The organism is Bradyrhizobium sp. AS23.2, assembly GCF_001908185.1.
In the GTDB taxonomy this organism is placed as follows: domain Bacteria; phylum Pseudomonadota; class Alphaproteobacteria; order Rhizobiales; family Xanthobacteraceae; genus Bradyrhizobium.
Genome location: NZ_LGHM01000064.1, coordinates 1 through 51,311, shown reverse-complemented (window position 1 = coordinate 51,311; position 51,311 = coordinate 1). Strand labels below are relative to the sequence as shown.

The 51,311-nt window shown below is 62.1% G+C and carries 46 protein-coding genes and 2 pseudogenes; 18 read left to right on the top strand and 30 right to left on the bottom strand.

The features are described 5' to 3' along the window. Positions 1 to 88: 88 nt before the first annotated feature. Together AC630_RS15365 and AC630_RS15360 are read left to right on the top strand one after the other, a co-directional pair. A complete protein-coding gene (locus AC630_RS15365; RefSeq protein WP_074119339.1) occupies positions 89 to 622 on the top strand; it encodes an Lrp/AsnC family transcriptional regulator in 534 nt (177 codons plus the stop codon). Between the two features lie 92 nt (positions 623 to 714). Continuing rightward, positions 715 to 1,929, top strand: coding sequence for an iron-containing alcohol dehydrogenase family protein (locus AC630_RS15360; RefSeq protein ID WP_074119338.1), 1,215 nt, complete (start codon positions 715 to 717; stop codon positions 1,927 to 1,929). Here the strand turns inward: AC630_RS15360 and AC630_RS15355 are convergent. Genes AC630_RS15355 through AC630_RS15330 form a run of 6 tightly spaced genes read right to left on the bottom strand, consistent with a single transcriptional unit; the run spans position 1,901 to position 8,408 of the window. Then, on the bottom strand, positions 1,901 to 2,800 hold the full coding sequence (locus tag AC630_RS15355) for an IclR family transcriptional regulator (RefSeq protein WP_074119337.1): 900 nt from the start codon (positions 2,798 to 2,800) through the stop codon (positions 1,901 to 1,903). The two genes, AC630_RS15360 and AC630_RS15355, sit on opposite strands and share 29 nt — an antisense overlap. 37 nt (positions 2,801 to 2,837) lie before the next feature. Next, positions 2,838 to 3,749, bottom strand: coding sequence for a hydroxymethylglutaryl-CoA lyase (locus tag AC630_RS15350; protein ID WP_074119336.1), 912 nt, complete (start codon positions 3,747 to 3,749; stop codon positions 2,838 to 2,840). A gap of 8 nt (positions 3,750 to 3,757) precedes the next feature. Further along, positions 3,758 to 4,552 (bottom strand): enoyl-CoA hydratase/isomerase family protein, encoded by a 795-nt coding sequence (locus tag AC630_RS15345; RefSeq protein ID WP_074119335.1) that lies wholly within the window; start codon positions 4,550 to 4,552, stop codon positions 3,758 to 3,760. Beyond that, positions 4,549 to 5,976, bottom strand: a complete 1,428-nt coding sequence (locus tag AC630_RS15340) for an MmgE/PrpD family protein (protein ID WP_167561214.1) — start codon at positions 5,974 to 5,976, stop codon at positions 4,549 to 4,551. The genes AC630_RS15345 and AC630_RS15340 overlap by 4 nt, the downstream gene beginning before the upstream one ends. Before the next feature lie 30 nt (positions 5,977 to 6,006). Continuing rightward, the gene (locus AC630_RS15335) at positions 6,007 to 7,167 is read right to left on the bottom strand and encodes an acyl-CoA dehydrogenase family protein (protein WP_074119351.1); all 1,161 of its coding nucleotides are present in this window, start codon (positions 7,165 to 7,167) and stop codon (positions 6,007 to 6,009) included. A 47-nt stretch (positions 7,168 to 7,214) separates the two neighbouring features. Next, a complete protein-coding gene (locus tag AC630_RS15330) occupies positions 7,215 to 8,408 on the bottom strand; it encodes a CaiB/BaiF CoA transferase family protein (RefSeq protein WP_074119333.1) in 1,194 nt (397 codons plus the stop codon). A 132-nt stretch (positions 8,409 to 8,540) separates the two neighbouring features. On the opposite strand from AC630_RS15330, the gene AC630_RS15325 reads away from it, so the two are divergent. After that, a complete protein-coding gene (locus tag AC630_RS15325) occupies positions 8,541 to 9,386 on the top strand; it encodes a GntR family transcriptional regulator (protein ID WP_083636279.1) in 846 nt (281 codons plus the stop codon). 153 nt (positions 9,387 to 9,539) lie between these two features. Here the strand turns inward: AC630_RS15325 and AC630_RS15320 are convergent, their stop codons facing one another. Both AC630_RS15320 and AC630_RS15315 read right to left on the bottom strand, forming a co-directional pair. Further along, entirely contained in the window at positions 9,540 to 10,436 is an 897-nt protein-coding gene (locus AC630_RS15320) for a crotonase/enoyl-CoA hydratase family protein (RefSeq protein ID WP_074119331.1), read from the bottom strand. Between the two features lie 218 nt (positions 10,437 to 10,654). Then, complete coding sequence (locus AC630_RS15315) at positions 10,655 to 11,413, bottom strand: enoyl-CoA hydratase/isomerase family protein (protein WP_074119330.1); 759 nt, start codon at positions 11,411 to 11,413, stop codon at positions 10,655 to 10,657. Between the two features lie 123 nt (positions 11,414 to 11,536). On the opposite strand from AC630_RS15315, the gene AC630_RS15310 reads away from it, so the two are divergent. Then, positions 11,537 to 12,454 (top strand): SDR family oxidoreductase, encoded by a 918-nt coding sequence (locus AC630_RS15310; RefSeq protein WP_074119329.1) that lies wholly within the window; start codon positions 11,537 to 11,539, stop codon positions 12,452 to 12,454. Between the two features lie 50 nt (positions 12,455 to 12,504). Here the strand turns inward: AC630_RS15310 and AC630_RS15305 are convergent, their stop codons facing one another. The 4 genes from AC630_RS15305 to AC630_RS15290 form a co-directional block, all read right to left on the bottom strand. Continuing rightward, a complete protein-coding gene (locus AC630_RS15305; protein ID WP_074119328.1) occupies positions 12,505 to 13,284 on the bottom strand; it encodes an enoyl-CoA hydratase/isomerase family protein in 780 nt (259 codons plus the stop codon). Positions 13,285 to 13,323: 39 nt separating this feature from the next. Next, positions 13,324 to 14,469: a thiolase C-terminal domain-containing protein gene (locus AC630_RS15300; RefSeq protein WP_074119327.1), complete on the bottom strand. Its 1,146-nt coding sequence runs from the start codon at positions 14,467 to 14,469 to the stop codon at positions 13,324 to 13,326. Beyond that, positions 14,466 to 14,888 carry a Zn-ribbon domain-containing OB-fold protein gene (locus AC630_RS15295; protein WP_074119326.1) on the bottom strand — a complete coding sequence of 141 codons (423 nt, stop codon included), beginning with the start codon at positions 14,886 to 14,888 and terminating at the stop codon, positions 14,466 to 14,468. The genes AC630_RS15300 and AC630_RS15295 overlap by 4 nt, the downstream gene beginning before the upstream one ends. Positions 14,889 to 15,114: 226 nt before the next feature. After that, positions 15,115 to 16,029 carry an SDR family NAD(P)-dependent oxidoreductase gene (locus AC630_RS15290; RefSeq protein ID WP_074119325.1) on the bottom strand — a complete coding sequence of 305 codons (915 nt, stop codon included), beginning with the start codon at positions 16,027 to 16,029 and terminating at the stop codon, positions 15,115 to 15,117. A 212-nt stretch (positions 16,030 to 16,241) separates the two neighbouring features. Between AC630_RS15290 and AC630_RS15285 the strand changes: the two genes are divergently transcribed. Then, complete coding sequence (locus tag AC630_RS15285; RefSeq protein WP_074119324.1) at positions 16,242 to 17,099, top strand: MaoC/PaaZ C-terminal domain-containing protein; 858 nt, start codon at positions 16,242 to 16,244, stop codon at positions 17,097 to 17,099. 122 nt (positions 17,100 to 17,221) lie between these two features. On the opposite strand, the gene AC630_RS15280 is transcribed toward AC630_RS15285, so the two are convergent. The 8 genes from AC630_RS15280 to AC630_RS15245 form a co-directional block, all read right to left on the bottom strand. Further along, positions 17,222 to 17,755 (bottom strand): flavin reductase, encoded by a 534-nt coding sequence (locus AC630_RS15280; protein WP_074119350.1) that lies wholly within the window; start codon positions 17,753 to 17,755, stop codon positions 17,222 to 17,224. 7 nt (positions 17,756 to 17,762) lie between these two features. Then, positions 17,763 to 18,485, bottom strand: coding sequence for an SDR family NAD(P)-dependent oxidoreductase (locus AC630_RS15275; protein ID WP_167561213.1), 723 nt, complete (start codon positions 18,483 to 18,485; stop codon positions 17,763 to 17,765). A gap of 66 nt (positions 18,486 to 18,551) precedes the next feature. Next, positions 18,552 to 19,685 (bottom strand): LLM class flavin-dependent oxidoreductase, encoded by a 1,134-nt coding sequence (locus tag AC630_RS15270; RefSeq protein WP_083636277.1) that lies wholly within the window; start codon positions 19,683 to 19,685, stop codon positions 18,552 to 18,554. Between the two features lie 49 nt (positions 19,686 to 19,734). Next, positions 19,735 to 20,334: a 3-isopropylmalate dehydratase small subunit gene (leuD, locus tag AC630_RS15265; protein ID WP_074119323.1), complete on the bottom strand. Its 600-nt coding sequence runs from the start codon at positions 20,332 to 20,334 to the stop codon at positions 19,735 to 19,737. After that, a complete protein-coding gene (gene leuC, locus AC630_RS15260) occupies positions 20,334 to 21,737 on the bottom strand; it encodes a 3-isopropylmalate dehydratase large subunit (RefSeq protein WP_074119322.1) in 1,404 nt (467 codons plus the stop codon). Before leuC ends, leuD begins: the two co-directional genes overlap by 1 nt. A 61-nt stretch (positions 21,738 to 21,798) precedes the next feature. Further along, positions 21,799 to 22,662, bottom strand: a complete 864-nt coding sequence (locus AC630_RS15255; RefSeq protein WP_074119321.1) for an isocitrate lyase/PEP mutase family protein — start codon at positions 22,660 to 22,662, stop codon at positions 21,799 to 21,801. A 48-nt stretch (positions 22,663 to 22,710) separates the two neighbouring features. Next, entirely contained in the window at positions 22,711 to 23,292 is a 582-nt protein-coding gene (locus tag AC630_RS15250; RefSeq protein WP_074119320.1) for a cysteine hydrolase family protein, read from the bottom strand. A 129-nt stretch (positions 23,293 to 23,421) separates the two neighbouring features. Further along, entirely contained in the window at positions 23,422 to 24,144 is a 723-nt protein-coding gene (locus AC630_RS15245) for a GntR family transcriptional regulator (protein WP_074119319.1), read from the bottom strand. A gap of 147 nt (positions 24,145 to 24,291) precedes the next feature. On the opposite strand from AC630_RS15245, the gene AC630_RS15240 reads away from it, so the two are divergent. Continuing rightward, positions 24,292 to 25,521 carry an ABC transporter substrate-binding protein gene (locus AC630_RS15240; protein WP_083636276.1) on the top strand — a complete coding sequence of 410 codons (1,230 nt, stop codon included), beginning with the start codon at positions 24,292 to 24,294 and terminating at the stop codon, positions 25,519 to 25,521. A 287-nt stretch (positions 25,522 to 25,808) separates the two neighbouring features. On the opposite strand, the gene AC630_RS15235 is transcribed toward AC630_RS15240, so the two are convergent. From AC630_RS15235 to AC630_RS15205, 7 genes are all read right to left on the bottom strand, one after another. After that, on the bottom strand, positions 25,809 to 26,201 hold the full coding sequence (locus AC630_RS15235) for a PaaI family thioesterase (protein WP_074119347.1): 393 nt from the start codon (positions 26,199 to 26,201) through the stop codon (positions 25,809 to 25,811). Positions 26,202 to 26,338: 137 nt separating this feature from the next. Beyond that, the gene (locus tag AC630_RS15230) at positions 26,339 to 27,100 is read right to left on the bottom strand and encodes a TetR/AcrR family transcriptional regulator (protein WP_083636274.1); all 762 of its coding nucleotides are present in this window, start codon (positions 27,098 to 27,100) and stop codon (positions 26,339 to 26,341) included. A gap of 293 nt (positions 27,101 to 27,393) precedes the next feature. Next, on the bottom strand, positions 27,394 to 29,097 hold the full coding sequence (locus AC630_RS15225) for a long-chain fatty acid--CoA ligase (protein WP_245330406.1): 1,704 nt from the start codon (positions 29,095 to 29,097) through the stop codon (positions 27,394 to 27,396). Positions 29,098 to 29,449: 352 nt separating this feature from the next. After that, positions 29,450 to 31,588, bottom strand: coding sequence for an alpha/beta hydrolase fold domain-containing protein (locus tag AC630_RS15220; protein ID WP_074119316.1), 2,139 nt, complete (start codon positions 31,586 to 31,588; stop codon positions 29,450 to 29,452). Positions 31,589 to 32,074: 486 nt separating this feature from the next. Further along, positions 32,075 to 33,241: an ABC transporter substrate-binding protein gene (locus AC630_RS15215; protein ID WP_502691513.1), complete on the bottom strand. Its 1,167-nt coding sequence runs from the start codon at positions 33,239 to 33,241 to the stop codon at positions 32,075 to 32,077. 179 nt (positions 33,242 to 33,420) lie between these two features. After that, positions 33,421 to 34,365, bottom strand: a complete 945-nt coding sequence (locus AC630_RS15210) for a PDR/VanB family oxidoreductase (protein ID WP_083636281.1) — start codon at positions 34,363 to 34,365, stop codon at positions 33,421 to 33,423. Between the two features lie 98 nt (positions 34,366 to 34,463). Continuing rightward, complete coding sequence (locus AC630_RS15205) at positions 34,464 to 35,528, bottom strand: aromatic ring-hydroxylating dioxygenase subunit alpha (RefSeq protein ID WP_074119343.1); 1,065 nt, start codon at positions 35,526 to 35,528, stop codon at positions 34,464 to 34,466. Between the two features lie 111 nt (positions 35,529 to 35,639). Here AC630_RS15205 and AC630_RS15200 point away from each other — a divergent pair, with 111 nt between their 5' ends. From AC630_RS15200 to AC630_RS15155, 11 genes and pseudogenes are all read left to right on the top strand, one after another. Next, on the top strand, positions 35,640 to 36,563 hold the full coding sequence (locus tag AC630_RS15200) for a LysR family transcriptional regulator (RefSeq protein WP_245330405.1): 924 nt from the start codon (positions 35,640 to 35,642) through the stop codon (positions 36,561 to 36,563). A gap of 270 nt (positions 36,564 to 36,833) precedes the next feature. Further along, positions 36,834 to 36,923: pseudogene (locus AC630_RS48310) on the top strand (hypothetical protein); the annotation flags it as partial. A gap of 172 nt (positions 36,924 to 37,095) precedes the next feature. Further along, positions 37,096 to 37,338, top strand: coding sequence for a TetR-type transcription factor C-terminal domain-containing protein (locus AC630_RS46245; RefSeq protein ID WP_245330407.1), 243 nt, complete (start codon positions 37,096 to 37,098; stop codon positions 37,336 to 37,338). A 271-nt stretch (positions 37,339 to 37,609) separates the two neighbouring features. Then, positions 37,610 to 38,404: a FadR/GntR family transcriptional regulator gene (locus AC630_RS15190; protein WP_074119314.1), complete on the top strand. Its 795-nt coding sequence runs from the start codon at positions 37,610 to 37,612 to the stop codon at positions 38,402 to 38,404. A 75-nt stretch (positions 38,405 to 38,479) separates the two neighbouring features. Next, the gene (locus AC630_RS15185) at positions 38,480 to 39,643 is read left to right on the top strand and encodes an ABC transporter substrate-binding protein (protein WP_245330404.1); all 1,164 of its coding nucleotides are present in this window, start codon (positions 38,480 to 38,482) and stop codon (positions 39,641 to 39,643) included. Between the two features lie 52 nt (positions 39,644 to 39,695). Beyond that, positions 39,696 to 40,556, top strand: a complete 861-nt coding sequence (locus AC630_RS15180; protein ID WP_074119313.1) for a branched-chain amino acid ABC transporter permease — start codon at positions 39,696 to 39,698, stop codon at positions 40,554 to 40,556. Positions 40,557 to 40,560: 4 nt separating this feature from the next. Next, positions 40,561 to 41,526 carry a branched-chain amino acid ABC transporter permease gene (locus tag AC630_RS15175; protein WP_074119312.1) on the top strand — a complete coding sequence of 322 codons (966 nt, stop codon included), beginning with the start codon at positions 40,561 to 40,563 and terminating at the stop codon, positions 41,524 to 41,526. Beyond that, positions 41,523 to 42,296 carry an ABC transporter ATP-binding protein gene (locus AC630_RS15170; protein ID WP_074119311.1) on the top strand — a complete coding sequence of 258 codons (774 nt, stop codon included), beginning with the start codon at positions 41,523 to 41,525 and terminating at the stop codon, positions 42,294 to 42,296. Before AC630_RS15175 ends, AC630_RS15170 begins: the two co-directional genes overlap by 4 nt. Beyond that, positions 42,296 to 42,994, top strand: coding sequence for an ABC transporter ATP-binding protein (locus AC630_RS15165; RefSeq protein WP_074119341.1), 699 nt, complete (start codon positions 42,296 to 42,298; stop codon positions 42,992 to 42,994). Before AC630_RS15170 ends, AC630_RS15165 begins: the two co-directional genes overlap by 1 nt. Positions 42,995 to 43,020: 26 nt before the next feature. Next, entirely contained in the window at positions 43,021 to 44,427 is a 1,407-nt protein-coding gene (locus AC630_RS15160) for an amidase family protein (protein ID WP_074119310.1), read from the top strand. A gap of 102 nt (positions 44,428 to 44,529) precedes the next feature. After that, complete coding sequence (locus AC630_RS15155) at positions 44,530 to 45,954, top strand: amidase family protein (RefSeq protein WP_074119309.1); 1,425 nt, start codon at positions 44,530 to 44,532, stop codon at positions 45,952 to 45,954. A 219-nt stretch (positions 45,955 to 46,173) separates the two neighbouring features. Here AC630_RS15155 and AC630_RS48305 read toward each other — a convergent pair. Both AC630_RS48305 and AC630_RS15145 read right to left on the bottom strand, forming a co-directional pair. After that, a pseudogene (locus AC630_RS48305) lies at positions 46,174 to 47,398 on the bottom strand (ABC transporter substrate-binding protein). Positions 47,399 to 47,470: 72 nt separating this feature from the next. After that, positions 47,471 to 49,276, bottom strand: a complete 1,806-nt coding sequence (locus AC630_RS15145; RefSeq protein ID WP_083636272.1) for an acyl-CoA dehydrogenase family protein — start codon at positions 49,274 to 49,276, stop codon at positions 47,471 to 47,473. 425 nt (positions 49,277 to 49,701) lie between these two features. On the opposite strand from AC630_RS15145, the gene AC630_RS15140 reads away from it, so the two are divergent. Next, positions 49,702 to 50,643 carry an IclR family transcriptional regulator gene (locus AC630_RS15140; protein ID WP_074119308.1) on the top strand — a complete coding sequence of 314 codons (942 nt, stop codon included), beginning with the start codon at positions 49,702 to 49,704 and terminating at the stop codon, positions 50,641 to 50,643. Positions 50,644 to 50,733: 90 nt separating this feature from the next. On the opposite strand, the gene AC630_RS15135 is transcribed toward AC630_RS15140, so the two are convergent. Beyond that, complete coding sequence (locus AC630_RS15135) at positions 50,734 to 51,123, bottom strand: PaaI family thioesterase (RefSeq protein ID WP_074119307.1); 390 nt, start codon at positions 51,121 to 51,123, stop codon at positions 50,734 to 50,736. Positions 51,124 to 51,311: the final 188 nt, after the last annotated feature.

The following is a 51,311-nucleotide window of genomic DNA, read 5'->3' as shown; positions in this document are numbered from 1 at the left end:
TTTTTTATCTTCGAACTTATCAGAAATAGGTTCTTATTTTTCAGGCACGTGATACTTTCTTGAGCAAGATCATCTGGAATAGGCAAAAATGGCAGAAAATCTGACTGGAAAGGCGAAGGACCCATCCTCGCTTCCGAGGACGCTGGATCGCATCGACCGCAAAATCCTTTCCGCGCTCCACCGGAATGGCAGGCTGTCGATCAGCGAGTTGGCGGAACAGGTTGGACTCTCGACGTCGCCATGCTGGGCGCGGGTCAAGCGGCTGGAAAGCAACGGAACGATCGAAAGCTATTCGGCTATCATCAACCCGGCTGCGCTCGGTCTGCGCGACCTCGTGTTCGTGGAAATCACGCTGGAGAAGCACGACGACAAGGTCCTCGAGCGATTCGGACAGGCACTGGCGCGCATTCCCGAGGTGATCGAGGCCAGCCTCGTCACCGGCGAGTATGATTACCTGGTCAAGGTCGCGGTGGCCGATACTGCCGACTACGAACGCTTCCTGCGCGATCGGCTCTATCGGATTGAGGGCATCCGCCATACGCGCTCGACATTCTCCCTGCGAACCCTGAAACGGTCGGTCTCGGTGGATCCCCTCCTGCTCAGCCAGGCAGAGCCTCGCTAACTATATTATTCGAATATTTGACACGGCAATCCGCTTGGCTTTATCTGCGCCCTTGCATTCCTTGCCGTTCCGCTACTCAGGGCTTTCTTCGGATGTCTCCTTCGGTTCAACATGATTTCCGTCTCGTCAGCTATCCTCACCGCGTCTACAGCGGCAAACGCGCGCTGGATCATCTTCCCTCGGAAGTGAGACGACACGGTGCACAACGGGCATTTGTCATCTGCGGCCGCTCTGTCTCTGAACGCACCGACCTGATCCGGCGCATCATGTCGTTGCTCGGCAACGCCCTCGCCGGAGTGTTCGATCGGCTCGGCAAGGACACACCGTTGGACGACGTGCTGGCGGCGCGCGACGCGGCACTTGAAGCTGAAGCCGACATGCTCATCGCGATCGGAGCCGGAAGTGTCATCCAGGGCGCGCGGGTGGTCGCGATTCTGATGGCAGAGAAGGGTCCCATCGAGGCACTGGCGACGCAATATCCGGACGACGGACCGGCAATCAGCCCGAAGCTCATGGCCCGAAAGGTCCCGATCATCAACGTCTTAACTGCAGGAACAACCGCGCAAAACCGGGGCGGCTCCCCGGCAAAGATGACGGGTCTCGATCACCGGCTCGAATTCTTCGATCCGAAAACCAGACCGGTTGCGCTGTTCTGGGATGAGGATGCGCTGGCGACTGCACCCGCCTCGATGATCGCTGCGAGCTTTGGAGCCATTTTCTGGCGCGCGGTCATGAACATGGAATATACGCAGGCGCCGCCGCTGGTCGATTTCAACCGTCGCCACGTGCTGGAAATGATGACAAGGGCGCGGCCTCGCCTCAGCGACCCGAATGATGCAGCACTGCGGCTGGATCTGTGTCTTGCGACCTACCTACAGAACCTCGACACCGATCAAGGCGGCGCTCCCGCGCAGTCCTGGGTCGCGCGACTGGTCTATGCGTTTGCGGCGAGCCTCTTCAACTTGCATGAACGCGTCTCGCAAGGTGAAGCCCACTGCGCTTTCACGCCCACTGCACTGAGGCGCGTCGGATCGCAGAATCCGCGCGAGATGTGCAACATCGCGGCGGCGCTCGAGGTCTGGCGCGAAGGCGATCCCGTCGCCGACGCGCCGCTGCGCGCGGCTGACCGTCTGGAGGAGATTTTTCGAAGCATCGGAATGCCGACACGCCTGTCTCAGCTCGATATTCCGCGGTCATCGGCGGATCGCATCCTCGCGAACTCGCTGAAGAACTTCAACGCCGATCCGCAGCAAAGCTTCCGCAAGAACGTGGATCTCGTCAGGGATACGCTTCTGGCCTCGTGGTGACGCACCGTGGTGTCGCCGACCGCGTTGCCGTGCGGCTCAACGAGTGCCCCAGTTCCAGCAGGTCCGCAGCGATTGCCGGACTGAGCGTCTCGTTCCAGCGGAAGCTCGGCATGGTGGCACTGCAAGCGTATCTCACTTGCCCGGCGGCATCCCGCACCGGCGCCGAGATGGTGACGAAGCCGCGGGCAAAGTTCTCGCGATCGAGCGCCCATCCTTTCTGCCTGACAGCGGCGAGCTCTCTGGCATAGATCTCGAATGGCGGCGGGCGGTCCCAGCGAAGGCGCTCGAAACTCGCACGCAACTCCCGTTCCGATACGCCGGATGCCACTGCCATCACCCTTCCGGCCGAGCCCACGAACAGCGGCACGCGAGAACCCGGCGGCATTCGTACTTCGAATGGAAGCGGCGTATCGGTCGAAAAGACCAGCACGAGGCGATCGCTCGCCGCTCGCCGCCACAAGGTAATGAACGATTGGTGCTTTCGTGCAAGGCACTCGGCTTCCGGCTTCAGCGTCAGGACTTCGGCCTTGGTTCCAATGCATGAGATGGCCTGCCGCCACTCATCAACCAACCGGTACAGCTTCTTTGCAGGATCGAAGCCGACCGCGCCTTCGGTCACCAGCGTCTGGAGAACGTTGAAGCAGGTGCTGGGATTGATCCTGAGATCGCGAGCGATCTCCGTTGCCCGTAGAGCCGTATCCTCGCCGTCAAGATGACGCAGAATCTCGAATGCGTTGACCACGGCGCCGACGCGTTTGCCGCGCATCGGTCGAATGGCAGGTTTGGCGAAAGCATTGGCCGATTTGAACGGGGCAGCAGGATGCGGAAGTCTTCCGCGAGAGCTGATTTGCGTCGCCGTGCCGCGCATCATGTCTCCTCCGGGCCCCCGTTCCCCCACCCGTGCCCGCCTACACCTTCGGAAGGCCCGCCCGCGCGATCGCGCCGTGGAAGCGCTCGCCCGGCAGCCAAGCTTCGATCCGGCTTCTGAGCGCGACCAGCGCCTCGATGTCGATGCCCGTGGCAAATCCCATGGACTCCAACATGAACGCACAGTCCTCCGTGTTGATGTTGCCGGTGGCGCCCGGCGCGAAGGGGCAGCCGCCAAGACCCGCTGTTGACGCGTCGAAGTGGCGGATACCCGCGTCCAGCGCCGCGACCACATTGGCAAGACCGAGCCCGCGCGTGTCGTGGAAATGTGCGGCGACAGGAACGTCTCCGACGGCCCTACGCAGACCTGCGAACAATCCCCTCACCGTCGCCGGATTGGCGTATCCGACCGTATCCGCCACAAGAAGGGTGTCCGCGCCGTCGGCGACAAGCCGTTCCGCGATCTCTACGACCCGCGCTTCATCCACCTTGCCCTGGATCGAACACCCGAACGAGGTCGCAATGCCGCATTCGAGCGTGATGGCTCGTTCGCCACGCCGGAGATCGCGCTCCGCCGCGATCAGGCGAAACTCATCGAGCGCGGCCGAGCTGGATCGTCGCGCATTGGCTGCGCTGTGCGCCTCACTCGCAGAGACCACATAACTGACGTTCGCAAAGCCCGCGTCGAAGGCGCGCTGCGCGCCCTTGAGGTTGACCACCAGCGCAGACGCGATGGCGCCGCCCTTGGCCAGCGCGTGTGCGGCAACGTCCTGCGCGTCGGCAAACTGCGGGATCACGGAAGCCGGCACGAACGACGTCACCTCGACGCGTCTCACGCCGTCTGCGACGAGACCATCCAGCCATTCGCGCTTGACCGCGGTCGGCACCTGCGTGCGGACCATCTGCAGACCGTCGCGCAGGCTGACGTCGCGGATGAAGGCCGGCTCGCCCATGACCCGTCCTATTGTCCCTTGAAGCGCGGCGGACGCCGCTCGTTGAAAGCGAGCACGCCTTCGTGGCGGTCCTCCATGGGCACCAGGCGGTTGTAAGCCTCGATCTCGAATGCGAGACCGTCACGCAACGACAGTTGCAGCCCGCGATGGATCGATTGCTTGGCCTGACGCACCGAGACTGGGGCGTTGCGTGCGATTGCGGCCGCGGTGTCGAGCGCGGCCTCCATCAGCTTGTTCGGCGCAAAGGATGCGTTGGCAAATCCCCAGGCGCAGGTTTCGGCCGCGGTGAATGACCGCCCGGTCATGATCAATTCCTTGGCACGCCGCTCGCCGATGGCGCGCGGCAGCGTCTGCGTTCCGCCGCCGCCCGGCATGATCCCGAGCGTGACCTCGGTGAGCGCGAATCTGGCGCTGTCCGAAACGTAGAGAAAATCGCAACACGCGGCGATTTCGCACCCGCCGCCGTAAGCAGCGCCGTTGATCGCACCGACGACCGGGACGGGACAATCGAGCAATGCCCGCACCATGCGCTCGAAAATGACGTGCTGGCGCGTCCAGCTTTCGTCCGTCATGTCCTTGCGTTCCTTGAGATCGCCGCCGGCACAGAACGCCCTATCACCGCTGCCGGTGAGGATGATGCAGCGAAGGCCGCGCGCATCCAGCGCGACGTTCTCGAAAAACGCGACGAGATCCCTGCCCATCTGGGTGTTGAGCGCGTTCATCGCGGCGGGCCGATTGAGCGTCACGCGGGCCACGTGCTCCGCCACGGTCTCGATCAACAGGGTCTCGTAGGTGTCGATCATCGACGGGCCTCGCAAGTTAGGGGCGACTGCGTGACAACGGCACGGATGGCCCTTGTCCACTCGCCCGCATCGACCATATCGGAAAGCCGCCAGCCCGATTCAAACAGAGCACCGATATCGTCATCATCCGCCGAGGGACAGGCACGACGCAGGCAATCGATCCACTTGGCACGAAGCTGACCGGGCGTCAGCGGATCATGGGCCGACCCCGGCGAGACGGTGATGGTCCGCGTGAACGCCTTGCCGTCCCGCAGCCTCACGGTCACGGTGACCGGCGCGTCGCCGATCGCTTCAGCCGGTTCCGTGAGCGCGCGCTCGCGCAATATCACGTCGCTGAAACGTTGCTGCAAGGCAGACCGCCGCACCTCCGCGTCAGTGAAGCTCTTCAGGTCCACCCGGCCGTCGGCAAGGCTCGCGAGGACAGCGTAGGGTCCGCTGAAAAGCGCGTTGAGGCCGCTCTGCGGCCGCGGGTGGACCAGCGGCTTGGTGCCGCCGGAAGGCATGTCCACGAGCACATCTGCCACCTGCTCCAGCGCGATCCCGTGCTCGCGCCGCAACTGGAGCGATGCTTCGATCATGCGATGGAGCATGTAGCAGCACGGATACCGCTTCTGCTCGAAACCGGGGTCATCGATGACGAACGGCTCGCCCAACCGGACATCATCCGGCCACTCGGTGCTCTGATCGCCCGAGAACGCACGAACGAAGCCATTGCCGGAAAATACCTCCGGCGCACCTTCGACGCCGCCGGCCGCAAACTGCACGGCCCTCACGCCGCTGCTCGCCGCAAGTCCGACATGCAGCGATTTCACCATCGAGCCGAAATTGACCTGCAAACCGGACGACATGCTGGCTGCGATCGCAAGCGCATGACGGGTTCGCAGCTGATCGAGCCCCATGAGCCGGGCGCATGCCGCCGCAGCGCCAACGGCGCCAAGCGTGGCGGTCGCATGAAAGCCGAGCTGGTAATGACGGAAGCCCATGGTCTGACCCAGTCGGATCAGCACTTCCGTGCCAATCACGAAGGCTTCCAGCAACACCCGCCCAGAAAGTCCGCTCCAATCGCGCACGCTCAACAATGCGGAGAGAACCGGCGCACTCGGATGGCAGATCGAGAGCATGCTGACGTCGTCGTAGTCAAGCACATGGCTTGCGGTGCCGGTTACGAGAGCTGCATCGAAGCGGTTGAAGGTGTGATCGGACCACAGGAGGGGCACCGATGACGCCTGGTGCGTCGGCTCCAGCGTAGCCAGGAGTCGCATCGTGACGGGTTCGGTGCTGCCGCCGAGCGTGACCGCGAGGGTATCCAGAACGGCCAGCCTGGCTCGATCGAGCGTCGGCGTCCCTACTTGCGCACCGACAACGTAGTCTGCCAGCGCCTCCGTCGCCGGCGCGCGCTGCGCCAGTCGGTCCTTGCGGAACATCGCCTGCTCTGGAGACATCGGGCATCCACTTCAATACGATCGCGGCATGCCGAGCGAGTGCTGGGCAACCTGGGCAAGAATTAAGTTGTTGGACAATGGCGCCGTTCGGAACAGGCGCGCCTCCTTCCATTTCCGCTCGACGTGATACTCCGCGGCAACGCCATAGCCGCCGAACGTCGTCATGCAGGCATCGGCTGCCTCCCACGACGCCTCCGACGCGAGATATTTGGCCATGCTGGTCTCGGATGCACAAGGCGCACCCTGGTCAAACAGTGCGGCGGCGCGGTTGCGCATCAATTCTGCCGCCTGGAGGTTCATGAAGGCGCGGGCAATGGGAAACTGGATGCCCTGGTTCTGACCGATCGGACGGTCGAACACGATCCGCTCCGAGGCGTAACGCGAAGCCTGATCGATGAACCACTTGCCATCGCCGATACACTCGCTGGTCACCAGGAGGCGTTCGGAGTTCAGCGAGTCGACGAGATAGTAGAAGCCCTTACCCTCTTCGCCGATCAGATCATCGTCGCTGACTTCCAGATTGTCGATGAAGACCTCGTTGGTGTGGTGGTTGAGCATGGTTCGGATCGGACGCGCCTTCAGCGCCGGTCCGGCCTTTGCGATGTCAACGAGGAATAGGCTGAGCCCGTCGGTCTTCTTCTTCGCCTCCTCGAACGGCGAGGTGCGCACGACCAGCAGATACATGTGGGATTGCATGTAGCGCGACGTCCAGATCTTCTGGCCGTTGATGACGTAGCCGCCATTGATCTTGCGGGCGAAGGTCTTGATCTTGAGCGTGTTGGACCCCGCGTCGGGCTCGGTCACGCCGAACGCCTGGAGCCGCAGGGTGCCGGCGGCGATCTTGGGAAGATATTTCCGCTTCTGCTCCTCGCTACCGTGCCTCAGAATCGAGGCCATCGTATACATCTGCGCGTGGCACGCCGCGCCGTTACCGCCGGAGCGGTTGATCTCCTCGAGGATGATCGCGCCTTCCATGACGCCAAGGCCAGCGCCGCCGTATTCTTCCGGAATGAGAGCAGAGAGCCATCCGGCGTCAGTCATCGCCTGGACAAACCGCTCCGGATAGGCGGCATCGTGGTCGCATTCCGCCCAATATTCGGGACCGAACGTGGCGCAGAGCCTGCGCACCGCCGACCTGATCTCTTCCTGCGTGTCGGTATACTCGAAGTCCATTTCAGCCTCTTTCGGTCGCGTGTTGCCGCCGGGACGGCCCGCCGCCATCAACCCACGACATTTGCCTTGCGAAGGCGCGCGATTTCCTCTTCGCTAAGAGAGAGGTCGGCGAGCACCGCCAATGTGTCTGCGCCGAGCGATGGCGGCGGCTTCATCGCTGAGCTGCGACGCCCGCCGGCCTTGATCGGCAACCCCACCACCTTGTGGTGCGGCACGCCGTCGAGAGGCAGGTCTTCCACGATGCGCGATGCAGCCACCTGCTCGTTCGACAGCATTTGCGCGACATTGTTGAGTTCGCTGCAGGGCGCGCCGAGCCGGCGAAGGCTGGCGACGATGTCCGCCGCCGGCCGAACCAGCGTGCGCGCTTCCAATTCCCGATGCAGATCAGCCCGGTTTGCCACCCGGAGCGGATTGGTGCGAAAACGGGCATCGCTCGCCAGCTCGAGAGCGTCGAGCCCCTTGCAAACGCACCCGAAGAGCCGGTCGTTGCCGGCAGCTATGAAAACGTGGCCGTCAGCCGCCCGGAACAACTCATAAGGCGCCGTCATGGCCATGGCCGAGCCGAGCTTCTTCGGCAGGGTCTGGGTGGCGAGATAACTGGCGATGAAGACGGTCATCCAGGACACGCCGGTATCGAGCAGGCTGGCCTCGACCGACACCCCCTCGCCCGAGCGAGACCGCAGGATCACGGCTGCGAGGATGCCCATGGCGGACCACATGCCGGTCCCCATGTCGATGAGCGAGACGCCGACGCGAACGGGATCTTCTCCGTCATTCCCCGTAGTGCTCATGATGCCGGTGAAAGCCTGCATCAGGGGATCATAGCCTGGCAGCGCGCGCAGCGGCCCGACCTGACCGAAAGCGCTGATGGCGCAATAGATCAAGGCGGGATTCAATGCCTTGAGATCTTCGTGGCCCAGGCCGCGCTTTTCGGCGCTGCCGGGCTTCATGGAATGCACGACGATGTCGGCCGTGGCCGCCAGCCTGCGCAGGATATCGAGTCCCTCCGGGGCATCGAGATCCAGGCTGATGCTGCGCTTATTCCGGTTGAGCGCCAGGAAGGTGGAGGACTGGTTGCCGATCTCCGGCGGACGCCAGTCGCGCGTATCGTCTCCTCGTCCGGGCCGCTCCACCTTGATGACATCGGCCCCCATGTCGCCGAGGACCTGCGTGCAGTAGGGCCCGGCGACGTTCTGGGTCAGGTCAATGACCCGAAGGCCGGCAAGTACATTCTCGAGCATCCATCCTCGTCAGCAATGCAGGCGGTGCGACCCGCCAATTTATTTATTCGTATAATATAGCAGCGCGTCACACCAATCAATCAAGCGTCGAGTCATTTGTCGAAATAATTCGTATAAATAGACGCATCAAGGATGGCGGAGTGGATATCAATCCCCAAGCAGCGCCGGCCCGGTCGCTTTCCTTCTGATAAAAGGGCATATAGCCTTGGCCGGATTCCCCATGACTACAAAGGATTGCTTCGCTTGAAATCAGTAGGCCCCCGCTCGCCCGCCCGCCACGAGGCCTTTGCGGCGGAACTGGCCGAAGAGATCGCCGCCGGCAAGTATCCCAAGGGCTCCCGCTTTCCGACGGAGCAGGAACTCCAGGACCGCTTCCAGGTTGGACGCCACACGGCGCGTGAGGCGTTGAAAATATTGACCGAGCAGGGATTGCTCGGCCGCCGTCGCAAGACCGGCACCGTCGTTCTCGCGCTTCGCCCGGTCGAGCATTACGTTCACAGCCTTCGCGATATTCGCGGTCTGTTCGACTTCGCTCACAGCACGCAGCTAACCATCCACTACGAAGGCTATGTCAGCTCGCATGACGAGCACAACGATCTCGGCCTGGCCGACAACCGTTGGCTGAGAATCGCAGGAGTGCGCACCAAGAAGGGCGAGACACTCCCTCTGTGCTGGGCCGAAGTCGCGATCTCCGAGCGCTTCGTCCCGAATCGCGAGAGCATCCACGAGGGCCGAAGCGCGCTGTACGAGCTGGTCATGGCGCAGCACGCGCTGCGGCTGGAATATGTTGAGCAGAAGATCGTCGCGACCGACATCCCCGCATCGATCGCTGAGCTGTTGCAGGCCAAGCCCAACTCATCGGCCCTGCTGATCAAGCGCCGCTATGTAGCGCATACAGGCCTTGCCTTCGAGGTCTCGCACAATCTCTATCCGGCGGACCGCTACTCCATCGAAAGCGTGATCCGCCAGCGCGCTTAGAGCATTTTCCGGATTAGAAGGGCCGCGTTAATTAGCGAAAAGCTGCGACGGCGGCGTCCTCTGTTCTAATTGGATCGGGACCTCGCCGCAGTTGGGCATCAGCAGGCGATCGACAGGAGGAGCCAGGCCCCTCGAGGGGGCAACCATCCCGCATCAATCATAGTTTCGTTTCTTCCACCACGGGAAGAAGGACGGCAGGTTGCGGGAGACCTTGTCAGTGAACTTGGCCGGGCGCTTCTCGAGGAAGCTGTTGACGCCTTCCTGCATGTCGACCGACAGGCCGCGCGCATACATGGCGCGACTATCCAGACGATGCCCCTCCATGGGATGATCGGCGCCGAGCAGGCGCCACGTCATCTGCCGGATCAACGCGATCGAAACCGGGGCGGTATTGTCGATGATCTCGCGGGCGACCGCCCGCGCCGTGGGAATGAGTTCATCGGCCGGCACGATCCGGCTGATGAGACGTCCGCGCAGCGCTTCTTCCGCTGGAAATACGCGACCGCTGTAGAACCACTCGAGCGCCTGCGAGACGCCGACGATGCGCGGCAGGAACCAGGTCGAGGCGGCTTCCGGTACGACGCCCCGCCTCGCAAAGACGAATCCGAAGCGAGCCTTCTCCGATGCGATACGCACGTCCATGGCGAGCTGCATCGTGATGCCGACGCCGACGGCCGGGCCATTTACCGCGGCAATGACCGGCTTCAAGCATTCGAATATCCGCAATGTCAGCCGCCCGCCCGCATCTCGCACTCGCTCGTCACTCCAGACGACCTCGCCACTGGGTTGGAGCGGCGGCGGCTCCTGTTCGGCATTGGTCCTGCGGTCGAAGGCGGAGGGGCCTGCGCTGAGGTCCGCACCAGCGCAAAATGCACGTCCCGCGCCGGTTACGATCACGACCCTCACGTTATCGTCGTTGTCAGCGATGTCGAAGGCCACGATCATTTCATCGATCTGCTCGATCGTCATCGCGTTGAGATGGTCGGGCCGGTTCATCGTGATGGTCAGAATGTTGTCGGATATCTCCGTCGTGATCGTCTTGAATGCCATCCTGTCTCTCCTGATTACCTCGCCCGCAGCGTCACGCGGACGGAAGCCGCGGCCGGCGGCGCAGCTCGCTGTTGTTCGTGTTGCCTGGTCTAAAGCGCGATGAGATTGGAATGAATCGTCATCGCGCTTTAGGTTGTTGTTTGAGCATGATCTCCGCGCAAACGCGCTCCGCGTTTGTCGCGAGGGAAAACCGCTTCGCACTTTTTCCGGATCATGCTCTAGCGCCCCTGGAAAACGGGCGGCCGCTTCTCGGCGAACGCGGCTCGGCCTTCGGCATGATCCTGCGTCAGCAACAGTGTCGATTGCGCCTCGCGCTCCCAGCTGAGCAGCGCTTCGAAATTCGCGGCGAACGCCACCTTCGTATAGGCGATCGACAGCGGCGCGTTGCGGGCGATGACGGCGGCCTTGGCAAGCGCCGCCTCCAGCGCCTTGCCCTCCGGCACGACGGCGTCGGCAAGGCCGATGCGCTCGGCCTCCACGGCACCGACGGGCTCGCCCGTCATCAGCATGTTGCGTGCTCGCCCCTGCCCGACGCGCGCCGGCAGCGTGGCAAGCAGACCGAAGTCGGCGATCAGGCCGATTCGACCAAAGCTCGCCATGAACCGCGCGGTCTCGGTCGCGATCACCACGTCGCAACACAGCGCCAAGGCGATGCCCGCTCCGGCAGCCCACCCCTCCACTGCGGCGATGCTCGGCTTCGATCCTCCGACCATCAGTCGTGCCAACTGATGCGTCTCGCGAAACCGCTCGCGCCCTGCGGCGAGGTCTGTGACCTCTTTCATGCTTTCGATGTCGCCGCCGGAGCAGAAATTGCCGCCGGCGCCGGTGATGACCACGGCCCGGATCGCGGGGTCCTTTTCAGCACGGGTCATGCCGGCGAGCAGACCGGCGCGGATTTCCTGCGTCAGGGGATTGCGCTTGGCGGGATGGTTCAGGGTGAGGACAAGCGTCTCCCCATTCACTTCCTGCGTCAGCATTGCTGTGCCTCCCTCGCGCCCGCCCCAGGGCGCACGACCGATCCGATATTAAATTCGAACTATATTGATTTATTCAGATGATATGAGCAGTGTCAATTAGACCGAACGGAACAGGAGGAGGCAATGTTCAAGGGCGACCTGCTGAAAGGCCAGCGCATACTCGTCACCGGGGGCGGCACGGGCCTCGGCCGCGAGATGAGCGCGCGGTTCTCCGAGCTCGGCGCGGAAGTCGTCATCTGTGGACGACGCGAGGCCGTGGTTGAGGCAACGGCGAAAGAGCTGTCGGAGCAATTCGGCGGCATTGTCCGCGCCTGTCCCTGCGACCTGCGTTCGCCGGAGTCGGTGCAGGCGCTGGTCGATCGCATCTGGACCAGCTGGGGTCCACTCACCGGCCTGGTAAACAATGCCGCCGGCAACTTCATCAGCAAGACCGAAGATATCTCGCTCAAGGGCTTCAGCGCAGTGGCCAACGTCGTGCTGCACGGCACGTTCTCGATCACCCATACGATTGCCAAACGATGGATCGAGAGCGGGTCTGGCGGGTCGGTGCTTTCCATCGTGGCGACCTTCACGCGAACCGGCGCGCCGTTCGTCGTGCCTTCCACAATGGCCAAGGCCGGTGTCGAGGCCATGACCAAATCGCTGGCGATCGAATGGGGTCGCTACGGCATCCGCCTCAATGCGATAGCGCCCGGCATATTCCCTACTCCCGGCGCGTCGGCGCGGCTGCGCCCCGGGCCCAACCCTCACGCCTACGAGACCTCGGTCAACCCGATGCGCCGCCTCGGGCGCATGAAGGAGTTGCAGAACCTCGCTGCGTTCCTGATGGCGCCTGATAACGAATGGCTGACCGGTGAGACCATCGCCATCGACGGCGCCCATCATCTCGCCAATGGCGCATATTTCACCAACTACCTCGACTGGACCGAGGAACAATGGGCCGTGGCGCGCGAGCGAATCCGCGCACAGGATGCAACCGACAAAGTGGCCGACGGGAAGTCCACGCCGGGCGGACAGCACGGCTCGGGCGCCCCCTCGTAAGGCGCCCCCCTGTCGCAATAGATCGAGCGGTTTCAGTTCGGACGATTGGCTTAACCGCGGCCCTGCACCTTGCGGAATTCGTCCCCGTCAAATAACTCGAGCTGGACGAGCATCTCGCGGTTCAATCCGTCGTCCTGGTTGCCGAAAGCGAATTGATCGACGAGCTGCTTCTGCCGCGCCGCTGCGATCGGCGGCTGTGAGGCAAGTTGCCGCGCAAGCTCGACTGCACGGGCGTCGAGCTCGGCGCGCGGCACGCACCACTCTGCCAATCCCCACGCAACGGCTTCCTGTCCGCCGATTGGTGCGCCGGAGATCAGCATCCATTTTGCGCGCGCCGGGCCGACCAGCGCCGTCAGACGCGTCGATGAACCGGTGTCGGCAACGATACCGAAACCGACCTCGGGCAGGCTGAACTTCAGATCGTCGGCGGTGATCCGCATGTCGCAGCCGAGCGCGAGCTCGGCGCCGGCGCCGATGACGTAGCCGTGCATCGCGCAAAGCACAGGCTTGTCGATGCCGAACTGGTCGCGCCGCACGTCCTGCGCGGTCTTGATCAGCGAGACGTAGGATCCTTGCGCGTCGGGGCTGAGAAAGCCGGACTTGTCGCGCCCGGAACAAAACGAGGGACCTTCGCCGCGCAACAGAATCGCACGCACCGCCGGATCGGCCTTGGCCCTGCGGAAGGCTTCGCCGAGTTCGGCACGCGCGGCATCGTTCTCGGCATTGTGCCGCTTCGGCCGATTCATCGAGATGATGGCAACACCATCGCGAACCTCGATGAGAACCGGTCTTTCATCCACCGCCTGACCCGCCAACGGATTTCCTGCCATCGTACCTCCCACCGAGACGCCTGGGGCTGCGCCCCATCCCTAGTTCACTGAGCTGTTCGACATGATGATCGTGCCGCTCGCGGCGAACATGCCGCCAACGCCGTGGCAGACCGAGATTTTCGCGCCGTCCACTTGCGCCGGTGCGATGCCGCGCATCTGCCTGACGCTCTCCTGGAGAGCATACATGCCGTACATCCCCGAATGCATGTAGCTGAGACCTCCGCCACTGGTATTCATCGGCAGCTTGCCGGCCGGGGCAGTGTTGCGATCCCATATGAACCGGGCGGCCTCGCCGCGCGGCACGAAGCCGAGATCCTCGAGCCCGAAGATCGGCAGGTGTGCGAACGCGTCGTACACCATCAGATGATCGACATCCGCGTGCGTGATGCCGGCCGACGCAAATGCGTTGGCGCCGGAGATCCTGAATGCCCGCGACGACGTGTAGTCCGCCATCTGGCTGATTATTGGAGACTCGGTGCTTTCGCCCGTGCCGAGAACATAGACCGGCCTCGTCGGGAAATCCTTGGCTCGATCCGCCGAGGTCAGGATCAGCGCACCGCCGCCATCGGTGACGAGGCAGCACTGCAGGATGCGGAACGGATAGGCGATCATCTTCGAGTTGAGCACGTCGTCGACGGTGATCGGATCCTTATGCGACGCACGTGGATTCCGTGACGCCCATTCGCGCTGGATCACCGCGACCATCGCAAGCTGCTCGTGCGTCAGCCCAAAGGTCTTCATATAGCGCATCACCGGAATAGTGAACATGGTCGGCGGACCGCTCGGCCCGAACGGCAGCTCGAACTGCCCCGCATAGCTTTCCGGCTGGGTCACCGGACGGACGAGACCGATGCGCGAGCGGCCGCTCTCGCCATGAGTAATCAGAACGTTCTTGCAGTAACCGGCAGCAATCGCCGCAGCAGCATGTCGGACGTGCAGCATGAAGGAGCAGCCCCCCACATAGGTGCCGTCCACCCATTGCGGCGTGATCCCCATATAGTGCGCAACGTTGGTCGGGATCTCCCCTGCGCATGCGTAGCCGTCAATATCGGCGGCCGTCAGCCCGGCATCCCGGATCGCATTCAATCCGGCATTGGCGTGGAGTTGAATCTGAGACGCATTGGGAATGTGTCCCATCTCGGTGGTTTCCGCCGCACCGACAATCGCGATCGAACCGGGCTTCATCGGCCAACTCCCTTCGCCGGCCGGAAGAGCGGCAACGTGATCTCGTCATCGAGCTTCTCGAACACCACGTCCAGCGGCATGTCGACCTGAAGTGCCTCAGGCGTCTGCGGACAATCGGCGATGTTGGTCATCATCCGCGGTCCTTCCTCCAGCTCCACGACGGCGATGGCGTAAGGCGGCTTGAAGCCCGGCGCGGGGCGGTGGCTGATGACATAGCTGTACAGCTTTGCCTTGCCCGACGCCGGAACGACACGGATGGCCTCAGACTGACAGGCCGGGCAGAACGGCCTCGGCGGAAAGTAGGTGTGATTGCAACTCCCGCACCGCTGGAGCCTCAGCTCCCCGGACCGGGTGCCTTCCCAGAAATGCGCCGTCTCCGGCGTCGGTTTTGGACTATATTTGACGTCTGGCGCGGCCATTAGGCTTCCCGATATTTATTCGAATAAATACGACGTGGCATTCTTTCGGATAATTGTCTAGAGGATTTCGGCTCTCGCCGCTCTGCACCCGCGCCGGGATCAACCGCCGCACGCAGACTGCGCGCGGCGCCGGATCACGCCTCGGCGACGCGAATAATCCGGCGCCGTCTCCGACAGCGCCGGCAACTTTCGGTGATCATTCGGCCGGGCGAGCGCGCCTTGCGGATCAGATCGGATCCCAGCAGAAGATGTCGCCCGAGCGCTCCAGCGGATAGAACGAACTCTTGAATGCGGGCAGCATGTGCTCGGCAATCGTCTGCGGCGTCCAGCCGTCGCTGCGCTGCGCCGAGCGGATCGGGCGGTTCTGGCTGAACAGGAACAGCTCGTTCTTGCGCGATCCGAATATCTGTCCTGTCACTCCTTGCGAAAGATCGCTGGCCAGAAACACCGTGAGCGGCGCGATCTTCGCGGCAGTCATGGCTTTCACGCGTTCGACCCGTTCGCGTTCAGCTTCAGTTTCGGTTGGAATGCTCCCCACCAGACGACTCCAGGCGAATGGCGAAACGCAGTTCGAACGAACGTTGAAGCGTGCCATATCCAGCGCGATGGCCTTGGAAAGACCGACGACGCCGAGCTTGGCGGCCATGTAGTTGGCCTGGCCGAAATTGCCGACGAGACCGGACGTGGAGGTGAAGTGAACGAAGGAGCCGCTGTTCTGCTCCTTGAAGAACGGTACGGCCGCTTTCGACACGTTGAAGTAGCCGTGCAGATGCACGTTGATCACCGTTGTCCAGTCATCATGCGTCATCCGGTGGAAGATGCGGTCGCGCAAGATTCCGGCATTGTTGATGATCGCATCGATGCGGCCGAAGCTGTCGACGCCGAGCCGCACCATGCGCTCCGCGGCTTCCGGATCCGTGATGCTTTCGGTGTTGGCTATCGCGCGTCCACCCGCAGCCTTGATCTCCCTGACGACTTCATTGGCGGGTTCGTCGCTGCTGCCCGCACCGAGAGCACTCCCGCCGAGATCGTTCACGACGACGGCCGCACCTTCCTGCGCTGCGAGCAGCGCAATCTCGCGACCGATGCCTCGCCCGGCTCCTGTAACCAGAACGACCTTTCCTTCGAGCGCCTTCGACATTTCGATTTCCTCCTGTGCGGCGCGGGCCCTGTTAGTGACGCACCTGTGAAAGAGCAAACGAATTCCGACGAAACGAACGCACATTCTCTATGGAGAATAATGTCGCCGATCGGCAACGCATCGTTTCACAAGATCGTCGCGGCGATGCACGTGCATTGTGGCGTTGCGCGAGCCGGGCTACACATCATCGACATCCGGGGAGGCGGTAGTCGATGATCAACTACGAGCAACTAAAGGCTTGGGCATTTGAGCCGCGCGAGCACACCTACACGCGGCGCGATACGATACTCTACGCGCTTGGGCTCAGTCTTGGCGGACACGACACCGTCGATGTCGACCTTCGCTTCCTCTATGAGGAAAATCTTCAATGCCTTCCGACCTTCGCCGGCGTGCTCGGCTACCCCGGATTCTGGTTGAAGGATCCTGCGACCGGCATCGACTGGCGTCAGGTGCTGAACGGCGAGCAGGGACTCATCCTGCATCGTCCGCTCGCGCCGGAGGGACGCGTGATCGGGCGCACGCGCGTCGTTGAGATCGTGGACAAGGGACTTGGCAAGGGAGCGCTCCTCTACACGAGCCGCGACGTGTTCGATGCCGGCACCGATGAGTTGATCGCGACCGTGACCAACACCATCTTCGCGCGCGGCGACGGCGGATTCGGTGGCACCGCGAAGTTCACGCGACCGACCGCCGCAATCCCCGACAAACCACCCGACATGCACCTCGACGTCCGGACGCTGGAACAGTCGGCGCTGATCTATCGCCTATCGGGCGACTACAATCCGCTCCACGCCGATCCCGCCGTCGCGAAGGCCGCCGGCTATGCGCGCCCGATCCTGCATGGCGCGGCGACCTGGGGGTTGGCCGGATACGCGGTCGTCCGCCTTCTGTGCAATGCGGATCCGACGCGGCTACGCACGTTCGACGCACGCTTCTCCTCGCCTGTCTATCCCGGCGAAACCATCCGAACGGAAGTTTGGCACGACGGCGTGAACCGTGCCCTGTTCCGGTGCCGCGTGGTGGAGCGCGATGTCGTGGTGCTCACCAACGGTGCGGTGACGTTTGCCTGACGCACAGCTTTCCGACGTCGTCCGCTCGCTTGGCCGCAGCCCGCCGCGTCGGCGGAGTGCCTGATTGGCAGGCATGACTATCTCAGGGGGGACAAATGCCGCCCCAGCAAAGGAACAGCCGGTTAGGTCGGCGATTGGGTTCGTAGTTCTATTCGGGGTGATGTCGCGACCGAAACAGTGTGGAAACTGCGATTGAAGTAGATCAGGCTTTGTCCGCATGCCCGTTGCTTGAGCGCCAGCACCCGGCATAGCAGAATATCGTGGCTCTGGACCGGCACGACGTTCTCAATCCTGCAGTCGAATGCGACTGCGCTGCTTTCAAGGACTGGCGATCCCGTCTCCATCGCGGTCCACGACGCGGCCGCAAACCGGGCTTCGGAATCGGTTCGACCGCCGAATATCCCGGCGAGCCCGATATGCTCGCTGGTCAGGACGTTGACGCAAAGATGTCCATTGCGTTGAAACGTCTCATACACTGATGCGGATCGGTTGAGACAAACCAGCAGAATCGGCGGATCGTCGGCCACGCTGCAGACCGCGGACGCGGTAAAGCCCGCGCGCCCTGCACCGCCAGAGGTGGTGACGATACTGGCGGCCGCGCCGAGCTGCGCCATTGCATTGCGATAGTCCTGTTTGGTCGGGGCGACGTTTGCCATTGGGAACTCAAGCTTTGCCGCCATCGATGACGATCGAAGATCCGGTCATGTAGGAGGACTCGTCGCTCGCCAGATAGACCGCCAACGCGGCGATCTCGCTGGGATGACCGAGCCGATTGAGCGCCCGTCCTTCGGCGAGGCCCGCTAGGGCTGTTGCCTGCCGGGACGGCTCCAGGCCCGATATGAACTTGCGCGGCATCGGCGTATCAACGACGCCAGGCAGGATGGCATTGACCCGAATCGGTGCCAATTCCAGCGCGGCGGCCTTGGTCAACATCACCACCGCTGCCTTCGCCGCGCCGTAGGGCGCCATGTTCTTTTGCGGCTTCTCGCCCGCCCCCGACGACATGTTGATGATCGAAGGGCTGACTCCGGTCATCATTGGCACGAACTCCCGCATCATCAGGAAGGTGCCGCGCCCGTTCACATTCTGCAGCCGGTCCCACTCGTCCAGCGTCGTCTCCACCAGAGGCTTGCCGAGAATGACGCCCGCGTTGTTGAACAACACGTCGAGCCTGCCCCAGATGCTCTGGACATGGTCGGCAACCGCTTTCACAGACGCCTCGGAGGTGATGTCGAGCGGGTGGTAGCGTACGCCGTCAGTCCGGTTGAAGGCGGCCGCGACTTCGGCGGACGCCGTCTCGAACAGGTCACACGCCAGAACCGATGCGCCTTCGGCGACAAACATCTCGACCGACGCGCGGCCGATGCCGCCGCAGGCGCCGGTCACGAGAATCCGCTTGCCGGCAAGCCGCCCTGCAGGATTGGACATGATCTTCTCCATCCCTGGCTTGCGTCAGTGCCGCAGGCCGGCTTGTTTCAACAACGGCATGACGTTGCGTTCGAAATAAGCGAGCTCGACGTTGTAATCGAGGAAGAACAGGACGAGGCCGTCGAGGCCCAGATTCGAGTAGTTGGCCAATTGCTCGACGATCTGCTCCGGCGTGCCGATCAGCGGATGAGTGCCGTAGCCGGCGACGAAACGTTCCTGCGATTTCGCCAGCCGCTCATTGAACGACTGGCTTTCGATTCCGAGAACGCTCATCATGTTGCGAGCGGCTTCCCTATCGCCATGGTCGAGGATGCTCTGATAGACCGCGAGAGCCTCGGCTTCCGTATCACGGCACACGATCAGCGCGGAGGCGCATAGGCCGATCTCGCGGCCGTGTTCGGTTCGTGCGCGTTCCTTGATCGCCAGATGCTTCTTGATGCTTTCCGGCTTGTCGAGGGTGGCGAAGCAGAAATCAACTTCACGGGCCGACAATTCGATCGCTGCTGGCGAATTGCCGGCATTTATCAAGACCGGATGCGGCTTCTGAATCGGTTTTGGGCTCGCCTGCACGTTCTTGAGGTCGAAGTATTTTCCCTTGTGGTCAAACGGCTCGTTGTCGGTCCAGAGCCGTTTCACCACCGAGAGCCATTCGGCGCCATAGTGATACCGCTCGTCATGCTCGAGCATCCGGCCGCCGAACATTTCGAGTTCGGGCCGGAACCATCCCATGACGAGATTGATGCCGAAGCGTCCGTTGGAGATATGATCGATGGTCACGGCCTGCTTGGCAGCGACCACGGGATGCACCGTCGATACGTGCGAGGTCGCGAACAGCATGATGTTCTTGGTGGCCTCGGCCAAGCCCGCAGCCCAGGTATAGGTCTCGAACGACGTGCCGTTGAAGTTGGTAGTGCCGCCAAATCCGCGCCAGCGGCCGAGCGGCAGCGCAATCTCGAAGCCCATGGCGTCGGCGCGCATCACGATCTCGCGGCTCTGCTCCCAGGTCATCCTGAAGGAGGTCGGCGCCTCGCTGATCATCAAGCCGTTGCTGCAATTCATGCCGAACACGCCGAGCTTCAGTTTCTGTGTGTTGTACAGCGGCACATTGTTCCGCCGGTAGTCCATCAGCGTGTCGTATTCGCTCTTGCTCATCTGCATGACGGGATTTCCTCTGAACATTCGTAGGAGTTGAAAATCAGTGAGGCGATTAGGACAAGGACGGATCACCGCTTCCGCCTTCGTAGGCGATGATGGCGTCGAGTTGTCGAAGCGTGAAGTCGATGTCGTCGAGCCCAAGCAGCATGCATTCCTTCCTGAAGGGGTCGATGTCGAACGTGAACGAGGTCGCGCCGGTTGTGATCGTCTGGCGCTCGAGGCTGATGTAGAAACTGTTGGCGGTGCCGCCGGCCGCTGCGACCAACAGAACGTTGACGTCGCGCTGCGGCAGCACGATCGGCAACAGGCCATTGAGAAGGCTGTTCTGAAAAAAAATCGCGCCGAAACTGGGCGCCACGACCGCGCGAAATCCATAGTCGAGCAGCGCGTAGACCGCGTGTTCGCGCGACGACCCGCAGCCGAAATTGTTGCCGGCCAGCAGAATTTGCGCGCCCCTGTGTTCCGGCCGGTTCAGGGCGAACGACTCGACGAGAGTGCCGGTCTTGTCGAACCTCTGATCATGGAACAGGGCGGCTTCGAGGCCGTCGGCGCGTCGCCGCGCCAGAAATCGTGCCGGTACGATCTGATCGGTGTCGATGTTGTCCCGCGGCAGGGGCGCGGCGCTGCCGCAAAAGGATTCAAAGCGCTGCATTACCGGTCTCCATCGACAATCTGGCTGACATCGACCGGCTTGCCAAAAACCGCGATCGCCGCTGCCATGGCCGGGCTCATCAAATGGGTCCGGACGCCGACACCCTGACGGCCGACGAAATTGCGATTGGACGTCGACGCGCAGCGTTCGCCCGATGTTGCCAGATCACCATTCATGCCGACGCACATCGAACAGCCGGAACTCCGCCATTCGAAGCCGGCGCTTGTGAATATGCGGTCCAGTCCCTCAGCCTCGGCTTGCGTCTTGACTTCGGTCGAGCCGGGAACGACCAGCGCGGGCAGGATCGCCTTGCGGCCGTCGATGACGCGGGCCGCCTCGCGCAGGTCAGAGATCCGGCCGTTCGTGCAGGAGCCGATGAACACGCGGTCGAACGCGATGTCAGTAACCCGCATGCCCGCGGACAAGCCCATATAGTCGAGCGCCGCGCGCGCGCGGTCGCGCGCCTTAGCGTCGACATGATCGGGATCGGGAACGCAGCCATCCACCTGGATTGCATCCTCCGGGCTCGTCCCCCAAGTGATCATCGGCCTTAGGTCCGAGATATCGATGGCGAGATCGCGGTCGAATACCGCGTCGGGGTCGGAAGCCAACTTTCGCCATCTGGCGACGTAGCGGTCCCAATCGTCGCCAGTCGGTGCAAACGGTCGACCAGCCAGGTATGCGATCGTGGTGTCGTCGGGCGCGATCAGGCCGAACTTGGCGCCGGCCTCGATCGACATATTGCAGAGGGTCAGGCGCTGTTCAATCGACAGCCTATCGACCACCGGCCCCGCATATTCGACGACATAGCCAGAGGCACCGGACATGCCGATCCGGGCGATGATCGCGAGGATAATGTCCTTGGCGCTCGTTCCCGGCCGCAGCCGGCCGCTGATGGTGATCCGCATCGCCTTGGGCTTGTGCTGCCACAGCGTCTGTGTGGCCAGCACATGCGCGACCTCCGAGGCACCGATTCCGAACGCCAGCGCGCCCAGCGCGCCATGGGTGGCGGTGTGGCTGTCGCCGCACACCACCGTCGTGCCCGGTAGCGTGAGACCGAGTTCGGGCCCGATGACATGGACGATGCCCTGCTGGCGATGTCCGATGCCGAACAGTTGCACGCCGGCTGCTTTCGTATTGCCTTCCAATGCCTCAACGATTCCGCGCTTGTCGGCATCCGGCACACCCTGCGTCGCGTGCGCCCGCGTGGGGACGTAGTGATCGGCCGTGGCAAAGGTCAGGTCGGGACGGCGCACCGACAGCCCCTTGTCGCGCAGGATGTCAAACCCGCGTCGCGAACCCTCATGGATCAGGTGCCGGTCGATATATAGCAATGTGCCCGCATCCGGTCGGCTCAGGACGTCGTGCTGCGACCAAATCTTGTCGAACAGAGAACGGGGCATTCTGTATCCTGCCGTTGATCTTGAAGCTCGTCCGCGCGCTGCGCCGGTGACGGTGGTGAAGCTAGGGCGCGTCGATCGCTTGGGCGCGAATGGCGTCCCACTCCGCCGCTCCCAGGCGGCGGGCACCATCGGCAACGTCGATGTCGCCGATCGGAACGGGATGACGGCCGATGTCGCGCGCCTGCGCCAGAACGGCCTCGGACGCCCCGAGTACGGACTTGAACAGGATGCTAGGAAGAATCGCGAGCCGGTATCCCAGCTTCTCCGCCTCAGCGAACGCGATATCGGGAGAGCGGCCGCGCCACACGATGTTGAGCAGGCACGGCCCACGGACCAGCTGTGGAACGCGGGCAGTCTCGTCCATATCGCGCGGCGATTCCACAAAGGCGATGTCGGCGCCGGCTTCCAGTGCGGCGTTCGCCCGCGCGATCGCTTCGTCGAAGCCGATCACGGCGAGTGCGTCGGTGCGCGCAATAATGATGAAATCCGGATTCTGCCGGGCAGCGACCGCGGCCCGGATCTTGGAAATATACTCCGCCGCGGGGATCACCGATTTGCCGGTGAAATGACCGCATTTCTTGGGGAATTCCTGATCCTCAAGATGGATCGCGGCGACCCCGCAACGCTCATAATCGCGCACGGCGCGCGTCACGTTGAGTTCGTTGCCGTAGCCGGTGTCGGCGTCCGCGATCAACGGGATGCGCAGGCTCGCCGCGATTCGCGCGGCGTTGGCGATCATTTCCGACATCGTCAGCAGACCGTAATCGGGAAAGCCGAACGAGGCCGACGTTCCGGCGCCGGTCATATAGGCAGCGTCGAAGCCCGCTTGCTCGATCGCACGGGAGGTGATGCAGTCATAGGCGCCCGGAGCGATCAACATTTGCGGGCGCGCCAGGAGGCGTCGCAATAGAGCAGCTGTGGTCATGAACTGGCCTCGTCGGATTGCACTTTGATCACCACGCTTGGGGTGGGGTCAGCCGGGAAACTCCAGCGTTTCGCTGCTGATGACCGACGCGAACTTCTTCAGCATCATGATGGAGCTGTCATGCTCTTCCCTGGTTGCCGCCGCGCAGCCATCCTCGATCACGGTGCAGATGAAATCGCGATCATGCGCGTCGCGAATGGTCGCCTGCACAACGGCCGTTGTGGAAACACCGCTGGCGTAGACGTGCCGGATCTCGTTGGCCCTGAGAAAGGCTTCGAGCCGCGTCGAATAGAACGGGCTGACGCGGTGCTTGGTGATGAAGGTGTCGTTCTCGGCCGGCTCCAACGCGGAATGGATATCGAACCCTCGGCCCGCGCGATTGAACAGGCCATATTGCTTTGCCGCACCGAAGATCGGCGATGTCGCGGGACATTCGCGGTAGTCCGCCGAGAATCCGACCTGGACGAATATGATCGGCACCGCCGCCGCGCGCGCCTTGGCAATCGCCCGCTGGGTGTTGGCGATGATGCTGCGTCCGCGGACTTCGGCTCCGAGAGCGGTCCTGCCGTTCGGGCCGTCCTCGGCAACGAGGTCGTTTTGCATGTCCAAGATCAAATAGGCCGACTTCATACAATCCCTCGCTTGGCTTAATTGAGTTACACGATTGTAATACAATTCTGCGACTGTCAAGTAGGGGCGTGGACACTCGCGTCGCGAACGGCGGCGCTCATCGGAGGCGCGAAGGGAAGGTCAAAGCGATCAATCGATTCCAAACAGGCTCGGCGGCAGCTTCATGAAATCTTCGCGCACGCGGCGGACGTGGCTTCTCATCTGCGCCGCTGCGAGGTCCGCATTACCTGCCACGATCGCCGCGGTGATGCTCCCATGTTCTGCGCGAGCCAAATCCCAATAATCCGGATCGGCGTCATGCAGCTTGCGCAGCGCGACCATTTCGGTGGGGAGTGAGACGCGCTTGATCGCGTCCCACAATTGCGTATTGCCTGAAGCTTCGGCGACCGCCTCGTGGAAACGAAGGTTCTCCGCGCGGCGTTCCTCGACCTGAAAATTTGGTCCGGTCGAGGGCCGAAGCGCCGCCAAAAGCTCTATCTTGCGCGGGTTACTTTGCCAGTGTTCGGCGGCAAGCGCGGCCGCCAGTCCCTCGAGCTGCTCGCGGATCTGGTACCTGTCGAAGATTTCCTTGCGGCGCAGCCGGCGCACGATGGCGCCTCGGTTCGGCACCAGTTCGACGATGCCTTCGACGGCCAGGCGACTGAGCGCAGCGCGGACTGACGGCCGGCTGACGCCGAAACGTTCGGTCAGAAAGGCTTCGACCAAGCGCTGGCCGGGCGCGAGATGGCCAGCCAAGATCGCCTCGCGAATCGTTTCGCGGACCTTGGTGACTGTCGAGCCGCGGACTTGCCCATCGGCGGTTGCGGCCTTTGCGGCGCCGCCCGTCGCGCTCTTTGTCTTTGCACCAGCCACGGATGAATCTCCACCGGGGCCTTGTATTGGATTTCATCGCAGCTGGAAACCAGGATCGACTTGCCGGCCACATTATTTTACATTATTGTATTACAATATCGGGGCGATCCATGGCGCTTCAATGAGAATGTAGTGGGGGAAGAAGATATGTTTGGAATGCTCCGGGTTGCTGCGGTCTCGCTGACCGCGACCCTGATGTGTCACAGCGCTCCGGTTCGCGCCGAGATCTCCAATTCGGTGGTCAAGATCGGCATTCTGACCGACATGGCGGGCCCCTACAGCGACCAGACCGGGCTCGGCTCGGTCATCGCCGCACAGATGGCGATCGACGATTTCGGTGGCACCGTCGATGGCAAACCGATCGTGTTGATTTCCGCGGACCACCAGAACAAGCCGGATGTCGGCTCCAACATCGCCCGGCAGTGGCTCGATATCGAGGGCGTCGACCTGATTGCCGATCTCGGCAGCTCGGGTGTTGCGCTGGCGGTGCAGAACCTGGTGCGCGACCACAAGCGACTGGCGATCTATTCGGGACCGGGCACTGATCGCCTGACCAACGACAGCTGCTCTCCTTACGGCATCCACTGGACCTACGACACCTATGCCAGCGGCAGAGCGATCGCCACCGCCATGATGGATGAGAAGCTCGACACCTGGTTCTTCGTGACGATGGACAATGCGTTCGGCAAATCTCTCGAAGAGACCGTTTCGAAGGTTGTGATCGAACGCGGCGGCAAGGTGCTCGGATCGGCCAAGCATCCGTCCGGTACCAGTGACTTCTCCTCCTACATTCTGCAGGCCCAGTCGTCGGGCGCGAAGGTCATCGTCTTCGCAAACAGCGGCGCGGACTTCGTGCAGTCGATCAAGCAGGCGCGGGAATTTGGCATGACCGGTAATTCGCCACGCCTCACCGGGCCGGCCATCGCCATCACCGATATCAAGGCTCTAGGTAAGCAGTCGGCAGCCGGCCTGCAATATGTCGAAGCCTTCTATGCCGGCCTCAATGACAAGTCGGCCGCATTCTCAAAACGCTTCAAGGAACGCAAGGGCTCGATTCCCGGACAGGCGCACGCAGGTGTCTATTCCGCCGTCACAGCCTATTTGCAGGCCGTTGAAGCAGTTCGGTCGGACAATTCCGAGAAGGTCATCGCGCAGATGCGGTCGAAGCCCGTGAACGACGCCTTCACGCCATCAGGAACCATTCGGATCGACGGTCGAATGGTGCACGACATGTATCTGATGGAAGCCGCTGAAGCTTCCGCCACGCCGAAGGAAGATTGGGACATCGTCCGGCTCGTCAAGATCATTCCGGGCGACCAGGCGTTCCGCCCGCTCGATCGGAGTGAATGCCCGCTGGTGAAGGTTAAGGGGGACTGAGGACCGGAAGGCGTTGTGCCTCGATGCCGGCGAAGCAATCGAGAACAGGGCGGGCATTCTGGTCGGGCAATTATGGGAGCGGCGCTGATACGTTTCAGCGTCACTATGGCAAAGAGTTGCAATGCTCCTGCGATGGATGAACTCCGCCATCGTTTGAACTTACCGTTCCGAGCGCCTGCAAATTAGAAGGCACCCGCGGAGATGGCGGTGCCAGACCGTAATCGCACCGAGCCTAGATAAACGCACCGGGTTGCCGCGGTCCGCATGGCTTATGGAGCGGCGACAACCTAGCCCTTCGGCTTCAGGATTGCGAAGTTACCATTGGCTTGCGCAATCAGCTTGTCATCGAGATAGAGCCGGGAGTCGAGATTTGCGATCGTCCGCCCGCGGTTCAACAGCATCGTCTCGCAACGGATAATCCCTGCGGCAGCCGGACGGAAATAGGTGATCTTGATCTCGATGGTGACACACGACTCACCTTCATCGAGTGTTGGGTAGAGCGCCGCCCCCATACCGGTGTCAGCCAGGGCGTAGAGCACGGCGCCATGGGCGACCCGATGCGGGTTGTGATGAACGCCTGGGGCGATCTCGATCGAACAGGTGCTGCGTCCCGAACTTCGCTCGTCGATGCGGAGCCCTATCGTCTCGGCGAACGGATGAATAGCAGGCAATAACGTCACCGTATGTTCCTCCACGTTGCGCGAGAGACTGGCGCATCTTCATTTCGTTAATCAAGTTTGCATAAGCAGGTCAACAGCCTTCGATGATCAAATAGTCGCCGCATCAGGAATTCGTCCGACGCGTCGCGGCCAACTTCTCATTTGCTTTTTTTCGCGGGACGCGACACCTCGGCACGCCCGAGCAGGCGGCCCGTCAACACCAGCATCTGATCGACGGCCTCTTCCGGAGTTCGTTTTCCTTCGGGATTGTACCAATAGGCGGTTCTATCCCATTGATTCATGACGGACAGCGTCACAAACATTGGATCGACGAGCTCATCCGAACCGACAATCTCATTCACAAGATCATGAATCTTGTAGCGATAATCGTCGAGCCGCTTGTCAAAATGCTTTCGCTCCCTTTCAGGAAGAAACATCCTGCCAAACTGCGGATCGATCAGGCGATCGTTTGCTCGAGCGATAACCCCGTGCCGTATCTTGTAGCTCACATGACGTCGGGCGATTTCGATCAAACGTTCGTGGCGGGGCGTTGAATCGATGTCTTGCAAAACATACGAGAAGAAATCGTTCATCCCGAACTCGATCGCCTCAACGAGCAACGCCTCCTTTGAGGAATAGTAGTTATAGAGAGTAGGCGCCTTCAGACCGACTGCGCTGGCAATCGTGCGCATGCTGCAGGTTTCGTAACCTCGCTCCGCAAACAATGCGATGGCCGTCAGGAGTATGTGCCCCCGCATCCGGCCGACGGACGCCTCCTGCCGCTCGACGATCGCTCCTTCGTCGATAGCCTGGCCAAGATAGCTGAGGCCGACCCCGTCCTGCGGGACCCGAGCTCCTGTTCGAGTACGCTTCATCCCTGCCCGGCTCATGGACTGCCCGCTCCACGGGTTCGTGCTCATCTACGGATCAGGTAGCTGACCCGCCGCCGCCTGACAACTGCGCCCCACAAATCGGATCGAACCTGGAGCGACCCACCGTCGATGCCCCCACAGCGCTAGAGCCATTTCCGTTCCGATGGAATCGGAACGGGGCTCTAGATTCTTGTTTTGACGCGTTTTCTTTACGCGAACCGGTATCCACTTCTCTCGAAAACGCTCTAACAACATAGGTATCAAATGCGGGCGCCGGGTGAGGTTAAAGCCGGCCAAGAGACGGACTATCGGTTGGGCCACATCTACACCCCCAATGTCGCCTATTGAGACCGGGCCGACTCTGCTTCCTGAAGCCCTCGCCACATAACCTTGCCGGATGCATTCTTCGGCAAGGCGTCAACGAATTCGACTATGCGAGGGGCCTTGTATGCGCTGATCTGCGCACGGCACCAATCAATGATATCCTGCTTCGCCAGCCCTGAATGCGACGGCTTACGGACCACCACCGCCTTAACCGTCTCGCCGCGATAAGAATCGCTTGAACTGATAACGCATACTTCCTGGATTCCGGGATGCCGGAACATCAGCGCCTCGAGTTCTGCGGGCCACACCTTGTAGCCGGACGCGTTGATCATCCGCTTCAGCCGGTCCGTAATGAAGAAGTAGCCGTCTTCGTCCTGATACCCCAGATCGCCCGTCCGCAGGAAGCACTTCCCGTCGATCGTGATGAACGCCTGCTCCGTTGCATCGGCACGACGCCAGTATCCGCCAAAGACTTGCGGGCCGTGAACGACGATCTCACCCTGCTCGCCCACCGCCACCTCGGCGCCCGTATCAATGTCAATTACCCGCGCCTCGACACTGATGAAAGGAATGCCCAAGCACTGAAGTTTCGGCGCATCACATGGGTTGAACAGCGTGACAGCAGCGGATTCCGTGAGACCGTAGCCTTCGACAAACCGCAGCCCGAATTGATCAAACAGCCGCTCGGCGATGGCCTGTGGCATGGCTGAGCCGCCGCCGCCAATATAGACAAGACTGGAAAGGTCACATTGCTCGAGCTGAGGACTGGCCAGCAGATCAATGATCATCGTCGGAATGCAGGTCCAGTGGCTCACCTTATGTTGCGAGATGAGCTGTCCCGCTACCTCGCGGTCCCAGCGCGGCATGATCACCAATGTCCCACCGGTAAGAATCGAGGCGTGCATTACACATACGAGACCGGTGATATGAAACAGCGGCAGAACAGCCAGGCTCACCATCTCGGGCGTACCATCAAGCCAGAACGACGTCGCCATTGCATTGTGCATGACGTTGGCATGAGTCAGCATGCAGCCTTTGGGCAATCCCGTTGTGCCACTAGTATAAGGAAGAAGTGCCAGATCATCGCGCCCCGCGACCGGATCCGGCAGGGCATCCTGCGTCTGAAGCGCATCCTGCCAATGATGGACGGCCCCTCGCTTCAAACTCGGCAATGGATGACGCCGGCTCAGCCATTCCTGCCATTGCACCGGCACAGTAGATGAACCATGCGATGAATCGATGACATCGCCGAACTGCGTAACAATCAAATGATGGAGATGACCCGCCGTCTCTATCCCGTCGCTCGCGGCAGCGACCTCACCTGCAAGATCCCCGGTTGTAATGGCCACTGTGGCTTGCGCATCGGTGATGTAGTGACGCAACTCCGCCGCCCGGTTCATCGGGTTCACTGGCACCACGACTGCGTTCGCGCGGGCAATCGCATAATGAGCTATGACAAGCTGGGGACAATTCTGCATGACCACCAGCACGCGATCACCGGGCTGAATGCCAAGTGCAGCAAGCCGCGCGGCAAGCCGCACGGCCGCATTCTCCAATTCCGCGTAAGTGATACTGCTGTCAAGGAAAGCCAAGGCCGTCTTGTTCGGATAGCGTTTTGCACTGACAGACAGGCTATCCCAGAGCGAGACAGCCGGCGGCTCAATTGCCTCGGGCAACCGAGCCGGCCAAACCTTCCAAAATCGCTTTTGCTGTCGCATCATTTTCTTTCGACTTCAGGCAAAGGGGGAAGAGCGTCACCTGCAACTCTTCCGGTGCAGACTGGCTGGGACCACCGCTCCTCGCGCGGCGCTGGAATTCACATCCCTTCGGCGCGCGAGGTTGCACGTGCGTACTTTCTGAAACCCGCCATCGTCTAGTTCTTGACCAACGGGCAACGTGACTCTGAAAGCGGCTGGTACAAAGACAAATGGCCTATCGCAGCGGCAACCGCGAATGTTTGAACCACCTTCATGAGACATCCTCGCAGTTTGCTGTTTTCGAATTCGTGTGGAGATTGCCGCCGGCTGGCCATCACTGACCAGGCCGCCGATCACCAACCTGCTCGCAGGAGGTCTAACGCTTAACGCGTTCCCCGACCCACGCCCCGATCGCTTGCAGCGTCGAGACGGTTTCCGGCAGGAACGGAAAGATCGTGTAGACGTGCACGGAGTCTTCAACGATCCGCGTGGTCACATCCACGCCAGCCTGCCTGGCACACTCCGCAAAACGGGTGGTGTCGCTCAGCAACACCTCGCCTTCGCTGGCGGTCAGGAACATCGGAGGCAATCCCGACAGATGGCCATACAGCGGCGACACCAGCGGATCGGTCGGCTCGTGCCCCTGGAAGTATGATGCGCCGAGATAAGCCAACACGTCGCGATTGGCGGCGGGGTCGTCGCCGGAGAACTCGGCAACAGTCGGTCCCCGCAAGGTGAGATCCACAAACGGACAAACACCGATGATCCCGGCCGGGAGCGGGTTTCCAGCCGTCTTCAACACAAGCGTCAAAGCGAGTGCCAGCCCGCCCCCCGAGGATTCGCCGCTCAATATGATGGACGATGCAGGAACGCCGCTGTCGAGCAGGCCGCGATAAGCATCGACGGCATCATCGACGGCTGCGGGATATGGATGTTCCGGCGCAAGACGGTAATCGACAGTGACACAGTCGCCGCCAACGGCTTCCGCGAGCCGATAGGCATACTCCACCGATCCGCTCGCCGAGCCGAGTACGTAACCGCCGCCATGGAAATGCAGAACAGTCCGCCCGCCGGACGAGCCCGCCTTGCTCGAACGAACCCGCAGCGCCGGTACGCCACGAAGCTCAAGCTTCTCAACCTGGACCTGCTTTGGCAGCGGGAAGCTTGTCGTCAGAAACCGATCATAGCCCTCTCGCAAACCATCGTGCCCCCGCGCCACGTTCTCGGGCCAAAACGTGTTCTTCCACATCGTGAATGCGCGCTGACTCTCCGGCCGCTTCAGGCTCTTGCCCTCGCGGGTCGCCGATAGCCCCAACACTTCACCCGGCGACTGCTTCACCGCCTTGAGAACATCGTAACCCCAGACGAACCCCCACGTGGTTTCGGTCATCGGGTCGATGTGCTGCATGCCCTTCCAACGACCATTTCGTGCGCGAATGCGGTCCGCTTCGGATTCATGGGTCAACTTGACCATGGCGCGGGCGCCTGACTGAACGCGCGTCGTACGGGGACGCCGACGCTGTTCGTATTCCAGCAGAGCCGCCGGAACGTTCTTGTCTGCGCGCTGCGAGAGGACGGTGGCGAGCGTCCAGGCGTCTTCGATACCCTGGCATGCGCCTTGCGCGAGGAACGGCACCATCGGGTGCGCAGCGTCGCCCATCAGCGTTACACGGCCGTAGGTCCAGCGGTCGATCGGATCGCGGTAGTACATTCCCGTGATGAACGAGGAATCGATTTGCTCCATCATCTTCCGCGCGCGCGGTTCGATGTCGCTGAATGAACGGTGCAGCTCGTCAATGTCGCCGCTTTCCGTCCACGATTCGCGCTGAACTTCAGTTGCCGGCACAGAGGCGAGAATGCTGTAGAGATTATTCGGACGAACCCAGTAGGTGATCAGCGTGCGGCCAGGGCCGAACCAGTAGTTGCCCTTTTCCTCGAGATTTATAGAGGCCAGCCTGCCCGCCGGAATCAGGGCACGCCACATCAGGATGTTGGAAAAATGCGTCGGCTCCTCGCCGCGCATCTGCTTCCGGATCGCCGAGTGAATGCCGTCCGCACCAATCAACGCATCGCCGCGGAGCTTCTCTCCGGAGGCCAGGCTGACCGTCACGCCTTCGTCGTCTTGTTCAAAGCCGGCACATTGCACGCCGAGTCGCAGCATCCCATCCGGCATTGCGCTCGCAAGGATGTCGATCAAGTCCGCGCGATGGATGTTGTAGAGCGGCGCACCCCAGTGCTTCGTGCCGGCGGCGCCAAGCGGCGACCCATAGATCAACTTGCCGGTGCTTATATCCCGCATTTCGTAGGATTGCGGAATGACACCCTTTTCCGCAACCGCCTCCTCGAGGCCCAACTCCCGCAACACAAGCGAGCCGTTGGCGGCGAGCTGGATGCCGGCGCCAATTTCCTTAAGTGCAGACGCTTGCTCGAGAACCGTCACGTCAATGCCCTTTTGACGTAACGCAATCGCGGCAGCCATGCCGGCGATACCCGCCCCAACGATAATAATGTGCATTCACAGCCTCCCTGCCGCGACGCGCTGCCCGCTTCGGGGTGGCTTACGAACGAATGTTCGTAAGCCACCCGCCCGCAACAACGATCGTCAAGGCCGCCCCGGCCACGATGAGATTCGCCAGGCGAACTCACCTCGCCCAGGACAACCAAACACTCCCGCCGGATCGATGCGATCAGTCGTTCGGCAAAGCCATTCTGCCAACGCGAAGCTGGTGCGGTAGGCTTGTCCGGGATACCCATGGCGCGCAGTCAGCGGGTGACAACGCTGCCAAGGATCCGGTCGCGATCGCGGATCAGACAGTGCGGAGTGTCTGTTACTTGACCCGCAACCCATTGTGCCGGCAGGTTTGCTGTGATGTTGACCCAGACAAGCTCTCTGCGGTCTTCGACGCAGGCGGAGAGCAGATCACAACAACCGGTCCACGGTGGCAATATCTGGCGCGTGCCTACGCAAGAAGGTTCGCCACCGATGTTCGGATGTCTGCGGTTACCCTTTTGACAGCCTGCAAGCGGGATCCGGCGGACCGAATGCGTCCTCACCGGAGATACGGGTCAGCACTTTGAAATAGTCCCAAGGATACTTCGATTCGTTAGGCGACTTTACCTGTACCAACATCAAGTCGTGCACCATCAGGCCATCTTCGCGCAGCTTGCCATTTCTTGCGAAGAAATCTTCGATTGGCTTTTCGCGCATCTTGGCAGTCACGGCCAAGGGATCATCCGTTCCGGCAGCCTTGATGGCGTTGAGGTAGTTCATCACGGACGAATAAACACCGGCCTGCCACATGGTCGGCATGCGATTCATCCTGGCGAAGAAACGCTTCGACCACTCACGCGTCTTGTCGTCCATATCCCAGTAGAAGGAGGTCGTAAGCAGCAGTCCTTGCGCTACGGGCAATCCGAGCGCGTGCACGTCGGTGATGAGCACCAGCAATCCGGCCATCTGTTGCCCGCCGCGGAAAACACCAAACTCGCCCCCCGTTTTTATAGCGGTCGTGTTGTTCGGAGGACCGCTCGCTATACCTATGATCTTCGCTTTCGAAGCCTGGGCCTGCAGCACAAACGAGGCAAGATCAGGAGTGCCGAAGGGAGGCTTGACCGAACCGATCACCTTCCCTCCGTGGTCCGAGATCACTGCCGACGCGTCGCGTTCCAGCGAATGACCAAATGCGTAGTCGTCGGTTATGAAGAACCAGCTATCCCCACCGCGCTTGACAACCTCTTGCGCGGTTCCCACCGCGAGTGCACGCGTATCGAATACCCACTGCAAGGCGTAGGGTGAGCAGTACTTGCCGTGGAAGTCTGCCGAGCCTGTCGCGTGCGTGATCATCAGTTTGTGCTTCTCATTGGCAACAGACTGCACCGCGAGCCCGACTGCCGATATCGGCACGTCCACGATCAGATCGACTTGTTCGGTATCGTACCAGCGGCGCGCTATCGCCGAACCGACATCCGGCTTTAGCTGATGATCTCCGACGATGACGGAGATGGGCTTTCCCAGTACGGATCCTCCGAAGTCTTCCACCGCCATCTGGGCCGCGGTCACGGAGCCCTGGCCTGTCGGAGTCGACGCAGGCCCCGACATGTCGGTCAAGACGCCGATCCGAACGACGTCATCAGAGATTTGGGCCGCAGCATTCGTGACAAACAGCACCGAAGCTCCAACGCCCAATGCCCTCATAAAGTACCTTGCTATCATCGCAGTCCCCCCCTTTTCTACTTAAATACATCCAGTCCACTCGTCGTTCGCCCGCCCATCAGCGCCGCTCGATTTTAAATAGTGGACGTCCGAACCGGGCAGTGAAGCGAAGCTGGTTTGAACTTGCCGGAGCCCTACAAGTCCAATGTGATCGAGTCGGACGCCGCACGCGAAACACAGATCATCATCGTCTTGCCGGCGTCCCTCTCGGCAGGTGTGAGAATTTGGTCGCGATGTTCCGGCGTTCCGGCGAGCACTGCGGTCTCGCATGTCGCACAAAGCCCCTCCCGGCAGGAAAAAGATACGTTTATTCCCTCCGCCTCCAAGGCCTCGAGGATGGATTGGTTCGGCGCTACTGTGATTTCGCGGCCGCTCCTTGCGAGGACGACGGTGAAGCTCTCGTTCCTGGCGCCGGCGATATCCCTCTGCGTAAACCACTCGAAGTGGACATGGCCGGGCAGCCGGTCCGCTGTCGACTTTTCAACGGCCTCCATCAATGCCGAGGGACCACAACAATAGATGTGGGTGTCGGATCTCACTCCTCTCAGGAAGCTTTCGACATCAAACAAGTGACCGGCTTCATCGTCGAAGTGCAGGTTGACCTTGTCACCGAAGGTCTCGATTTCGGAAAGGAAAGCTGCATTTCGTCGACTGCGTAGAAGATAGAGCAAGCGCCATGCACGTCCTCGCTGCTCGCACCAGCGCACCATGGTTATAATCGGCGTTATTCCGATCCCGCCGGCAATGAATTGGTATGACGCTGCTTCCTCAACGAGCGGAAAATTGTTTCGGGGTGGACTCGTGAGCAGAGTATCGCCAGCGGCCAACGTCCGATGAATATAGGAGGACCCGCCGCGGCTCTGCTCGGCCAGAGCCACCGCTACATGATAGCGATCCCCGTCGGTGGGCTCGCCGCACAGGGAATAGCATCGCGGAACGCCAATCGGCAGCCGCAATTCGATGTGCGCCCCCGGTTGAAAGGAAGGTAACACCTGATTGGCTTCGCCACGCAGGTCCAGCACGACCACACCCTCGGCTGCAGGCGAAAGCTTGGCGACGCGAAGCTTGAGCTCTTCCAAGCAGCCCTCCCTCGTAAACATCGTGAAATAACGAAACGCCAACCCGCCCCCACTCAAGAGGGCGGCCGGACGGCTCTTTCTACCGGCGTTGCCGGCCCTCAGGCGGCAGCACGCGCGTTTCGCTCCGCTTCCATTCGGCCCTTGAGAGCCCACCTGAAGTGCGAGAGCGGTGCATCCGCGCGGATAGCCAGCAGCTCATAGTTCGGGTCAGCGTCGAAAACCTTCTGCTGGGCTTCAATAATGGCTTTGTCTTCCATGAACCCTTCTTCGAGGCTGTGCCGCAAAGACAGCGTGATGTTCGGATCATCGATGTCGAAATCGTGCAGATAGTTCCAGAAGAAGTGCGTGGAGCTGCGCGTCTCGGGAGTCATGAACTGCGCGTTCCGGTACTGCCTCGTGCCTTCCACCGCTACGCCCTTTTCGGCCCCCTTGCCTGCCGGCGCAAACATCGTATCCAGCAGGAAAATACCCGGGACCAGCATCCGCCCGATGTTGCGGCGATCCACATGGTCCGTTTTGTTCCGGATTACCTTTTTGTGGTAAGGGGGTGGCTCGGCGTTCATATGCCACCGCTCAACGCGGAAGCCGTCGTCTAGGCGCTCAACCGCTACCGGCTTGGTTGTGTAGGCGTACTCCTCCGATCCACCCAGCGTGTTCGTATGGACGAACGCCAGATGAGCGAAGTCGCTCAGATTGTCGACGATCAGCAGCCAGTTTGCCTTATAATGCATGTATCCCGGCAGGCCGCGCCACTTTGCGTCGGCCAACGGCGGGTAATCTACGATCAGCGCCGGGTCGGCTTTCTCGATATCGCCGGTCCAGATGAAAACGAGGCCATAGCGCTCCACGGCGGGATAGCTCCTAACACCCAGCTTCGGCGGAATCATTTCCTGGCCCGGAATTTGAATACACTTTCCGGAAGGCTCAAACTTCATGCCGTGATACATGCAACGGAGGTCGTCGCCTTCGATGCGGCCCATCGACAAAGGGGCGGCCCGGTGGCAACATCGGTCGTCAAGCGCTACTACCTTTCCGCTTTCGCCCCGATAGATCACGATAGGCTGCTCGAGGATCGTGCGGGCCACCATCTTTCCGTCGATCAGCTCGTGAGCCCATGCCGCTACGTACCAGGAATTCCTCAGAAAGACTTCGTCATGGCTCATGCGCCTCTCCCTAATCAGCAAGTGCATCTTATTCGCATCTTGTAGGTCATACTTGTAGGTCATACGGCAGGCCCGAAGAACACGGTTTCTCTGGACAGACCGTCCGTCCAAATGGACAATCGCAACATGGACTGGCGCGACTGGGAACTGTTCTGCGAGGTGGTTGACCGTGGCGGCTTCAGCGCAGCGGCGCGCGCGCTGGATCACCCAAAGTCGAGCCTCAGTGCTGCAGTGCAGCGTCTGGAAGGGAGTCTTGGTGTCCGGCTGATTGAGCGTACGACACGGCACGTGCGTCTCACGGACGCCGGCAACACTATCTATCAACGGGCTCGTCCGCTGTTCCTTGCACTCCATGAAACGCGAGATCAAGCGCTCTCCCTTAGCGGCGTCATCGCCGGCACGCTGAGGATCAAATCACCATACGAATTCGGGGCGCATCATGCGGGACCTGTCGCCTGTGAACTGATGAGCAGATACCCCGATCTGCGCATTCGGATCGACGTTGAACACGACCTGGTTCATCCGGTCGCCGAAAACTACGACATTGTCCTTGCAATGGTGGAAGCGCCGCTCACCTCCGCTGGAATCGTCATAAAGAAGGTCTATTCGTTGGAGCGGGGCCTGTTTGCCGCTCCTTCGTTACTTCAGGAGCACGGAGAACCGAGGACAATAGAAGAGCTTCGGAGATTGCCTCTCATAACCGGTCCGAGCGATACTCCGTGGGCTCTGACCACTCCTCACGGTGAGACTGAGCATATTGAGCTTGATAGCCCAAGGCTCACCAGCTCCAATGCCAACATCAGGCTGCAAGCGGCTCTCGCCGGCCATGGCGTATTGCGGGTAACGGCGAGTTACACTCAAGGTGCCGTCAAAAATGGCTCGCTGTGCCGGTTGCTTTCGGATCACGCTTGCGAGCCGCTCACTGTCCATGCCTTGCTTCCGGCCCGACAGTTTGTGCCTTCCAAGGTCCGTTGCTTCTTGGACGCTTTGGAAATGCACTCGCGGCGCGAAGCCCAGACAGCCGAGAAACCATAGACCTCGCCATCCACCGATCGACCCGGCAGGTTTCGCTGGAGTCAACAACCAAGCAACTGATTGTTTTGTCGCTGCGGTATCGTTCTCGACGGCACCCGGGTTCGTCCGATAGGACGCGAGCCAACCCCGAACGAGAACAGATGATCGCGAAAAGCCGAAGCGCCTGCCCCGCACCTCAAGCTCGACGCCCGAAGACAACACCGCGGTCGCGAGCTCCCGGCAAGCGGCAGGAACTCCCGAACGACCGTCGACAGGTCCTGATCAACGAGGCTGCGCGGCTGTTCGGCAGCAAGGGTTACGAGAATACGTCGATGCGACATCGCGGCGGTCGTCGGTATCCTGCCGGGCTCGCTGTATCATCATTTTCCTTCCAAGGAGGACTTGTTCGTCGCGGTCTACTCGTTTGCGGTGTCGCAATCCCTGGACGCGGTGAAAGCGGCCGTGACGAGCCGTGTCGATCCATGGTCCCGCCTGGAAGCGGCGTGCATCGCGCATATGCAGGGCTTGCTGGACAAGAACCGCTTTGCGCGCCGTGCTGGTCCCACACCTGTCCGTCAACAGTCTTCCCGAGCAGGTCGTGACGCTGCGCGACAGATACGAAGCCGTGTTCGAGAGCCTGATTGCCGAGCTGCCGCTGCTGGCAGGAATCGATCAACGCATCTTCAGGCTCGGGCTGCTTGGATCGATGAATTGGGCGATCACCTGGTACCGCCCCGGTGGGGAGACGCCAGCGAGTATCGCGCGCAAGCTCTTGAACGCCATCCGCCGCGGATAGGCCGCGCCGTCGCACTGGTTTCGACACCGGGCCCGACACCATAGCGGCCGCGAGAGGCGGCGACGGGTGGTTTCGCCTGTTCGACAGAGTGCCGGCTAGGACGGCCCGACTTGATCCGTACCACGCGCCAGGGAAAGCCCGCCCGTCTGTAGCCTATACGTTCCACGTACACCCCTTTGCCAAAGTTCGACTTTTTGCCGATTCACCACCTCCCGCCCGGCACAACCGGCAAGACCCTTGAATTTCAGCTGAACAAATTTATGATGATAAAATGGATAAACCGGGCATTAGCACTCTCGATCCATCGCGCCGCGCGTCGATCAAGCGCAAGCGCTCCGACGTCGTCGCCGATCTGATCCGCAGCCATATCTTCCAAGCCGGCTTGCAGCCCGACGACCGGCTGCCGCAGGAATCCAAACTGATCGAGATGTTCGGCTGCAGCCGCTCCACCATCCGCGAGGCGCTCAAATCGCTGGAAGTGCAGGGCCTGGTTCAGAACACGACCGGTCCCGGAGGCGGAGCCCGCGTCGCGCCGGTCTCGATCAACCGGATCGTCGGACTGCTCAGCAACTACTTCTATTTTCAACCAACCAGCACCGCGCAGATCTATCAGATCCGGCGCCTGACCGAGCCGGAGCTCGCGTTCAGCGTGATCGGGCATCTGACGTCCGCGCACTTCGCAGCGCTTGAAAAGGCAATTGCGGTCCAGGAGCATCATCCAGACGGCACCGCCGACTGGGAACACCATCGCCACGCGGAGATGGATTTCCACGACATCCTGATCGATGCCTGCCCCAATCCGCTGCTTGGGCTGGTCTGTCGCTTCGTCAACGAAGCGATCCGCCACCTGATCGGCAAGCTGGGCGTGCAGGAGTTCTCCGCCGCGTTCACGGTCGAGAATATCGACTTCCACAAGCGCCTCTTGAGCGCGTTCCGCTCGGGCAACGCGGCGCGCGCCAGGCGCGTCATGCTCGAGCACGTGCTCAGCGCCGAAGCCATCGTCGTTCCGCCGGCTGACCGGCGGACGGATCAGCCTGTTTTTACGGAGCCGCTGCGGCTCGATTAAGTGGCAGCGCCAAGCTGCATGTTGCGTTGGAGGAAACGAAAAATGATTACACGGCGGACTTTTCTGGGAACGACCTTGACAGCGGCGATCGCTTCACCCGCCGTTGTCACGCGCGGGCTTGCGGCGGAGCAGGTTCGGCTGTGCACCGCGCTTTCACTCTCCGGCCCGTTCGCATCGGCCGGCCAACCAGCGGAAGCAGGCACCAGGCTTGCCGTCTCCGCGCTCGCCAAGGATTACGGCCTCGATGTCTCGCTCACCATGATCGACGATGAGGGAAATCCCGGCCGCGCCATTCCGAAGCTGATCGTGGCGTTGCAGCAGGGCGTCCGCTTCTTCTCCGGTGCGGTGCTCTCGAACGTGGGACTGCCGATGTCGGCGGAGGTCAGCAATGGCGGCGGCGTGTATGTCTCCAGCGTCGGCGCCGACGAGATCACGGGCTCGGCCTGCCGGCGCAGCACGTTCCGCTGGCCGGTGCCAAGCTATGGCGCGATGCGGCAGACAATCGTGCCGCTGATCGACAAGCACCCCGAGACGAAGCGCTGGTACACGATCACGCCGAAATACGTGTTCGGCGAAGCGATGCTGCGCGAGGCGCAGAACATCTTCAAGGAACGCAACATCGAGCATGTCGGCAACAGCTATCACTCGATGACCGAGACCGAGTTCTCCGGCTATCTCACCAACGCCGCAGCAGCGCAGGCCGATGTGCTGGCGATCCTGAATTTCGGTCCGCAGAGCACCAACACGCTGCGCCAGGCCGCGGATTTCGGGCTCAAGCAGAAGATGAAGATCCTGCTGGCCTGGAGTGCGGGCACGGAGCAGTACGCGGAGATCGGCAGCGATGTGCTGGAGGACGTCTATGTCGGCGCGCAGTACGACGCGGCGATCGACAGCCCCGGCAACCGCCGCGTGGTGGAGCTGTTCCGCAAAAACCTCAACGTCACGCCATCCTACGCGATGGTGAACGGCTACGTCACCGCCATGCTGCTGATGGAGGGCATCAAGGCCGCCGGCAGCACCGATCCCGCACAGGTGATCAAGGCGCTGGAGGGCCGGAAGTACGAGGGGCCGACCGGAGACGAGGAACTGCGCGCGTTCGACCACCAGTGCATCAAGAATTACTACCTCTTGCGCGGCAAAGCGCCCACCAAGAAGAAGGACAAGGACGACTACGTCGACATCATAAGCTTCGGAAAGTCCTTCCCGGACGCGCAGCACTCCGATTGCAAGATGACCTGAGCCTCGATGACCTGAGCCCTATCGTCCACGTCCGGACCGGAGAGCGCCCGACATGTCCGTTAACCTGCTGCTGACCCAGATCGTCAACGGTCTGGGCATCGGAATGATCTACTTCATGATCGCGATCGGTCTCTCGATCATCTTTGGCATCATGCACTTCATCAACATCGCGCATGGGGCCTTCTACCTGGTCGGGGCTTATCTGTGTTACGCGCTGGTGAGCGCCACCGGCAATTTCTGGCTGGCGCTAGCGCTTGCGCCACTGGCCGTCGGCGTCGTGGCATGGCTCGCCGAACCCGGCGTGCGGCGCCTCTACGACCTGCCGGCAAGTTTGCAGATCCTGGCGACGCTCGGGCTCGCCTTGGTCATCCAGGAAGCCGTGATCCTGATCTTCGACCCTCTCGGCAAGAACGTCGCTGCGCCGGCAGGCCTGCGCGGCGCGGCCTTCTTCGGCTCTTTCGTCTATCCGAAATACCGGCTCTTTGTGATCGTGTTCACGGCGGCGGTAGCGGCGGTGCTGTGGTTCCTGCTGGAACGTACCCGCTACGGCGCGGTACTGCGTGCCGGAACCGAATCGATGCAGACTGTCGAACTCCTCGGCATCGACATCAGCCGCATCTTCTCGCTCACCTTCGCCGTCGGCGCTGCCCTCACAGCGCTGTCGGGAGTGCTGGCCGCACCGATCCGCGGCGTCGAGCCGTTCATGGGCGTCGAAGCGCTATCGATCGCCTTCGTCATCGTCGTCATTGGCGGTATCGGGAGCTTCACCGGCGCGCTGGCAGGCGGGTTGCTGATCGGCGTCGTGCAGAGCGTCATGACGACCTTCTGGGCCGCCGGCGCCAACATCATGATCTATGTGGCCATGGCACTCATCATTCTCGTGCGGCCGCACGGCCTGCTCGGGCGGGCCTGAGACGATGGCGCGCTTCAAGTCGTCCGCCTGGGGACTAGCCGTCGCCATCGCGCTGGTCGCGCTAGTGTTGCCGCTGATGCTGCCCTCATACGCGCTTGCCACCGAATGCCTGATCTTTGCGATGGCCGCGCTCGGCTGCAACCTGCTGCTTGGCCGTCTCGGACTCCTGTCGTTTGGGCAGGCCATCTTCTTCGGCGCCGGAGCCTATTGCGTCGGCATCCTGTCGCTGCGCTTCGGTACTGGGATCGTGGCTGGCCTTCTCGCCGCAACTGCGGTCTCCGCGCTGCTCGCAGTGGCGATCGGATGGCTCGCCACCCAGCGCACCGGCGTCTACCTGATCATGCTGACTCTTGCGCTGTCGCAGATGTTCTTCTTCCTCTGCTACGCCGCGCCCGACGTCACCGGCGGCGACAACGGGCTCATGAATATTCCAAGGCCGAACCTCGCGTTTGGCGGACATGAACTGCTGTCGCTGGCGTCGCCGTTCGCTTTCTACGTCTTCGTAGCGACGATCTGCACGGTCGCATTCTATCTCATGGCCCGGCTGATCGCCTCGCCGTTCGGCGCGACGCTCGAAGCCATACGCGACAACGAGGATCGCGCGGTCGCGATCGGCTACGACACGCGGCTCTACAAGGTGATCGCCTTCGTCGCAGCCGGTGCGGTGACCGGGCTCGCCGGCGGACTCTATGCGCTGGCGCTGAAGTTCGTGCCGCTGGCCAATGTCGATCTCGCGATGAGCGAACGTATCATCGTGATGACGATTCTCGGCGGCACCAATGCGCTCTTCGGATCGATGCTCGGCAGCATCGCCGTGGTGGTCCTGAGCTACGTGCTTTCGGATATCTGGGCGCGCTGGCAGATCATTCTCGGCGCGCTGCTGGTTGCTGTTGCGCTCTATTTGCGCGGCGGGCTCGCCTCGCTGCTCGACAAGGCTGTGGCGCGCGCCAACGAGGGAGCCCGGCCATGACGCATTCGCTGCCGGCCACGCAGGGCCCGCCGCTCGCCGTTTCGGGGATCGAGAAGCGGTTCGACGGCTTTCAGGCGCTAAAGGGCGTCTCGTTCACCATTGAGGACCGGGGCGTCTACGCCTTCATCGGTCCGAACGGCGCCGGCAAGACCACGCTGTTCAACTGCATCGCCGGCCGCATCCGACCGTCCGCGGGCGAGGTGCGTGTCGCCGGCCGCGACATCACGCGGCTGCCGTCGCACCGGCGTGTGCATGCAGGTCTCGCGCGCTCGTTCCAGATCACCAACCTGTTCGCCAGCCTAAGCGTCCACGAGAACGTGCGCCTCGCGGTGCAGGCGCATTCTCCACGGCGCGTCGTCAACATGTGGCGCGGGCGCGACACGCTCACCGACGTCGGGGCCAGGACCGACACGCTGCTGGCGCGGCTGATGCTGACCGACAAGCAGGCGATCCCGGCGGGGCTTCTGTCGCACGGCGAGCAGCGACGGCTCGAGATCGCCATGGCGCTCGCCGGCGATCCGCGTGTTCTGCTGCTCGATGAGCCGACGTCGGGCATGGGCATCGACGACATCGATATCATGACCGGCCTGATCGCCGAGTTCGGCAAGAGCATGGCGGTGGTGCTGATCGAGCACAATGTCCGCCTCGTGATGAAGATCAGCCGCTCGATCACCGTTCTACACCGCGGGGCCATCCTGCGCTCCGGCCTGCCGGAGGCGATCGCCGCCGATCCGCAGGTGCGGGCCGCCTATCTCGGAGCCGCCGCATGATGCTCACCATCGACGGTCTCAATGCTTATTACGGCAAGAGCCACGTGCTGCAGGGCGTTTCGCTGACCGTCGACGAAGGGGAAATCGTCTGCCTGCTTGGACGTAACGGGGCCGGCAAGACCACGACGCTGAAAAGCATCGTCGGCGCGGTACCGACCCGCACGGGAAGGATCAGCTTCGGGGACCGCCGGATCGAGACACTGCGCACCTATGAGATCGCGCGGCTTGGCGTTGCGCTAGTGCCGGAGCAGCGCGGCATTTTCGGGCTACTGACGGTCGAGGAAAATCTCGCAATCGCGGCGCGGACCGCCTCCCAGTGGAATCTGGCGGCGATCTACCGGATGTTCCCGCGGCTCGAGGAGCGCCGCCGCAACCGCGGCACCGCGCTCTCCGGCGGCGAGCAGCAAATGCTGGCGATCGCGCGGGCGCTGATCGGCGGCCCGCGGCTCCTGCTGCTCGATGAACCGACCGAGGGGTTGGCCCCGGTGATCGTAGAGGAGCTGATGACCATCGTCGGCGAGGTGCGCCGCGCTGGAGTCTCCGTGCTGCTGGTCGAGCAGAACCTGAAATTCTGCGAGGCACTTGCCGACCGCCACTACATTCTCGACCAGGGATCAATCGTGTTCACGAGCGATCGCGCGGGTTTTGTTAGCGCCCACGCGGAGCGCGAGCGCTATCTCGCGGTGGCGGCTTATTGAATCAGTTCAACAGCGGAGGTAACGACATGCAGAACGAATTGTGGGGCTGGTCGGCAGTCGATCTCGCGCACGCCATCGCCACCCGCGCGATCTCGAGCCGGGAGGCCGTGCAGTCGAGCCTCGAGCGCATCGCGAAAGTCAATCCGGCGCTGAACGCCGTGGTCGAGGTGCTCACCGACGAAGCGCTTGCGGCAGCGGACGCGGCGGACGCCGCGGTGAAGGCCGGCGCCGAGCTCGGACCGCTGCACGGCGTGCCTGTCACGACGAAGGTCAATGTCGACCAGCGCGGCTGCGCCACCACCAACGGCGTCGTCGCGTTTCGCAACGTCATCGCCACCGAGGACAGCCCGGTGGTCGCGAATCTCCGAAAGGCAGGCGCAGTCATAGTCGGCCGCACCAACACGCCCGCCTTCTCTCATCGCTGGTTCACCGAGAACGACCTGCACGGTACGACCCATAATCCCTGGAGCAGGCGGCTGACGCCGGGCGGCTCGAGCGGCGGTGCGGCCTCCGCGATCGCCGCTGGAATGGGCGCAATCGCCCATGGCAACGATTTCGGCGGCTCGATCCGCTATCCTGCCTATGCCTGCGGCGTCGCGGGTTTGCGACCGACGCCGGGGCGGATTCCCGCCTTCAACCCATCGGCGACTGCTGATCGGCCGATCACCGCACAACTGATGTCAGTACAGGGACCGCTAGCCCGAAGCATCGCCGATCTGCGCGCGGCCCTGGCGGCGATGGCGCAGCCCGACATGCGCGACGGCAACTGGATGCCGGTGCCCCTGCAAGGATCGCCGCTCAAGCGCCCGATCGGAGTGGCGATCGCACCTGCTCCGTTTGGCGACGAAGCGCCGGAGGTGAGCGCCGCCGTGAGCCTCGCCGGCCGCTGGCTCACCGATGCCGGCTTCGCAGTGGAAGAGACCTCGCCGCCGCGGCTCGCCGAGGCCGCCGACCTCTGGCATCGCCTGGTCATCAACGAGGAGCGGCGGACGCTCGCCCCCGCGATCCGCAAATTCGGCGATGCCAAGAGCCGCTACAATCTCGATTGCCACATCGCCTACGCGCCAGAACTCGACGGCGACCAGGTGCTGGCGTGCTTCGAACAGCGGCTTTCGATCGTGCGGGCCTGGCAATTGTTTCAGGAGCGCTATCCGATCATCATCCTGCCGGTTTCAGCGCAACTGCCGTTCCGCTTCGACCAGGACCAGGAGGACGCGGCCACGGTGCGTGCGGTGCTCGACGCGCAGCGGCCCTTGCTTGCCGTTCCCGCGCTCGGCTTCCCGTCGGTGGTGGTGCCCACAGGGGCCGCCGGCAGCGCGCCGGTCGGCGTGCAGGTCATCGCCGGCCGCTTCCGTGAGGACGTATGCCTTGCGGCCGCCGAGGTGATCGAGGCGCGCGCACCGACGCTGACGCCGATCGATCCGAAGGAATGAGATCAGCCCGGCAGCGGTGCGGTAGGGCCGACAAGATCGCTCCGTCCGGCGGCTGCCGCGCATGCGCTACGATTTGATGACCGAAGCAAAAGGGAGAGAAACGTGACAAAGACTCCGATCTGGCAGTGGTCCGCCGTGGAAACCGCTGCGGCAATCAGGAAACGTGAGGTCTCGTCCGAGGAGGTCACCCGCACGCATCTCGATCACATGCACGAGACCAACCCCGGGCTCAACGCAGTGGTGGTCGATCTCGGCGCCGAGGCGCTGACCGCGGCACAGGCCGCAGACGAGGCTCTGGCCAAAAGCAACGGCGGCGACATTGGACCGCTGCACGGCGTGCCCGTCACGATCAAGATCAACATCGACGTCGAGGGCCAGGCCAATTCGAACGGCGTCGTCGACTTCAAGGACAACATCGCGCCGGGCGATTCCCCCGTCACCGCCAATCTCAGGAAGGCCGGCGCGATCATCATCGGCCTGACCAACACGCCCGAATTCTCGTTGCGCGGCTTCACTGACAACCCCTTGCACGGACTGACGCGCAATCCATGGAATCCGGAGGTGACTTGCGGCGGCTCCTCTGGCGGCGCCGGCGCGTCGATCGCCGCCGGCATCGGCGCAATCGCGCATGGCAACGATATCGGCGGCTCGCTGCGCTGGCCCGCGCACTGCAACGGCATCGCCACCATCAAGCCGACCCAGGGGCGCATTCCCGCCTTCAACCCGAGCGCCACCGCGGAACGACCGCTGATGGCACAGTTCATGTCATCGCAGGGACCGCTGGCGCGCGAAGTGCGGGACGTGCGTCTGGGCCTCGAGGTCATGGCGCAGCGCGACGCCCGCGATCCCTGGTGGGTGCCGGCGCCGCTGACCGGGCCCAAGCCGGCGGGACCGATCAAGGTGGCGGTCGCCAAGATCCCTGATGACATGGTGACCGATCCCGCCGTGATCGCCTTGCAACGCAAGGCCGCGGACCATCTCGCCGACGCCGGCTACGCGGTGAGCGAGGTGGAGGTGCCCGACCTCAACGCCGTCTGGCAGCTCTGGTGCAACCTGATCATGACCGAGGTCGCCGTCCTTCAGAAGGAGCAGATGCTGGCGACGGCGAGCGCCGACTTCCAGAAGACGCTCCACGACTTCCTGGGCCTCTCGACCCAGCTCGACCAGGCCGGCTACATGAAGGCGATCGCCGGACGGTCCCGCCATATCCGGAATTGGATGATGTTCCTGGAGAGCTACCAGCTGGTGCTGACGCCGACGACCGTACGGCCGACGCCGGAGGCCAATGCCGACCTCGCCGGCGGCGAGCGCGTGAAGCAATTGTTCTGGAACGATCTCCGCTTCATCTCCGCCATGAACGTGCTGGGCTTGCCGGCGGCCGTGGTCCCGGTCGGACTTCACAACGGCCTGCCCGTCGGAGTCCAGATCGTCGGCTCGCGCTATCGCGAGGATCTGTGCCTTGATGCGGCGGAGGCGATCGAACGGGAGGCGGGAGTGCTGGTCCGGCAACTGTGGGATCGGCGCTGACCCGTCGCCGCCCTGAACCGGGGATCGGGCCGATGCGCCTCGCGCGCGGGTGCCGCCCGCTCCCCGGCGCCACGTCTTCTTGATTCTTTCCACGGGCGTTCGCCGCTTCAATGAGTTCAACCGCAAGGGCGACGGCGAACGCAAGGACGCCTCCGAAATCGTCGAATACGACATTCCGGCAATCATCGATCGCGCCTTGTTCGATGAAGTCCAGGCCCTTCATTGGGCCGTCTCCTTGGCGACGTCGCAACCGCCTTCCGAAAGTGGTCGCCACGCCTCCTCAGGAGGAATTGTCGCGATCACCTTTTCACAATCCCACGGTCCCGCGGATTCCTTGGGCGATTTGACCTGCACGAGGTACATGTCGCGCAGCACCTGACCATCCTCGCGAATACGCGCATTCCGGGTCATGAAATCGTTGACCGGTAGTTTGCGCATGGCCGTAGCCACGGCATCCGCGCCGTGGGTTCCGGCGGCCTGCACCGCTTTCAGATAGTGCATCACCGCGCTGTAGACCCCCCGCCTGGATCATGGTCGGCGCCTGTCCGCGCCGCCGCTCCATGAAGCGCTTGCCGAAAGACCGCGTCGCATCGCTTTGGGTCCACGAGAACGAGGTCGCATAGATGATGCCCTGGGCGGCCTGAAGCCCGAGCGAGTGCACGTCGGTGATCAGCATGAGCAGAGCGGCGATGTGCTGATCGGCCGTCCGCCCGATGCCGAACTCGGCCGCCTGCTTGAGACTGTTGACGGTGTCGCCCCCCGCATTGGCGAGTGCAATCACCTTCGCCTTGGAATTTTGGGCTTGAAGAAGAAACGAGGACAGGTCGGATGCGCCGAGCGGATGGCGGACGGCACCCAGGACTTTGCCGCCCGCCTTGGTGACGAAGCCCGAGGCATCGCGTTCCAGCGCGTGCCCAAAGGCGTAATCGGCGGTCAGGAAGAACCAGCTATCATCCTTCTGCTTCAGCAACGCCTTGGTCACCGCCGACGCCTCCGCATAGGTATTGTAGGTAAAGTGGAAACCGTATGGCGAGCACTGCTTGCCGGTGAGGTCCGAACTGCCCGGCCCCGATATCAGGAAAATGCGTTTCTTATCGCGGGCGATGCCCTGAATCGCGAGCGCGGTTGCCGAGTTTCCGCCGTCGGCGATTGCATCCACACCGCCCTCATCGAACCAACGCCGCACGAGGATAGCGGCGATGTCAGGCTTGTTCTGGTGGTCGGCAGCAACGATTTCAATTTTCTTGCCGAGCACGGTCGGGCCGAAATCTTCGACGGCAAGCCTTGCCGCCTCGACCGAGCCTTCGCCGCCGAGATCGGAATAGAGCCCCGACATATCGTTTATGACGCCCACCCGGACGACGTCGCCGGACACCTTGTTGCCGGCTTGATGACCGTCTTGGCCCGCCGCCTCGTTCGCCGCGAGGAGGCCTGCAACGCTCATAAGCGCGGCGGCGATCGTCAGATAAATCCCTGTTTTCACACAGCGTCCTTTCGTGTTGGTTCGCAGCCGTGGTCAAGCATCCAACAGGCCCGCGACCCGCACGATAGATAACGGCCCGTTGGCGAGGACGAGATCGATGGCTTCCTGCTCCCAGACCTCGCATACCGGGGCCAGCGGATCGCAGCTGGTCAACCGATGTTCGAGCACGAAGCGCGCGAACAGCGCGCGCCGCGCATCGACCCCGGACTGGCTTCCCTCCCAAGCCAGCAACACGGCCGACGTCGCGTGATAGAGCGCGCTCGCCGCAAGCCGCGCAGCCGGTTCGGATTGGGGTTCGGCAGCCACGCGTTCCGCCAACGCGATCGCCCGGTCGAGGGCAAGACCGAGACGGCTTCGGAAATCCGACGGCAAGGTTTTCGCATCGTCGAGGCGGCGCTTCATCATGGCGGCCAGCGCCTTATGCGCTCCACTCTTGCCCACCGCCCGCGAGATGATATCGATCGCGTTGATATTGCTGGTGCCTTCCCAGAGCACACCGATATGAGCGTCACGGATCAGCCGCGCGTGCACCCATTCCTCGATGTAGCCGTTGCCGCCACGCACCTCCATCGAGCCCGTCGCCACCGGGATATTGTCGCGGCAGACGCGAAACTTCAGCAGCGGGGTCAGAATGCGTACCACATCCTGTGCCTTAGCCGATCCGGCGTTCGCCTCATCCATCGCGCTCGCCGCCAGCATCACCATCGACAGCGCCTGCTCGGTCGGCACCATGAGCTTCATGAGCTGGCGTCGCAGCAGCGGATAGGCGACGATGGATTGTCCGAAAGCGACCCGCTCCCGCGCGCATGCCATCGCTTCGTTGACGCAGCGGCGCATCATCGCTGCGGCGCGAACGCCATGCGAGAGACGCGACAGGTTCACCTGCTCCATCATCTGCTTGAGACCGCGATCCGGCTCACCGACAAGGTAGGCGACCGCCCCTTCCAGCTGGATCTCGCCGCTCGCCATTGACCGGGTGCCGAGCTTGTCCTTGAGGCGCACGATCCGATAGCTGTTGCGGCGACCGTCCTTCAGACGGCGAGGCAGAGCGAACAGCGCAAGCCCTTTGGTTCCGGCCGGTGCGCCCTCGGGACGGGCGAGCAACAACGCCACATCGGCGTCGGCATGCGAACAAAACCATTTGTCGCCGGTGAGACGCCAGACGTCACCGTCGCGCTTTGCAACCGTTTCGATCGCGCCGACATCGGAACCGCCCGCCCGCTCCGTCATGAACTGGGTGCCCTTCCAGAGCACCGCCATGTCGTCCGAGAGCATCCGCGGCAGAAGATAGTCCTTGAGTTCGGCGCTGGCGAATTTTCGGATCAGATGGATCGACGTGTCGGTCACACTGATCGGACACATCAGTCCGAATTCGGCCTGCACGAACAGATACTGGAAAGCGTATTTTGCCACCGAAGGCAGCGGCCCTTCCATGCCGAGCACGCCACCGCGATGGCTCATGGCGTGAAATTGAAAATCGCGAAACGCAATCTCCTCCATGTCGCGGTAAGCGGGATGATAATCGATCCAGTCCTCGTTGCGACCGAAGCGATCGCGAGCATGGAGAATCGGCGGATTTTTGTCGGCGACCCGCGCGAGTTGATCGAGCTCTCCGCCAGCCAGTTCGCCGAGGCGCAGAAAGTGCGGCTCGAGCCGCAGATGGTCGTCGCGCGACAGATAGAGCCTGAGAAGATCCCGCACGCCGCGGTCCGTCTCGTAGAAGTTGAGGCCAGCACAATCCGGCGCGACGTGCCGCGCGGGATCAATGAGCGCATCATCAGACGACTTCGCTTTGCCTGCAGCGTCGGCATGGTGGCGATGGACCTGGTTCCCGTGCATGGCTTTCCTCCCCGCCTCGCTGCGTCGTTCGGTGCGCAGCAGAGCATGACCGAGATTTTGCGCACCGCGGTAAAGAGCGAGTTCGGGCGGCGCGATTTCAGAATTTCGAAGTGGCGGTGTCCTGTCCAGTGAGGAAGCGCAATTGGCAAAATAATTCAGATATATGGAAGAAAAGCATGCCCAGCGCAGATGGGCACCTATTGCGTGCGCCGACGTGTCGCCGCAAACAAGTCACAAGATCAATTGCTTAGCGTCCGTTGCTGCCGCGGGGCTGCCCGCGCCCTGGAACCGGCCTCATCAGCCATTGACGATGGCATAAGTCGCAGCCCACACTCTTATTCAAGCTAGGCGCCGTGTGCTCATGTTGCGGCGCACTCCGTTGGCAAAAAAGCGAAATATCAATCGCTCGAGACAGGACTGCCGGGATGAAGGGAGCCCGCTTGGATGCGCGGATGCCGCCGCGCCGCGGACGACGGCCGATCGTCGCCGAACGAATCTCGACGGGCGTGGGCGACCCTTCGGTAACGGTGATCGAGGCCAATCGCTATGACGGCTCATTCCGCACCGCCGATGGCGAGCCGGAGCCGTCCGTCATCAAGTCGGCGCACCGCGTGCTGCGCATCTTCGAATACTTCGCCGAAATCCAGCGACCAGCATCGATGACCGAGATCGCGCGGCGGCTGAACTATCCCGCGTCGAGTACCTCGGCGCTGCTCAAATGCCTCGTCGAACTCGGTTACCTCGATAGTGATCGGCATGCGCGGACCTATGTTCCGACGGCGCGGATATCGCTACTCGGCGGCTGGAATCGCGACCGCGTATTGCCGCGCGGAAACCTGGAGACGATCACGCGCGAACTACATGAAGCGACGCGACTAACGACCTTCGTCGTGAGTCGTAACCAACTCTGCAGCCAATACATCTACGTATTGCAGGGGACAACTCCAGTCCGCTACTATCTTGAGCCCGGCGGGCTGCGGTTGCTGACACGCTCGACGCCCGGCCGCGTCCTGCTGAGCCTGATGAGCGACGACGAAGTCCAGCGCATCGTTCTCAGAATAAATGCGGAAGAACTTTCTTCAACGCCGCCCATGAAATTCGCGGAACTCAAGCCGGCGCTCGCGACGATCCGCCAGCAGGGATTTGCTTACACGCGCAACAGCGGAACACCCGGACTCAGTACGATTGCGATGCAATTGACCGTATTGGGTCATGCGTCGCCGCTCGCGATCGCCGTCGCGGGATCGAGTGCAATTGTCGAGATTGAGGCGAAGTCCATCATCGGCAAGATGCGTGACTTGATTGAGAGTCAGGCGCCCGGTGTTCTCCCGCCATTCGACATTGATGCCCAGTTCTTTGAAACCTGACTGCGGAGCCGCAGACAGCAACTATCGCACCGGCCCCTTCAGGAAAGGAAAATAAATGTTAAAGCCGGGCAATTGCGCGCGCTTCAAACCTCAAACGACAATACGGAAGGTAACCGCACCCTTTGCGTGAACGTGCTGGGTCTGCGTATCCGACACTTCCACATCTACCCAGAACATTTCTTGATCTTGGTAGATCACCTGCGCGCACGCTTCGAGGTCCATGGCCGGCACTGGCCCGAAGAATTGCACTTGTAGCGATGGCGTCGATGCCTTGAACGGACCGACGCCCGTGACGGACCACGAGGCCATCGCACCGGCGGTATCCAAGAGGGAGGTCAGTGCTCCCTCATGGGCTTGGCCATCCGCTGTCCCGTTGGCCGGTTGCCAGCGCATAGTCATGAAACTCTGCCCTCTGTCCTGATAGAGCAATTTAATGCCCCGCTTGCTGATGTAGGCATTGCGATCTACTTGCTCGCGCATCGGTGCCGCGCCTTCGCGTGGAACTTCAAAAGTGCGCCGAGGCCGCCGGATCAGTGATTCCGATCCCTTGCGCAGGTTTCCGACGGCCTACTCGAGAAGACCCCCCATCCCGAAGACGGACGGCGGGTGCAACTTGCCCTCACCCAGCACGGAGCGAGCCTGCTGATTCGCCTTGCCGCCTTGCAACG

What these genes read in the sequence shown, in the direction of transcription:
- AC630_RS15365 (WP_074119339.1), top strand. Translation starts at nt 89, where the DNA reads ATGGCAGAAAATCTGACTGGAAAGGCGAAGGACCCATCCTCGCTTCCG.
- AC630_RS15360 (WP_074119338.1), top strand. Translation starts at nt 715, where the DNA reads ATGTCTCCTTCGGTTCAACATGATTTCCGTCTCGTCAGCTATCCTCAC.
- AC630_RS15355 (WP_074119337.1), bottom strand. Translation starts at nt 2,800, where the DNA reads ATGATGCGCGGCACGGCGACGCAAATCAGCTCTCGCGGAAGACTTCCG.
- AC630_RS15350 (WP_074119336.1), bottom strand. Translation starts at nt 3,749, where the DNA reads ATGGGCGAGCCGGCCTTCATCCGCGACGTCAGCCTGCGCGACGGTCTG.
- AC630_RS15345 (WP_074119335.1), bottom strand. Translation starts at nt 4,552, where the DNA reads ATGATCGACACCTACGAGACCCTGTTGATCGAGACCGTGGCGGAGCAC.
- AC630_RS15340 (WP_167561214.1), bottom strand. Translation starts at nt 5,976, where the DNA reads ATGTTCCGCAAGGACCGACTGGCGCAGCGCGCGCCGGCGACGGAGGCG.
- AC630_RS15335 (WP_074119351.1), bottom strand. Translation starts at nt 7,167, where the DNA reads ATGGACTTCGAGTATACCGACACGCAGGAAGAGATCAGGTCGGCGGTG.
- AC630_RS15330 (WP_074119333.1), bottom strand. Translation starts at nt 8,408, where the DNA reads ATGCTCGAGAATGTACTTGCCGGCCTTCGGGTCATTGACCTGACCCAG.
- AC630_RS15325 (WP_083636279.1), top strand. Translation starts at nt 8,541, where the DNA reads ATGGCGGAGTGGATATCAATCCCCAAGCAGCGCCGGCCCGGTCGCTTT.
- AC630_RS15320 (WP_074119331.1), bottom strand. Translation starts at nt 10,436, where the DNA reads ATGGCATTCAAGACGATCACGACGGAGATATCCGACAACATTCTGACC.
- AC630_RS15315 (WP_074119330.1), bottom strand. Translation starts at nt 11,413, where the DNA reads ATGCTGACGCAGGAAGTGAATGGGGAGACGCTTGTCCTCACCCTGAAC.
- AC630_RS15310 (WP_074119329.1), top strand. Translation starts at nt 11,537, where the DNA reads ATGTTCAAGGGCGACCTGCTGAAAGGCCAGCGCATACTCGTCACCGGG.
- AC630_RS15305 (WP_074119328.1), bottom strand. Translation starts at nt 13,284, where the DNA reads ATGGCAGGAAATCCGTTGGCGGGTCAGGCGGTGGATGAAAGACCGGTT.
- AC630_RS15300 (WP_074119327.1), bottom strand. Translation starts at nt 14,469, where the DNA reads ATGAAGCCCGGTTCGATCGCGATTGTCGGTGCGGCGGAAACCACCGAG.
- AC630_RS15295 (WP_074119326.1), bottom strand. Translation starts at nt 14,888, where the DNA reads ATGGCCGCGCCAGACGTCAAATATAGTCCAAAACCGACGCCGGAGACG.
- AC630_RS15290 (WP_074119325.1), bottom strand. Translation starts at nt 16,029, where the DNA reads ATGTCGAAGGCGCTCGAAGGAAAGGTCGTTCTGGTTACAGGAGCCGGG.
- AC630_RS15285 (WP_074119324.1), top strand. Translation starts at nt 16,242, where the DNA reads ATGATCAACTACGAGCAACTAAAGGCTTGGGCATTTGAGCCGCGCGAG.
- AC630_RS15280 (WP_074119350.1), bottom strand. Translation starts at nt 17,755, where the DNA reads ATGGCAAACGTCGCCCCGACCAAACAGGACTATCGCAATGCAATGGCG.
- AC630_RS15270 (WP_083636277.1), bottom strand. Translation starts at nt 19,685, where the DNA reads ATGCAGATGAGCAAGAGCGAATACGACACGCTGATGGACTACCGGCGG.
- leuD (WP_074119323.1), bottom strand. Translation starts at nt 20,334, where the DNA reads ATGCAGCGCTTTGAATCCTTTTGCGGCAGCGCCGCGCCCCTGCCGCGG.
- leuC (WP_074119322.1), bottom strand. Translation starts at nt 21,737, where the DNA reads ATGCCCCGTTCTCTGTTCGACAAGATTTGGTCGCAGCACGACGTCCTG.
- AC630_RS15255 (WP_074119321.1), bottom strand. Translation starts at nt 22,662, where the DNA reads ATGACCACAGCTGCTCTATTGCGACGCCTCCTGGCGCGCCCGCAAATG.
- AC630_RS15250 (WP_074119320.1), bottom strand. Translation starts at nt 23,292, where the DNA reads ATGAAGTCGGCCTATTTGATCTTGGACATGCAAAACGACCTCGTTGCC.
- AC630_RS15240 (WP_083636276.1), top strand. Translation starts at nt 24,292, where the DNA reads ATGTTTGGAATGCTCCGGGTTGCTGCGGTCTCGCTGACCGCGACCCTG.
- AC630_RS15230 (WP_083636274.1), bottom strand. Translation starts at nt 27,100, where the DNA reads ATGAGCACGAACCCGTGGAGCGGGCAGTCCATGAGCCGGGCAGGGATG.
- AC630_RS15225 (WP_245330406.1), bottom strand. Translation starts at nt 29,097, where the DNA reads ATGATGCGACAGCAAAAGCGATTTTGGAAGGTTTGGCCGGCTCGGTTG.
- AC630_RS15220 (WP_074119316.1), bottom strand. Translation starts at nt 31,588, where the DNA reads ATGCACATTATTATCGTTGGGGCGGGTATCGCCGGCATGGCTGCCGCG.
- AC630_RS15205 (WP_074119343.1), bottom strand. Translation starts at nt 35,528, where the DNA reads ATGAGCCATGACGAAGTCTTTCTGAGGAATTCCTGGTACGTAGCGGCA.
- AC630_RS15200 (WP_245330405.1), top strand. Translation starts at nt 35,640, where the DNA reads ATGGACAATCGCAACATGGACTGGCGCGACTGGGAACTGTTCTGCGAG.
- AC630_RS15190 (WP_074119314.1), top strand. Translation starts at nt 37,610, where the DNA reads ATGGATAAACCGGGCATTAGCACTCTCGATCCATCGCGCCGCGCGTCG.
- AC630_RS15180 (WP_074119313.1), top strand. Translation starts at nt 39,696, where the DNA reads ATGTCCGTTAACCTGCTGCTGACCCAGATCGTCAACGGTCTGGGCATC.
- AC630_RS15175 (WP_074119312.1), top strand. Translation starts at nt 40,561, where the DNA reads ATGGCGCGCTTCAAGTCGTCCGCCTGGGGACTAGCCGTCGCCATCGCG.
- AC630_RS15170 (WP_074119311.1), top strand. Translation starts at nt 41,523, where the DNA reads ATGACGCATTCGCTGCCGGCCACGCAGGGCCCGCCGCTCGCCGTTTCG.
- AC630_RS15165 (WP_074119341.1), top strand. Translation starts at nt 42,296, where the DNA reads ATGCTCACCATCGACGGTCTCAATGCTTATTACGGCAAGAGCCACGTG.
- AC630_RS15160 (WP_074119310.1), top strand. Translation starts at nt 43,021, where the DNA reads ATGCAGAACGAATTGTGGGGCTGGTCGGCAGTCGATCTCGCGCACGCC.
- AC630_RS15145 (WP_083636272.1), bottom strand. Translation starts at nt 49,276, where the DNA reads ATGCACGGGAACCAGGTCCATCGCCACCATGCCGACGCTGCAGGCAAA.
- AC630_RS15140 (WP_074119308.1), top strand. Translation starts at nt 49,702, where the DNA reads ATGAAGGGAGCCCGCTTGGATGCGCGGATGCCGCCGCGCCGCGGACGA.
- AC630_RS15135 (WP_074119307.1), bottom strand. Translation starts at nt 51,123, where the DNA reads ATGCGCGAGCAAGTAGATCGCAATGCCTACATCAGCAAGCGGGGCATT.